Genomic DNA, 43,175 nt, shown 5'->3' with positions numbered 1-43,175 from the left:
CCCGTGGGGTCATCGACACCCAGGTCCAGGAGCAGCTGATCGTCGAGCTCTACTCGAAGTAGTTTCTGGGCACCCGGTGGTGGCCGCCTCGGAGGCCACCACCGGGCGCCACAGTTCGGGCGTCATATGGCGGGCGCCCCGACCCAAGGAGAAAGACAGTGCTCATCACCCAGCGGCCGACCCTCACCGAGGAGTCGATCAGCGAGACCCGGTCGCGGTTCACCATCGAACCGCTCGAGCCGGGTTTCGGTTACACCCTGGGCAACTCGCTGCGTCGTACGCTGCTGTCGTCCATCCCGGGCGCGGCGGTGACGTCGATCAAGATCGACGGCGTGCTGCACGAGTTCACCACGATCCCCGGCGTCAAGGAGGACGTGGTCGAGCTCGTCATGAACGTCAAGGAGCTCTGCGTCAGCTCCGACCACGACGAGCCGGTCAGCATGTACCTGCGCAAGCAGGGCCCCGGTGACGTGACCGCCGGTGACATCCAGCCGCCGGCCGGGGTTTCCGTGCACAACCCCGACCTGAAGCTCGCCACCCTCAACGGCAAGGGCCGGCTCGACATGGAGCTGACCGTCGAGCGGGGCCGGGGCTACGTCACCGCGGCGCAGAACAAGCAGGCCGGTGCCGAGATCGGCCGGATCCCGGTCGACTCGATCTACTCGCCGGTGCTGAAGGTGACCTACCGGGTCGAGGCCACCCGTGTCGAGCAGCGCACGGACTTCGACCGGCTGATCATCGACGTCGAGACCAAGCCGTCGATCGGGCCGCGCACCGCGCTCGCCTCCGCCGGCTCCACCCTGGTCGAGCTCTTCGGGCTGGCCCGGGAGCTGGACGAGAGCGCCGAGGGCATCGACATCGGCCCGTCGCCGCAGGACGCGCAGCTGGCCGCCGATCTGGCCCTGCCGATCGAGGAGCTCGACCTGACCGTCCGGTCGTACAACTGCCTCAAGCGCGAGGGCATCAACACCGTTGGTGAGCTCATCGGGCGTACCGAGGCCGATCTCCTCGACATCCGGAACTTCGGTCAGAAGTCGATCGACGAGGTCAAGATGAAGCTCGCCGGCATGGGGCTGGGGCTGAAGGACTCGGCGCCCAACTTCGACCCGGCGCACGTCGTGGACACGTTCGGCGAGGCCGACTACGACACCGACGACTACCGCGAGACCGAGCAGCTTTAGTCCGGGGCTAGCCGGACATCCGGCCACCCACTGGATATCCGGCCACCCACTACTGAGGAGCACCAAGAATGCCCACGCCCACCAAGGGCCCCCGCCTCGGCGGTAGCCCCGCGCACGAGCGGATGATCCTGGCCAACCTGGCCACCGCGCTGTTCCAGCACGGCAGAATCACCACGACCCAGACCAAGGCCAAGCGGCTGCGTCCGCTCGCGGAGCAGCTCATCACCAAGGCCAAGCGCGGTGACCTGGCGAGCCGTCGCCGGGTGCTGACCGTGGTGCGGGACAAGGACGTGGTCTTCACCCTGTTCGACCAGATCGCGCCCCGGTTCGCCAACCGCCCCGGTGGCTACACCCGGATCGTGAAGACGGTTCCGCGCAAGGGTGACAACGCCCCGATGGCGATCATCGAGCTGGTCGAGGAGTTGACCGTGGCCCCGGCGGCCCCGGCCAAGAAGACGGCCGCCCGCAAGGCGGCGCAGCAGGACAAGGTCGAGGCCCTGGCCCCGGAGGAGGAGACCCCGCAGTCGTCCTCCGCTCCGGCCGACCAGGACGCCGAGGCTCCGGAGTCGGTCTCCGGTGACACCGCGCAGGCCCGCGAGGACACCGACGAGGCGGACAACTCGAAGTCCTGAGGTCCCGACACCTACGGACACAGCCCGGCCCGGCATTCCCACGGGGATGTCGGGCCGCGGCTTTTCCGGGCCGGCTCGAGCCGTACGACCACGCCGGCCCGGCCACCCTTCCGAACCTGTCGACAAAGAGGTGGGACGTGGAACACGAGCCGGAGGTGCGTACCCGGGTCCGGCTGGACGTCGGCTACGACGGCACCGACTTCTCCGGCTGGGCCGCGCAGCCTGGCCGACGTACCGTCGCGGGTGTGCTGACCGAGGCGCTCGACCTGGTCCTCGGCGCAGACCGGGCGACCGGCCTGACCGTGGCGGGTCGGACCGACGCCGGCGTGCACGCGACCGGTCAGGTCTGCCACGTCGACCTGCCCGCCGCGCTCTGGCGGCAGCACACCGGGACACTGCTGCGCCGGCTGGCCCGGCTGCTCCCCACCGACGTGCGGGTACGTGCCCTGACCGAGGTGCCGGCCGAGTTCGACGCCCGCTTCTCGGCGACGTTCCGCCGGTACGAGTACCGGGTCACCGACGCCCCGCACGGCGCCGACCCACTGCGCCGGCACGAGATCCTCGCCTGGCCGCGTCCGCTGGATTTGGCGGCGCTGAACGAGGCCGCGGCCGGGCTGGTCGGCGAGCACGACTACGCCGCGTACTGCCGGCGTAAGGAGCACGCGACGACGGTACGGGAGGTCACCCGACTGGACTGGCGACGTGACCCGGACGGCGTACTGGTCGCCACCGTACAGGCCGACGCGTTCTGCCAGTCGATGGTGCGGAGCCTGGTCGGCGCGATGCTGGTGGCCGGCGACGGTCGGCGGCCGGCGGCCTGGCCCGGCGGGCTGCTCGACCGGCGGGAACGGGCCAGCGAGGTGAGCGTCGTACCGCCGCACGGGCTGACCCTGGTCGAGGTCGGCTATCCCGAGGACCCGGCCGGGTACGCCGAGCGGGCGTCGCGTACCCGGCGGCTGCGGATCACCACCACCGCCTGAGCCAGCCGGTACGTCGTACCTCGGGTTCAGTTGGGCTGACTCGGGTCGACGCCGGCGGGTGGGGCGGCGGAGGCGGTCACCCGACGGTCCAGCACCTTGCCCCGGAGATACACCTCGATCATGTCCAACATGACCTGACGGGCGAACGGATCGTCGCTGCCGATGGTCTGCCCGTTGGTCCGGGCCACCACGCAGTAGATCAGGTAGTGGCCGCGTACGTGCCAGCCGACCTGGGCCGAGCGCCCTTCGACGGCCCCGGTGTCCCCACCGGCCGCCATGCCGAGGAATCGTCCCTTCTTGCCGTCCACGATCGGTTTGATCTTCTCGTGTGCGCCGGTCGCCCCGGCCGCGTCCTCGAGGTTGACGATGCCGGCCGTGGCGACGTACGTCTCCGGCGGCGACAGCACGGTGGCCCGGACGAACTGGCTGCAGCCGAGACTCAGCAGCAACTCCCGGATCTCACCGTCAGCGACGAGTTCGCAGTCCTCCGAGGCCTGCGTCTTGCGTACCGGGTACGGCGAATCCTCCACGTCGATGAGGATCTGCTTGCCCGGGAACACCTCCTCGACGGTGAGCGGCGTCGGATCGGCTGCCCGTGAGCTGATGTCCCGGGGGCCGACGGGGGCGGCGGCACTGTCGGCCGGCCGGCTGTCCTCGCCGTACTCCGGGCCGGCGAGGACGAAGTACCCACTGAGCCCACAGAGGCCGAGCAGCACCAGTACGCCGAGCGAACCGACGACCCACTGCCAGGTGCGCTTGGACGCGATCGGCGGCTTCCGTACCTCGTCGGGGCCCGCCGGTGCCGGCGCCACGGTGCTCGGCGCGCTCTCCGACCTGGCTGCGGGCGGCGCGGGGGCCGCCGATGCGGTGGCCGCGGGCCGTTTCGCCGGCCGGCCGGCCGGCGGCACCCCGTCCCCGGGCGATGGTCGGGGACCGTTCGACGGTGCCGGACGTACGCCGGGCGGGCCGGAGCGAGGTGCGATGGGCGACCCCCCGGGTGGGCCGGGCCGTGCGCCGGCGGGCGGGCCGGAGCGGGGCGGACCAGCCGGCCTGCCGCCGGGCGCGACGGGTGAGCCGGTGGGTGGCAGGGGACGGGAGCCGTTGGGGGGACCGACGGGTGAGCCGGTGGGTGGCAGGGGACGGGAGCCGCCAGGGGGGCCGGCGGGTGAGCCGGGCGGCCGCTCGCCTGCCGGGGTACGGGGCACGCCGGTGCGCCGCCCGGGCCCGGCCTCCGCCCGCCCTCGACGTTCGGGTTCAACACCTGGAGGCGGGGCGTCACCAGGGGTGCGGTTGCCCGGGCGGGGTGGAGGACCCGGCGGCATCGGCTGCCGGGACGGCACCGGCGGTGGGCCGCCTCGACGGCTGGCGCCCCCGGTGCGGGGGTCGTCGGTCGGTGGGCCGCCTCGACGGCTGGCGCCCGCGGCGCGAGGGGCATCCGGCCGGCGGAGCGCCGGGTCGGGAAGGCCAGGCCCACCAGCAGGTCCCGCGGTCGGGGCTGGTCCGGCCGCTGGGGACACCGGTGGTCGCCCTGACGGAGCGCCAGGTCGGGCGCCCCGGCCGGTACGGGGCCCGTTCGGGCCGGCGACCGGCGGCGGTGCTGACGGGTCAGCGGCTCTGCGTCGTCCCGTTGGTGGGGAGAGGTCCGGTGCGAGCGGGGGCGGCGCGGCCGGATCAGCCGGGCCGGAGCGGCGTTGCCTCGGTATGGGGTTCGGTCGGGGACCGGCAGCGTCGGGTATCGCCCGGTCGGGGCGCCCGAAGGGCTCGGCGGGGCTGGTCGGCTCGGAACGGGCCCGTCGGCGACCGGCCGGGGCCGCGTCCTCGGCGGGCCGTGGCGTCCCGTCAGTGGACAGTGGACGCCCGGTGGCGGCCGCTGATGCCCACGGGGCCGGGGAACGGTCGGGATCGGGCCGGCCGCCGGAGCCGGGCCGAAGCTCCGGCCGGCCGCGCCGACCGGCGGCTGGTGGCTCGTCAGGCCGGGCGCCGTGCCCGCTCACCGGCTCGTCAGGCTGGGCGCGTCGGCCGGGCACCGGTGGTTCGCCAGGGCGGTTCCGCCGTCCGGTCCCCGGCTGCTCCTCAACTCCGAGGCGCCGCCCGGTCGGCGGTGGTTCGTCAGGCCGGGCGCGGCGGCCGGCCGGTGGTGGTTCGTCTGGCCGGGCACGGCGGCCGGTGAGCGGTGGGTCCTCCGGGCGGGCCTGACGACCGGGAACGGGCGCACCGGGGAACGAGTGGCTGTCGGCGGGAACCTCGACCGGAGCGGCGAGGTGGCGTCCGCCAACTGGTGGACGTGCTGACCGGCCCGGATGGCCCGGACCCGGTGGAAGGCCGCCGGCCGCGCCGGCATCATCGGGCGCTGGCGCCCCGTGCCGGGCCCGTCGGGGGCCGTCGGTGGGCCGCTGGCCGTACGGCCCGGCGGGACCGGACGGATCCCGGAGGGACGGTTCGAGCGGGGGAAGCCCCGGATCCGCCGCACCCTCCTCGTCCCGGGCACGGCGTCGGCCGACCCGTTCGGCCGGCCCGCCCGGCTCGACGGGCAGCGCCGGGTCCGCCGGGGGCTGGACGGCGGGATCACGCCGGGACCGTGGCGCTCCGTCGCCCGGCTGCGGCCCGTGCCCGTAAACCATGTCGCACAGGGTAACGGAAATGAATGGAGGCTCGCTTCCGCCGATGAATCACGCCTGGCGAAAGAGGAGACATCTGTCCGCAAAGGTGATCAAGGTCGGTGGGGGTACCGGCTGCTCCGGAGTACCGCCCGCGCCAGCCGGGACCGCCGGGTAGGCAAGAATGCGTGGCGTGACCGGGGACCACTATTTCAGCACCGAACCTGCCGTCGACACCCACCGGCGGCAGGTGACCTTCGCCGTCGACGGTCGGGAGTATGCCCTGACCGCGTCGTCCGGCGTCTTCTCCGCGGCCCGGCTCGATCCCGGCACCGCCGTACTCCTGCGCAAGGCCGCCCTGCCCGGATCCGCGACCTCCGGCGCGCTGCTCGACCTGGGCTGCGGGTACGGGCCGATCGCCTGCGTGCTCGCCAGCCGGGCGCCGGCGGCGACCGTCTGGGCGGTCGACGTCAACGCCCGGGCCCGGGAACTGACCTCGGAGAACGCGGCCCGGCTCGGGCTCGCCGACCGGATCCGGGTCAGTGCGCCGGACGACGTACCGGACGACGTCTCGTTCGCCGAACTGTGGTCGAACCCGCCGATCCGGGTCGGCAAGGCCGAACTGCACGAGATGCTCGGGCGATGGCTGCCCCGGCTGACCCCGGACGGCGTGGCGTGGCTGGTGGTGGCCCGCCACCTCGGCGGCGACTCGCTGCAACGCTGGCTCGACGAGGCCGGCTGGCGCGTCGAGCGGCACGCCAGCCAGAAGGGCTACCGGGTGTTTCGGGTCACACATTGACGCCGTAGGTGTGGGGAGGGGTCCCTTCCTCGACAAAAAGCGATAACCGATGGCCCTCCCCGTCCGGCAGGATGCCGGGCGTGGGTTACGTGGACGTCGCCGGGGTCGGGCACACACTGCCGGACGGGCGCGAGCTTTTCGCCGACGTGTCGTTCCGGGTCGGCGAGGGCATGAAGATCGCGCTGGTCGGACCGAACGGCGCGGGCAAGACGACCCTGCTGCGGATGGTCGCCGGTGACCTGCCGGTCCGGACCGGCGGCATCGCGCGTTCCGGAGGGCTCGGCGTGATGCGCCAGTTCATCGGCATGATCGGGGACGAGACGACACTGCAGGACCTGGCGTTGTCGCTCTCCCCGCCGGCGGTGCGGGCGGCGGGTGCGGCGCTGGCCGCCGCCGAGACCGCGTTGCACGCGGCCGAGGTCCGCGGCAAGTTCAGCAACGCGGCCGGCAAGGCCCAACTGGCGTACGCCGGGGCGTTGGCCGCCTGGGGCGAGACCGGTGGCTACGACGCCGAGGTGCTCTTCGACACCGTCTCGACGATTGTCCTGGACCTGCCGTGGGAGACCAGTCGGACCCGTCCGGTGCGTACGCTCTCCGGCGGGCAGCAGAAACGGTTCGCGTTGGAGTTGCTGCTCCGGGGCACCGACGAGGTGCTGCTGCTGGACGAGCCGGACAACTTCCTCGACGTACCGGGGAAGCGGTGGCTGGAGGGACGGCTGCGGGAGTCGACCAAGTCGGTGCTGTACGTCTCGCACGACCGGGAACTGCTCTCCCAGACCGCCGACCGGGTGGTCGCGGTCGAGGGCGGCGGCGCCTGGGTGCATCCGGGCGGCTTCGCCAGCTGGCACGAGGCGCGGGTGGCCCGGCACGACCGGCTGGAGGAGCAGCGCCGCCGCTGGGACGAGGAGCACCAGAAGCTGCGGGAACTGGTGCTGACGCTGAAGCAGAAGGCGACGTACAACGACGGGATGGCGTCGCGCTACCAGGCGGCGCAGACCCGGCTGCGGAAGTTCGAGGAGGCGGGGCCGCCGCCGCTGCCGCCGAAGGACCAGGACATCCGGATGCGGCTGACCGGCGGCCGGACCGGCAAGCGGGCACTGGTCTGCACCGGGTTGGAGCTGGAGAACCTGACCTTCCCGTTCGACCTGGAGGTCTGGTACGGCGACCGGGTCGCCGTACTCGGTGCGAACGGGACGGGGAAGTCGCACTTCCTCCGGCTGCTCGCCCGGGGTGGCACCGACCCGGATCCGGGGCTGGTTCCGCTCGACGGGCTCGCCGCACTGGCGCCGGTGAAACACGGCGGGATGGCCCGGCTCGGTGCCCGGGTGAAGCCCGGCCACTTCTCACAGACCCACGACCGTCCGGAGTTGACCGACCGGACCCTGGTAGAGGTGCTGTGGCGTGGCGACGAGCACCGGGCCGGAATGGACCGGCACGCCGCGATGCGGGCGCTCAACCGCTACGAGCTTGCCGGCCAGGGCGACCAGCGGTTCGGCACGCTCTCCGGCGGTCAGCAGGCCCGGTTTCTGGTGTTGCTGCTGGAGTTGTCCGGGGCGACGCTGCTGCTGCTCGACGAGCCGACGGACAACCTGGATCTGGCGTCGGCGGAGGCGTTGGAGGCCGGGCTGCGGGCGTTCGAGGGGACCGTGCTGGCGGTGACCCACGACCGGTGGTTCGCCCGCTCGTTCGACCGGTTCGTGTTGTTCCAGGGGGACGGCGAGGTGGTGGAGACGCCGGAGCCGGTCTGGGACGTGGGCTGACCAGCGCTGTTCCGTGCCGCGTGGCCGACCGGTCGGGACCGGCCGGCGGGTTATCGTCCGTGCTGTGACGTCGGGCACAGCGGTCAGGGTGGTGCTGCGTCGTACGGCGCAGGTGGTGGTCACCGTGGTGCTGCTCGGGTTCCTCGGCTGGTCGGTGGCGGGCCGCTGGGACGAGGTACGCGGTGTGCTCGGTGATCTGTCCGCCGGTGGCCTGGTGCTCGCCGGCCTCGCCGCCACGGTCGCGTACGGCTGCGGTTTCCTCTCCTGGCGGGTGCTGCTGACCGACCTCGGGGCACCGGTGCCGGTGACCGGCGCGGCCCGGATCTTCTTTGTCGGGCAGTTGGCGAAGTACCTGCCGGGCAAGGTCTGGCCGATCCTGTTCCAGGCCCGGCTCGGGCGGGCGTACCAGGTGCCGGGGCGGACCTCGGCGGCGGCCGGACTGCTCGCCCTGCTGGTCACGCTCGGCACCGGCCTGCTGGTGACCGTCGGGCTGCTTCCGGCGCTCGGTGACCGGGCGTTCGACCGGTTCTGGTGGACGGTGCTGGTGCTGCCGGCGGCTCTGGTGGCGCTCTGGCCACCGTTGCTGAACCGGTTGTTCGCCCGGCTGCTGCGGCTGGCCCGTCGGGAGCCGCTGCCCCGGCCGCTGACCGGGCGGGGCATCGGTCCGGCGGTCGGCTGGTCGGTGGCGGGCTGGCTGGCCTACGGCGTCCACCTGTGGCTGCTGCTGCGCGACGCCGGTGCCACCGGGGCGACCCTGCCGCTGGTCGCGGTGGGCGCGTTCGCCGGCTCGTGGTGTCTGGGGTTCCTGCTCGCGGTCGCGCCGGCCGGGGTCGGGGCGCGGGAGGTCGCGGTGCCGCTGCTCCTGGCCGGTTCCGTCGCCGCGCCGGTGGCCCTGGTCGCCGCCGTGGTGTCCCGGCTGCTGATGACCGTGGTGGACCTGCTCTGCCCACTGTGCGCGGTGCTGACGGAGCGGGTCCGGTCGGGACATCCGGTTGGTGGGCCTGCCGGGAGGCCCGGCCCGCCGGCGGAGAAGGCACCGTCCGCCGGGCGTACCCCCGTCCTGCCCGACTGTTAGGGAGGGCCCCCGTCCGCTGACAGATGTGATCGGGACCGGCCGTGCCGGACGGCGACGCGCCAGCGATGACCACGGAACGTGCTGATTGCTGTACGGCAAGCTACGCTGCTTGCCGTGCGTTGGCTGGTTTTCGGCAGCTACGACGTACGCCGACATCCCCGGGTCGGCGTGCTGGTGCAGGGACTCCGGGCCGCCGGTGACCAGGTCGACGAGGTGAACGTGCCGCTGGCCCTGGACACCGCCGCCCGGGTGGCCGTGCTCCGGCAGCCGTGGCGGCTGCCCCTGTTGGTCGGGAAACTGGCCCGCTGCTGGTGGTTGCTGGCCTGGCGGGCCCGACCGTACCGCCGGCGGGCCCGACCGTACCGCAGGTGGGGGCGTGGTGGTTCGACGGACGGGGTGGACGCGGTCCTGGTCGGCTACCTCGGGCACTTCGACGTCCACCTGGCCCGCTGGCTGTTCCGCCGCACCCCGATCGTGCTCGACCATCTTGTCTCCGCCGCCGGCACGGCCGCGGACCGCGGTCTGGCCGCGCGGGGCGGCGTCCGGGACCGGCTGATGCGCTTGATCGACGTGGCTTCGCTCGGCCGCGCTGACCTGGTCGTACTGGACACCGTGGAGCAGGTGGCCGGGCTGCCGGAGCACAACCGGGACCGGGCGGTGGTGGTGCCGGTCGGGGCCGGAGCCGACTGGTTCGCCGCCGGGGCCGGAGCTGACCAGGTCGGCAGCGGCGACGGAGCTGACCGGGTCGCCGCCGGGACCGGAGCTGACCGGGGCGGCAGCGGCCACGGAGCTGACCGGGGACGGTCCGGCCAGGGGGCGGGACGGCTCAGGGTGGTTTTTGTCGGGCTCTTCACCCCGTTGCACGGCACGGTGACGGTGGGGGCGGCGTTGGCCCGGCTCGCCGCCGACGAGCGGATCGAGGTGTCCATGGTGGGCACCGGGCAGGACCACCCGGCCTGCCGTCGGGCCGCCGCCGGCAATCCCCGGATCACCTGGTACGACTGGATACCCGCTGCCGAACTCCCGGCGTTCGTCGCCGGTCACCACGTCTCGCTCGGCATCTTCGGCACCACCGCGAAGGCACTGCGGGTCGTGCCCACCAAGGTCTTCCAGGGCGCGGCGGCAGGCTGTGCGGTGGTCACCTCCGACACCGGACCGCAGCGACGCGCCCTCGGCGACGCGGCGCTGCTCGTCCCGCCCGGGGATCCGGAGGCGCTCGCCGCCGTACTGCGTGAACTGGCCGACGATCCGCTCCGGGTCGCGTGGCTGCGTCGGGCCGCCCGGCGTCGGGCGGTCGACCGGTTCGCTCCGGCGACCGTCGTCGCGCCGCTGCGGCATCGTCTCGCCGCAGGAACGCGGCATCCGATGCCGGAGCCGGCAAGGCCGGTGCCGGTGACGGGGGATCCGGATCCGGTTCGGGGCGCCGGAGCGCACAGCACGTTGCCGGAAGGGGCGGCCGGCGTGGGGCTGACCGGTGCGGTCGAAGGGAGTCGGTCTGATGGTTAGCCGGGTAGCGGATCCGCCGTTGCCGCCCCGGGCGGCGCTGCGCTGGCAGGTCGTCCGCCGGATCGTCACGCAACGGCGGCCGGCCAGCATTCTCGAACTCGGCTGCGGTCTCGGTGCGGTCGGGACCCGGCTGGCCCGGATGGCGACGTACACCGCCGTCGAGCCGGATCCGCGCAGCTACCAGGTGGCGTACCAGCGGATCTCCCCGCTCGGCGGGACAGTGTGCAACGGCGACCACCGGCAGGCCCCGACACCGGGGCGGTACGACCTGGTCTGTGCGTTCGAGGTGCTGGAACATCTCGCCGACGACGCGGCGGCGCTCGCCGAGTGGCTGCCCCTGGTCCGCCCCGGCGGTCGTCTGCTGCTCTCGGTACCCGCCGACCCGGAGCGGTTCGGGGCCTGGGACGCCCTGGTCGGACACTACCGGCGGTACTCCGCCGGGCAGCTCCGGCAGCGGCTGGCCGAAGCCGGGGCGACGGAGATCCGGCTCGTCCACTATGGCTGGCCACTCGGCTATCTGCTGGACACGGTCCGGGACCGGTGGGCGGGCGGTCCGGTGGGGAACGCCGTGCCGGGGGAGACGGCCGAGGAACGTACCTCGACCTCCGGCCGGATCCTGCAGCCGAGCGGTGTGCTCGCCGGCGGGATGATCCGGATGGCGGTGTCACCGTTCGCGATGCTGCAGCGGATGCGACCCGACCGGGGTCCCGGGCTGGTGGCGGTGGCCACCCGACCGGCGTAGCCCGACCCGTGGCCACCCGACCGGCGTGGCCCGACCCGTGGGCGGCCCGGGCTTCAGGGGCGGACCACGCTGGCCCGGAGAGCGGCGACCGCGACCAGGGCGTACGGTCCGTCGCGGACGACCGCGACCGCTCCGACCGAGTCGGGGATCCAGTTCGGGCGGTTGTCCAGGTTCACCAGCACCAGTTCGTCGGTGCGGGTCGTCGGAGCGGTCAACTCCTCGACGGTGAGCAGCCGGGCGGGCCGGTTCCAGTAGTAGGCGAGCCACCGTGGGCTGTTCAGACCGCTGCCGACCACCCAGGCGAACCGCTGCTCGGCGGGTGGCCGGTGCTCGGCGACGAGCCGGCCGGCCCGGGCCGGCCCGGTGACCAGCCGGTCGCCGACCGGGCCGAGGACCAGCAGTCCGAGGTACGCGCCGAGCCCGGCGACGGCCACCACCGGGACGGCCCGTCGAGTGGCGACCGGGGTGGTGAACTCGGTGCCGAGCCGGTCGACCAGCACGCCCGCCCCGACCAGGCCGACCAGCAGGACCGGGTACGACCAGTACGAGTGCACGAAGGCGCCGTGGCTGAGGCCGAGGACCCAGCCGGCGGTGAACCCGGCGGCGATCACCAGGTAGCCCCGGGTCCGTCGGTCGAGCAGGGCGGCGAGGCCGCCGAGCGGCAGCAGCAGGAGGTACCAGACCGGGAGCAGGTCGCGGGCGTACTGCCACTGCCGGCGGAGGAACTGCCGGACGGTGAAACCGCCACCGCTGCTGCGCAGTTCGGCCTGGCCGCCGAGCAGGGTCAGCCCGGTGACCCCGACCACGAACGCCAGGCTGACCGCGACCCCGACCAGCATGGTCGCGCCGACCAGCAGCACCGTGCGGTCGAGGCGGCGCCGGCCCAGCACGAGCCAGATCCCGAGTACGCCGGCGAGCGCGATTCCCGGCCAGGAGACCAGGGTGCTGAGCAGCGCGGCGACACACGTGGCCGCGACCAGCCGACGCGACGGGTCCGGTTGCCGGCGCAGCCGGACGATCCCGGCGGAGAGGGCCAGGACCGGCCCGAGGTCGATCATCAGCGGGCTGTAGACCCAGTAGAAGGTGGTGGCGACGGTGAGGCAGAGCGCGAGCAGGGTGCCGGTCCAGCGGATGCCGAGCCCGCGCAGCAGCGCCGCCCCGGCCGGGATGATCAGCAGGGCGAGCAGGTACGGCGGCAGCCACACCTGATACTCCCCGTCGCCCGGCAGCAGGCCGGTCAGCGCGGTGAGCAGGTTCAGCAGCGGCGGGTGGTGGGCGTACGGCGTCGAGGCGTACGGGGCCCAGTCGGCGCCGAAGTGGGAGCCGACCAGCCCCTGCTCCTGCAGGTTCCGCAGGTGCAGGGCGTACCGGCCGATGATCCGGCCCAGGTGGTCGTCGCCGAACGCCGCGTCGAGCCGGGGCAGCCAGGTCAGCGCGACCAGGCCGGTGAGCGCGCCCACCGCGTACCAGCCGTGTCGCCCGGTGCGGTCCGGTCCGGCGGGGCTGTCGGCGGCGCCGGCGGCAGCGGGTGCGGTGCCAACCAGGTCGGCGGTGGTGGTGTCGGCGCTGGTCATGGGCGGTTTCCGCTGGGCCAGTCGATCCGGGACCGGACGATGAGGTCGGCGAGCAGGGCGACCGCCCCGATGATCAGACCGGCGCAGAGCAGCAGCACGGTGTTGGTCGCGATCCGCACCGGGTGGGCGACCAGGTCGTACCCGATCTTCGCCGTGCCGACGGCGATCAGCCACAGCGAGGGCGGCATCAGCACCTTGAGCGGGTTGAAGTACATCACCATCCGCAGCACCTGCAGGATGTACCGGTAGGCGTCCCGGACGAAGTGGAACTTCGACTTCCCCGACCGGCGGGCGTAGTCGATCGGCACGTACCGCACCTCGTGCTGGTTGTGCAGGAAAGCCATCGTGATCGTGGTGACGCAGGAGAAGCCGGGTGGCAGTAGCCGCAGGTACGGCAACGACACGTCCCGGCGGAATGCCCGGAGTCCGGAGTTGAGGTCGGGGATCCGGGTGCCCGCGAGCCGTTCGGCGATTTTCCGGATGAGCCACTTCGCCGGCACCCGGAGAAACTTGTGGCTGCCCTGTTCACTGGTACGCGCGCCGACCACCTGGTCGATCTGCGGCTGGCCGAGCAGCAGTCGGACGAATTCGGGAATCCGCTCGTTCGGATACGTCATGTCGGCGTCGGTCCAGACCACGATGTTGCCCCGGGCCTGCTGGGTGCCGATCCGCCGGGCGGTGCCCGAGCCACCGTTGCGGTGGAAGGCGAGCACCCGCAGGTGCGGGCAGCGGCCGGTCGCCTCGCGGAGGAGTTGCAGGGTGCCGTCGGTCGACGCGTCGTCGATCGCGAGGACCTCGTACCGCAGGCCACTGGCGTCGAGGGCGGCGGTGATCCGGTCGATCTCGGCCAGGACGTGCGCCTGTTCGTTGTAGCAGGGCAGGACGACGGTGACGTCCAACGTCGTACCGGTGCCGTCCCGGGGAAGTTGTGCGGGGACCCGGGAAAGGTCCGTACCGGAATGGTCGAATCGGCCCGTCACCGCCATGGAACCCACGCCTCTCCAGCGTCGCGCGGCGACCTGGGACGGTAGGGAAGATCGTATTGGTCGCCGGATTTCGCTCACGATATAGCAGGTCCCCGGAATAACGTTCGAGGTGTCGTCGTACGGCGATTCACGCTATTCGTGAATCAGTTTTGCGAAGTCAATTCGGGTGTTACTGACGTGGCCCGTCTCCTGGTCGACCGGGCTGTCGACGTGTTCGTGGCGGTGGCGCCCCTCCGGCCGGGCTCCCGGATCCTGGGCGTCGGCCGCGCCGAAACCGGTAATGATGGCACCGGCCTTGGTAAGTTGATCTTATGAGTGAGATGAACTACCGCCGACTGGGCGACTCCGGGCTGGTGGTGTCCGTGGTCGGGATCGGCTGCAACAACTTCGGCCGCAAGTTGGACACCGCCGGCACCCGGGCGGTGGTCGACGCCGCCCTGGACGCCGGCATCAACTTCTTCGACACCGCGGACATCTACGGGGATCCGAAGGGTGGCTCCGAGGAACAGTTGGGCGCGGCGCTGCGGGGGCGCCGGGACGACGTCGTGGTGGCCACCAAGTTCGGCATGGACATGGGCGGGTTGAACGGCCCGGACCATGGCGCCCGGGGTGCCCGCCGGTACGTCGTCCGGGCCGTCGAGGCGTCGCTGCGCCGGCTCGGCACCGACTGGATCGACCTCTACCAGATGCACGAACCGGATCCGGGCACCCCGATCGAGGAGACGCTGAGCGCCCTCGACGACCTGGTCCGGGCCGGCAAGGTGCGCTACCTCGGCAACTCCAACTTCACCGGGTGGCAGATCGCCGACGCCGACTGGACCGCCCGGACCAACGGCTGGACCCCGTTCGTCAGCGCCCAGAACCACTACAGCCTGCTGCACCGGGAGGCGGAGCGCGAGGTCGTACCGGCCGCCGAACGGTTCGGGCTCGGCGTGCTGCCGTTCTTCCCGCTCGCCGACGGTCTGCTCACCGGCAAGTACCAGCGGGATGCCGAGCCGCCGGCCGGCAGCCGGCTCGCCGGATCCATGCCCCGGTACGCCCAGCGGCTCGCCACCGCACCCTGGGACACCATCGAGGCCCTCGAGAGGTACGCCGCCGAGCGTGGACTGTCGATGGTGGAGGTGGCGATCGGCGGCCTGGCCGCCCTCCCCACGGTGACCTCGGTGATCGCCGGAGCCACCAGCCCGGAGCAGGTCCGGACGAACGCGGCGGCGGGCCGTTGGCGGCCGTCCGCCGAGGACCTCTCCGCGCTGCGCGCCCTCCTCTGACCCGGAGCGCCGCGCCGGGGTGGCCGACTGGACGGCCGTCGCCTGCTCCCGGAGCGGCGGTCCGATCCCGGCCGGGGTCATGGCGTGGTCGGGCGGTCCGAGGCGGCTACCCACCGTCGGCCGGGAACCGGCGGGCGCGGAGCCCGAGTACGCCGAGCGTGGCCAGGGCCAGCATGGTCACCACCCCCGCCCCGACCAGCCACCGGTTCCGGGTGCTGCCACCGCTGTCGGCTTCGGACCGTTTCGGCGCGTCCGCCACCACCGCCGGAGCCGACTGCGGGGCACGCGCCTGCACCACCACCGTCGCCTCGGCCGGGTCGGGCTCCGGCGCCCTGACGCTGACCTCCCAGCGCCCCGGGGTGAGGATCGGGCCACTGCTGTAGAAGCCCCGCCCCTCACCGGCCGGACCGAGCTGGAGCGGGCCGACCTGCCGGCCGCCCTCGCCGGTGGCCCGCAGCACCAGTCGCAGGCCGGTCTCCACCGGATCACCGGTGTCGGCGTAGCTGAGCTGGACCGTGACGCCGGTGGCGCCGTCGCCGGCCACCGCCAGTCTGAGTTTCCCGTCCCGGGCGGCGGCCGGTCCGGCCGGTCCGAGCGTCACCAGCCCGGCGACGACCAGGGTGACGAGCAGCGTCGCCGGTACCCGGGAGAGACGGTGCCGTGACCTCATCGGTAACTCCTCACGTCGAAGCGTGCCGGGGCGGGACCCGGCCAGGTCCCGCCCCGGTGGTGGTACGGGGGGCGGCCGAACGACCGCCCCCCGTACCGTTGCCTAGAGCCGGCCGCCCCGGTGGATCCGGGTCGGGTCACCGGCCAGCCGACCGGTGCCCTGCACCGATTTGCCGTCGTTGGCCCGGACGCCGGCGGCGCTGGGGTCGCCGCCGAGCCGCACGATCATCGCGTCGGCGTCCCGGACCAGCACGTCCCGGATCTCCGCCTCCGTCACCAGCGCGGTGTCCGCGGCGAGCGCCTTGAACTGGCCGAGCTGCTTGATCGCCTTGTTGTCGTTGCCGTTCGCCTCGGCCTGGCGGACCGCGTCGAGCTTGGCCGACAACTGCTTGTGCGCCTTCGCCGACAGTCGACCCGTCGCCTTGAACCGGTCCAGCAGTTGCTGCATGTCCCGGAACGAGGTGGTGACGAAGAACCGGACGGTCGAGGTGGTGCTGTTGCCCGCCCTGTCCGTCGCGGTCACGGTCAGCTCGTGCAGGCCGAGCGGCAGCTCGTACATGGCCTGCAGGGTGTTCGGCTGGTACGGCCGACCGTCCAGCGTGCCGACCGTCGCCTTGATCCCCGACGTCGGGTCGACCGCCGACCAGTTCACCCGGACGTCCTGGCTGTCCCCGTAGAGCTGGCCGTCGGCCAGCCCGGAGACCAGGACGGTCGGCTTCACCCCGTCGATCTTCAGCACCGCGGACTTGAGCGTCTCGACGTTCCCGGCCGCGTCGGTGGCCCGGTAGAGCAGCTCGTGCTGCCCGTCCCCGGTCACGGTCACCGGCTCGGTGTACGCCGTCCAGGCGCCGCCGTCCAGCGACCACTCCAGCAGGGCCACCCCGGAACCGGCGTCGGTCGAGGTCAGCGTCACCGGGACACTGCCGCCGCCGTGCCAGCCGTCGTCGGTCGGCGGTGCGAAGGAGGCGCTGCTGACCGGCGCGGTGGCGTCGATCCGCACCGCCACGGACTTCGTCTCCTCGACGTTGCCCGCCTCGTCCGTCGAGCGGAACCGCAGCTCGTGGTCACCGTCACCGCTGACCGCCACCGGCTCGGTGTACGCGGTCCAGGTGGTCGCGCCGTCGAGCTGGTACTCGGTGCCCGCCACCCCGCTGCCACCGCTGTTGTCGCTGGCGGCGAGGGTGACCGTGACCGGACCGGGGTACCAGCCGGCGGTCGGGGTCCCCGACACCTCGGCGGTGGTCACCGGCGCGACCTCGTCGGCCACCTCCGTGCTGAGCCGGAAGTAGTCGAACGAGACGGTCTTCGACTCGGTCTGCGCGCCACCGAGGCTGAACAGACCCACCTTCGGCGTGTCACCGACCGCGGTGCTGGTCAGCGGAGCCAGCTCCGACCAGGTCGTACCGTCGGCCGAGTACGCCGCCGTGTACGTGTCCCCGACCTTCGCCACCCGCAGGTGCCAGACCGAGGACTCCAGGCCGGCCGCCTCCGGCTGCGGGTTCTGCACCGTACCGCCGACCTCGCTGCGGAACTCGATCCGCCGGGACAACGGCTGACCCACCTGGTTGTCGACGATGAAGTCGAACTTCAGGTAGTTGTCGTCGTCGCCGTACACGATCAGGCCGGCCTGCTGGTACTGCTCGGTGAAGAGGCTGCCGTCGACCTTCGTCTGCACGGTCCAGTCGCCTTCCGGCGCGGTCTGCAGCACGAAGTTCGTCGGGTCGGTGTTGCCGGTGCCGTAGATGTCACCGTTCGGCACGTCGACGTGCAGCGCGCCGTCGGCGACCCGGTACGCCGCCGGGTCCTCCCGGACGATGCCGTCCCACCGGCACCGGTCGAGCGTGTCGCCGGTGAACTCGTCGGACGGGGTGACCGGACCGGCCGGGGCGTCCGGCGAGAACTGGAACAGGTCGAACTCGGCGTCGACCACCGGCGCCTCGGTGCCGCCGTTCAGGGCGAACAGCCCCACCTTCGGCTCGGTGATGCCGGCCAGCGCGGCCGACTGCCCGACCGGGGTGAAGGTCTGCCCGTCGGCCGAGAACGCCGCGGTCAGGTTCGTCCCGTCGCTGGTCAACCGCAGGTAGACCGAGTCACCGGCCGGTGCCGCCGCCGAGTCGCCCGACTCGTTGCGCGGCGTACCGGCGGTTTCCCGGATGAACTCGATCCGCCGGCTGCCGTTGTAGAGCAGATCCAGCTTGGCGTAGTTGTCGTCGTCGCCGTAGACGATCAGACCGGCCTGCTGGTAGTTCGCCGCCACGGCCAGGGTGACCCGGGTGGTGGCCTGCCAACTGCCGTCCGGCGCCGGTTGCAGCACCAGGTTCGTGGCGTCGTTACGGCTGCCGTACAGGTCGCCGACCGAGGTCGGCAGCGCCAGGTTGCCGTCCCGGACCGCGTACAGCTGGTTCTCCCGGACCACCGTCGACCAGCGCGACTTGTCCAGCTCGGTGCCGGAGAAGTCGTCCGAGCGGGCCCCGAGGCAGGAGGTGTTCGGTGCCTGCACCCGGACCGGGACGTACGCCGAGGCCTGCGCGCCCCGGGCGTCGGTCACGGTCAGGGTCGCCACGAAGTTCCCCGCCACGGTGTACGTGTGCGCCGCGTCGAGGGTGTCCGCCGTGCCGCCGTCCCCGAAGTCCCAGGCGTACGTCAGGTCGTCGCCCTCGGCGTCGGTGGCGGTGCCGTCGAACTCCACCCGGACCGGCGCGATGCCGGTGCTCGGGTCGGCGCTGACCGACACCACCGGAGGCGCGTTCTCGGTGACGCCCCGGCCGACGAAGTCGACCCAGTTGACGTTGAGGATCGCGCCGGTGCCGGTCGAGCCGACCGGGTTCTTCGCCACGAAGAACAGCGGTCCGCTCACCGTGCTCGGGGTGGCCAGTTGTGCCGTGGCGTCGACCCAGGTCTGCCAGCCCCCGGTGTCCGGCACGGTGGCGGTGGTCAGCAGCGGACCGTCGGCCGCGCCGGCCCGTACCTCGATCTGCGCGCCGCCGCCGGCCGAGGAGGCCCGGAACCGGAGCGCGTCGATGCCGGTCAGGTTCGCCGGGTCGAACGTCCAGTAGTCGCCGTCCTCGATGAAGGCGATGTTCTGGAAACCGCCCTGCGGGTCGCTGGTCTCCTGGCTCTGCACCCCGGGGTCACCGGTGCCGACCCCGCCGGGAGCGCGGCCGGTGGCGGCGAAGTACTCCGCCTGCTTCCGCTTCGGCTGCAACACCTCGATCGCCCGGCCGGTCAGCGCGTTGGAGCCGCCGGCGCCGCCGCCGTCGGTGTACGTCGCCTCGAAGACCGCGAAGATGTCGGCGTCCTCGCCGTGCCCGGCGGCGAGCGAGGTCTGCACCAGGCCCGTGCAGCCGGTGTACTCGTCGAGCGGGTGGGCGTGCTCGTCGTGACCCAGGTAGTACTGCAGCTTCACCCGGTCGCAGTCGATCGTTTCCTCTTCCGGGTCGGTCACCGTGACCGTGTACCGGACCTGGTCGCCCCAGTAGAAGAAGCCACCCTCCGGCGGAAACTCGATGGTCACCGTCGGGGCGGTGTTGCCGACCGTGATCGGCACGTTCGCCACCGCGGTCCGGCCGCCGTCGTTGGTGACGGTGAGCTGCGCGTTGTAGTTGCCCGGTGCGGCGTACGTGTGCGTCGGGTTGGCCTCGGTCGAGCTGCCGCCGTCCCCGAACGTCCAGGCGTACGTGAGCGGTCCGCCGTCCGGGTCTCGGGAGCCCTCGCTGCTGAAGGCCACGGTGAGCGGCGACGGGCCGGAGGTGGGCGTACCCTCGGCGACCGCGATCGGGGCCCGGTCACCGGCGATGTAGTCGATCCGGTAGACCCCCGAGTTGTCGTTGTTGCCGCCGAACCCGCTGCCCCACTCGATCAGGTACAACGCGCCGTCCGGCCCGAACTCGAAGTCCATCGGCCGGACGAAGGTCATCCCGGCGAGCAGCTGGTTGATGTCCACAAGCGACCGGCCGTCCTGGCTGACCTGGAAGGTGTACATCTTGTTCTGGTTCCACTCGCCGACCATCGCCTTGCCGTCGAAGTACGCCGGCCACTTGCGGTCGGAGGGGTTCTCCGGGTCGTACCGGTAGACCGGTCCACCCATCGGCGCCCCGCCGCCGCCCAGCTCCGGGAACTCCGGGTTGCCGTTGTAGTCGTAGTCCACGGTGGCCGGGATCGCCGGCGGCAGGTTGGTCAGACCGGTGTTGTTCGGCGAGTTGTTCACCGGTGCGGCACAGTCGTACGCGGCACCGGCCGGCCCGGACGGGAAGGTGAACTCCCGGTAGGCGGCGTTGGCGCCGACGCAGTACGGCCAGCCGTAGTTTCCGGCCTGCCCGACGATGTTCCACTCGACGGTGTTGCCCGGCCCACGGTCCGGGTTCGCCGAGCCGGCGTCCGGGCCGTAGTCCGCGACGTAGAGCGTGTCGGTGCCGGGGTCGACGCCGATCCGGAACGGGTTCCGGAAGCCCATCGCGAAGATCTCCGGTCGGGTCTTCTCCGTGCCCGGCGGGAACAGGTTGCCCTCCGGGACGGTGTACGTCCCGTCGTCCTCCGGGTGGATCCGGAGCACCTTGCCGCGCAGGTCGTTGGTGTTGCCGGAGGTGCGTTGGGCGTCGTAGTCCTGCCGGCCGGGCCGCTCGTCGAGCGGGCTGTAGCCGTTCGACTCGAACGGGTTGGTGTTGTCCCCGGTCGCCAGGTAGAGGTTGCCCGCGCTGTCGAAGGTCATGCTGCCGCCCGCGTGGCAGCAGGTGTTGCGCTGGGTGTCGACGGTCAGCACGACCTTCTCGCTGGCCGGGTCGAGGGTGTCACCGACGACCGTGAACCGGGAGAGGAAGTTGTGTGGGGTGCCGTCGTTGGGTGCGTAGTACAGGTACACCCACCGGTTGGTGGCGAAGTCCGGGTCGAGGCGGATGCCGATCAGGCCGTCCTCGTTGCCGGTGAAGACGTCGAGGTCGATGGCGGTGACCGTGGTGCCGGTGTCCGGCTTGACGATCTGGACCCGACCGTCCCGCTCGACGTAGAAGACCCGGCCGTCCGGCGCCACGTCCAGTTCCATCGGGTTGCTGGTGTTGCTGTCCAGCGTCACCTTCTCGAAGCTGCTGGTCAGCGAGGCGGCGCAGTCGGCGTCGACCACGCCGGCCGCGGTCTGGATGCCGCCGAGCAGGTGGGCCAGGAACTCCGGTTCGGCGTACGACTGCTGGGTGTGCCCACCCGCCGTGTACCAGGCCCGCCCGCCGTCGTAGTCCTGGCACCAGGCGAACGGGTGGTCCTGCCCCATCGCCCCGGCGCCGGGGGAGTAGCTGGTCTCGTCCAGCGAGGCCAGCACGTGTACGTCGGCGCGCGGGTTTTCTCGGAAGTTGTACCACTCGTCGTACCGGGACCACTGGTCCGGCAACGACTTCGTGGACTCGTGCGCGTGGTCCTCGACCTTGATGGTGGCCTGCTGGTTCGCCGGGTGGGACGCGAAGTACGCGCCGACCAGGTCGCCGTACCAGGGCCAGTCGTACTCGGTGTCCGAGGCGGCGTGCACGCCGGCGTAGCCGCCGCCGGCCCGGATGTACCGCTCGAACGCCGCCTGCTGGTTGGCGTCGAGTACGTCGCCGGTGGTGGAGAGCCAGACGACCGCCTGGTAGCGGGCCAGGTTCTCGTCGGTGAAGGCACCGGCGTCCTCGGTCGCGTCGACGGCGAAGCCGTGCTCCGTGCCGAGTTGCCGGATGGCGGCGATGCCCGCCGGGATGGAGTCGTGCCGGAAACCCGCGGTCTTGGAGAAGACCAGCACGGAGAAGGGCTCCGCCTGGGCCTGGGCCTGGGCCGGTGCGGCGAGTGGCTGCCCGGCCGGTGCGGCCGAGGCCGGGCTGCCGACCAGCATGGTGCTGGTCAGCGCCACCGCGGCGGCGGTGCCGAGCAGGGCGCGGGTGAGGGGGTTGCGACGGTGGCCGGATGCACGGTCAGTGGTGGGGGTGCCGCGGACGCGGCGCGGGACTGCCACGAAGGATCTCCTTCGTCCGATGAGGACAGCGGGGGATCCCGGGTACGGCTCGCCGAAGGTCCGCCTCGGGGTGCGGGGCCGACCGTGGCCCGCCGAGGCCCCGACCGGCCGGATTCTGCCTTGTCATTGAACAAATTAGGGCGGGTACCGGGGGTACCGGAATACGACCGCGAGGTTAATTCGGGTAACGGTTGAGTAACGGCGTGCGACTTACCGGATAGGACGGTCCAAGTCGACGCTCCGGATGTCGGGTCCGTCCCGGCATCGACGCTGGTCGCGGCCATGCATCCGGGTCTGTCGATTGGTCGCGGTGGATGTGCGTTGGGTCACGGGGCTTTACGTCAGCGTGACGAAGCGCGTATCGTCGCCGGCAAGTAACCCACGGGAGCCCGGTGCACCGGGCTGAGAGGGGGGCTGAAGCCCCCGACCGTCGAACCTGATCCGGGTAATGCCGGCGCAGGGAGGAGCGTTGCCATGTCGTCTCTCGGTCGACTCCACCTCATCACCGACACCCGGCCCGGTCGGGATCCACTCTCGACGGTTCGGGCGGCACTCTCCGTAGCTGGCCCGGAGCTGGTCGTGCAGATCAGGGTCGAGGACAGCGTCGACGACCGGACCGCGTACGAGCTGGCCCGAGAGATTTCCGCGTGGTGCGCCCGGTCCGGAGCGACCTGCCTGGTCAACGACCGACTGCACGTGGCGCTCGCGGTCGGCGCCGACGGCGGGCACGTCGGCGCCCTGGACCTGCCGGTCGACGCCGCCCGGCGGGTGCTCGGTCCGACGGCCGTACTCGGCGCGACCGCCCGGGACCCGCAGACCGGTCTCGCCGCCGTCGCCGCCGGGGCCACCTATCTCGGGGTCGGCCCGTGTTACCCGACCCGTACCAAGGACGGGCTGCCGAACGCGATCGGACCGGCCGGGATCCGCCGGGTCGCCTCGGTGGTACCGGTCCCGGTGATCGCGATCGGTGGCATCACCGCCGCCCAGGTGCCGGCGCTGCGCGCCGCCGGGGCGTACGGGGTGGCGGTGGTCGGTGCGCTCTCCGTCGCCGTCGACCCGGCCCGGGCCACCGCCGAACTGCTCGCCGCCCTGCGTGCGCCGCTGCCGACTGAGCCGACGCTGCCGGCCGCCGTCCCGCCGGAGCCGGCCGCCGGGCCAGCGGCCGGAGCCGACCGACATTCGCCACCCGGGGGAGGCGCCGACGCGCACTCCACCGGAGTGGCGACATGCTGACCGGCGGCTCTCCCGACGTCGTGGTGATCGGTGCCGGCCCGATCGGGCTGGCCACCGCCTGGCGGTGTGCCGAGCGGGGCATGCGGGTCACCGTCCACGACCCGGACCCCGGCTCGGGTGCCGCCGACGTCGCCGCCGGCATGCTCGCCCCGGTCTCCGAGGCGCACTTCGGCGAGCGGGCGCTGACCCGGCTGCTGGTCGCCTCGGCGGCCGGCTGGCCCGACTTCGCCGCCCGGTTGACCGAACGGACCGGCCTCGACCTCGGCTACCGCACCGAGGGCACCCTCTCGGTCGCGGTCACCGCCGACGACCTGGCCGAGGCGGAACGGCTCTGGGCGTACCAGCGGGAACTCGGCCTGCCGATCACCCCGCTGCGGCCGGCCGAACTGCGGGACCGCGAGCCGCTGCTGGCGACCCGGTTGCGCGGCGGCGCCTACGCGCCCGGCGACCACCAGGTGGATCCCCGCCGGCTGGTGGCCGCGCTGCGGGTCGCGGTCGCCGCCGCCGGGGCGACGGTGCTGCCCCGACCGGTCGGCAGCCTCGACGAGATGACCGCGGCCGGGGCCCGGGTGGTGGTCGCCGCCGGCTGCGGTACCGCCCAGCTCACCGGCCTGCCGGTCCGACCGGTGAAGGGCCAGGTCCTGCGGCTGCGGGCGCCCGGCGGCGCAGCGCCCGGCTTCCGGCACGTCATCAACGGGTACGTCGACGGACGCGACGTCTACCTGGTGCCCCGCCACGACGGCGAGGTGGTGGTCGGGGCGACCGTCGAGGAACGCGGCGACCTCGACGTCACCGCCTCCGGCGTGCTGGAACTGCTCCGCGCCGCCACCGACCTGCTGCCGGAACTGGGCGAGTACCACCTGGTGGAGGCGCGGGCCGGGCGGCGCCCCGGCACCCCGGACAACGCGCCGCTGATCGGGCCGCTGCCCGGCCGGCCGGAGGTGCTGGTGGCCGGCGGCCACTACCGGCACGGCATCGTCCTCACCCCGCTCACCGCCGACCTGGTCGCCGACCTGCTGGTGACCGGGGTGCCCGATCCACTGCTCGCCCCGTTCGCCCCGGACCGGTTCGGCCCGCCGAACCCCGGCCGGTCCGGACGTGCCGGCATCGGCCCTGACCGGGTCGGCCCTGGTGGGCGACCCGATACCGAGTAGTCCCAGAGCCGGGAGGAAACATGGAACTGACCGTCAACGGAGTCGGGCACCGGCTGCCCGGCGAGAAGACCCTGGCCGACCTGGTCACCGAACTCACCCCGCAGAGCCAGGGCGTGGCGGTGGCGGTCAACGGCGAGGTGGTGCCGCGTACCGGCTGGCCGACGTGGACCCTGCGGGACGGGGACCGGGTCGAGGTGCTGACCGCGGCCCAGGGCGGGTGACCGGGATGACGACCCTGGCCACACCTGGAGAGACCGCCACCGACGAGTTCCGGCTCGGCGGCGAGACGTTCCGGTCCCGGCTCATCCTCGGCACCGGCGGGGCCAGCAGCCCGTACGCGCTGGAGCAGGCGATCCGGGCCAGCGGCAGCCAACTGGTCACCGTCGCACTGCGCCGGATCGACAGCGGCGCGACGATGGGCGGCGGGCTGCTCGACGTACTCGGCCGGTGCGGGGTACGGCTGCTGCCGAACACCGCCGGCTGTCGTACCGCCGCCGAGGCGGTGACCACGGCGCACCTGGCCCGGGAGGCGTTCGACACCACCTGGGTCAAACTCGAGGTGATCGGCGACGAGCGCACCCTGCTGCCGGACGCGGTCGAACTGGTCGCCGCCGCCGAACAGCTGGTCGCCGACGGCTTCACCGTGCTGCCGTACACCACCGACGACCCGGTGCTGGCCCGGCGGCTCGCCGACCTCGGCTGCGCCGCGGTGATGCCGGCCGGCGCGCCGATCGGCTCCGGCCTCGGCATCGGCAACCCGCACCAGATCCGGCTGCTCCGGCAGGCCGTCGACGTACCGGTGATCCTGGACGCCGGCATCGGCACCGCCTCCGACGCCGCGCTGGCGATGGAACTCGGCTGCGACGGGGTGCTGCTGGCCAGCGCGGTGACCCGGGCCGCCGACCCGGTACGGATGGCCACCGCGATGCGGCACGCCGTCGAGGCCGGCCGGCTGGCGGCCGGAGCCGGTCGGATTCCGCGCCGGTTCCACGCCCTGGCCTCCACCCCGGACGACGGGCGGCCCGACCTGTGACCGGCACCAGCGTCCCGAGTGGAGTCGTGGTGGTGACCGACCGCCGCCAGGCGCGCCGGCCACTGCCCGAGGTGATCCGGGACGCGGTCGACGGCGGTGCCCGCTGGGTGCTGCTGCGCGAGCGGGACCTGCCGTACACCGAGCGGCGCACCCTGGCTGACCGGTTGCGGGCGGTGCTCGCCCCGGTCGGCGGCACACTGCTGGTCGCCGGCCCGGACCCGCTCGGCGGCGACGCGGTGCACCTGACCGCCGCCGGGCCGTACCCGCCGTCGGAGGTGCGCCTGGTCGGCCGCTCGTGCCACGACGAGACCGAGCTGCGGCGTCTCTCCGCCGAGGACTACGTCACGCTGTCGCCGGTTTTCCCCACCCCGTCCAAGCCCGGCCACGGTCCGCCGCTGACCCCGGCCGGACTGGCCCGGCTGGTCGCCCGTACCCCGGTGCCGGCGCTCGCCCTCGGCGGTGTCGGCACCCCCGGACAGGTCGCCGACTGCCTGGCCGCCGGGGCGGTCGGGGTGGCGGTGATGGGCGCGGTGATGCGCGCCGACGACCCGGCGGACGTGGTCGACGCCCTGTGCGCGGCGGCCGGGGCCGGGGTGGCGGACCAGACCCCGGACGCCCCGCCGGCACCGGCGGGCGTCGGCGGAGGCATCCGGTGACCCCGCCGGTGGCGCTGACCGTGGCCGGCTCGGACTCCGGCGCGGGCGCCGGCATCCAGGCCGACCTGAAGGTCTTCGCGGCGCTCGGGGTCTACGGCACCTCGGTGCTGACCGCGATCACCGCGCAGAACACCCGGGCGGTCCGCGCCGTTTCCCCGGTCTCCGCCGAGATGGTGACCGAGCAGCTGACCGCCGTCGTCGAGGACCTGCCGCCGCTGGCGGTGAAGACCGGCATGCTCGGCGGCGCGGCGGTTGCCGAGGCGGTGGCGGAGGCGGCCCGCGCCGGCCTGCTGCCGAACCTGGTCGTCGACCCGGTGCTCGTCTCGACCAGTGGACACCGGCTCGGCGCGGCGGAGGCGGTCGCCCGGCTGCTGCCGTATGCCCTGGTCGCGACGCCGAACCGGGCGGAGGCCTCGGCGCTGCTCGGCTGGCCGGTCCGGACCCCGGACGAGATGGCGGAGGCGGCCCGGCAGCTCGCCGACCGGGGCACCCGGTACGTGGTGGTGACCGGCGGGGACGCGGAGGCGACCGGCGCGGACGCCGTCCCGGAGAGCGCGGTCGACGCGCTCTGGACCGGCGCCGGGGTACGGCTGCTGCGTGGACCGTGGGTGCCGACCCGGAACACCCACGGCACCGGCTGTTCCTTCTCGGCCGCGATCGCCGCCCGGCTCGCCCTCGGTGCCGAGGTGCCGGCGGCGGTGGCCTTCGCCAAGGAGTACGTCAACCGTGCGCTGCGCGGCTCCCGGAACTGGGAGCTCGGCGGCGGCCACGGACCGCTGGACCACCACGGATGGTCCGGTGGGGAGCCGACGGTGGACCGGACAGGTCCGTCAGGAGAGAGGTGGGGCGCGTGAAGGCTCGTCGCAAGGTGTACGTCGAGGGAAGCCGGCCGGACATCCGGGTCCCGTTCGCCGAGGTGGACCTGACCGGGGACGAACCCCCGGTCCGGTTGTACGACACGTCGGGCCCGGGATCGGACCCCGCCGTGGGACTGCCGCCGTTGCGCGGCACGTGGATCGCGGAACGCGGCGACGTCGCCCCGGTCCGGGGCGCCGGCAGCCCGCTCGCCGGCCGGGACGACGCCCGTCCCACCCAGCTCGCGTACGCCCGGGCCGGGATCGTCACCCCGGAGATGGAGTTCGTGGCGATCCGGGAGCAGATGCCGGCCGAGTTCGTCCGGGACGAGATCGCCGCCGGTCGGGCGGTGCTGCCGCTCAACGTCAACCACCCGGAGTGCGAGCCGGCGATCATCGGCAAGGCGTTCCTGGTGAAGGTGAACGCCAACATCGGCACCTCCGCGGTCACCTCCTCGGTCGCCGAGGAGGTGGAGAAGCTGACCTGGGCGACCCGGTGGGGCGCGGACACCGTGATGGACCTCTCCACCGGCAAGCGGATCCACGAGACCCGGGAGGCGATCGTCCGCAACTCGCCGGTGCCGATCGGGACGGTCCCGATCTACCAGGCGCTGGAGAAGGTCGACGGTGACCCGGTCAAGCTCTCCTGGGAGGTGTTCCGGGACACCGTCATCGAGCAGGCGGAGCAGGGCGTCGACTACATGACCGTGCACGCCGGGGTACGGCTGGCGTACGTGCCGCTGGCGGTCAACCGGGTCACCGGCATCGTCTCCCGGGGCGGCTCCATCATGGCCGCCTGGTGTCTGGCCCACCACCGGGAGAACTTCCTCTACACCCACTTCGCCGAGCTCTGCGAGATCCTCGCCCGGTACGACGTCACGTTCTCGCTCGGTGACGGGCTGCGTCCCGGCTCGATCGCGGACGCGAACGACGAGGCGCAGTTCGCGGAACTGCGTACCCTCGGCGAGCTGACCACGGTGGCGTGGGAGCACGACGTACAGGTGATGATCGAGGGGCCCGGCCACGTGCCGATGCACAAGATCAAGGAGAACGTCGACCTGCAGCAGGAGGTCTGCCACGAGGCGCCGTTCTACACCCTCGGGCCGCTGACCACGGACATCGCCCCGGCGTACGACCACATCACCTCGGCGATCGGCGCCGCGATGATCGGCATGTACGGCACCGCGATGCTCTGTTACGTCACCCCGAAGGAGCACCTGGGGCTGCCGGACCGGGACGACGTGAAGGCGGGCGTGATCGCGTACAAGATCGCGGCGCACGCGGCCGACCTGGCGAAGGGGCACCCGGGGGCCCAGGCCTGGGACGACGCGCTCTCCAAGGCCCGGTTCGAGTTCCGCTGGGAGGACCAGTTCAACCTCTCGCTGGATCCGGAGACGGCGCGGTCGTACCACGACGCGACCCTGCCGGCGGCGCCCGCCAAGACCGCACACTTCTGTTCGATGTGCGGCCCCAAGTTCTGCTCGATGAAGATCACCCAGGAGTTGAAGGAGTACGCCGCCCAGGGCATGAAGGAGAAGTCCTCCGAGTTCCTGGAGTCGGGCGGACGGGTCTATCTCCCGATGGCCTGACCGGTCAGTCGGCGTGGTGACGGCCGGGCTGGCGTAACGTCCGCCGCCCGCCGTCGCCCCCGTCCAGCCGTTCGGTCGGGTCGGGCCGGCTCAGGCCGCTGACCCAGTCGACGTACTCCTCGTCGCGGGCCGGCACCGGTTCGTCCGACCGCCCGCGTCGGCGCGGCTGCCGCTGGCCGGGTACGCCGGGCCCGGACGCCCGCTCCCCGGTCGGCTCGGGCGCCGATGGCTGGTCGGACGCGGACGGCAGGTCGGACCCGTTGGGCTGGTCGGATGGGGCCGGCTGGTCGGACCCGGCCGGCTGCCCGGATGCCGACGGCTGCTCGGATGCCGACGGCTGGCCGGATGCCGACGGCTGGCCGGATGCCGACGGCTGCTCGGACCCGGCCGGCTGGCCGGACCGGTTGCGGCGGAACAGACCGCGCCGGACCCGGCCGGGCGATCCGGCCCGGTCCTGGTCGTCGCCCGGCCCACCCCGGTCCGTCGGTGCCTTATCGACCCCCTGGTCGGACGCCTGCAGAACGACGGCCCGCTCCGGATCGACCGGTGTCGGCGTTGCTGCGGACGTCGGCTCCGGACCGGCGGGCGCCGTCGCTGTCGCGGGTGGCGCCGTCGGTTCGTCGTCCCCGGCGTCCGCTCCGCCAACCGGGGCGATCGTCACCGTCGGCGGGTCAACCGCGCCGATCCTGGTGGTCGGTCCGTCGACCCGGGCGATCGGCACTGTCGGCTCGTCGGGGGTGTCGAGGTTCGGGGTCGCCGGATCCGCCCCGTCCGCCGTCTCCGCCACACCGGCGGGCCAGCGGAGCACGGCGGCGAGTCCGGCGCCGATGGCACCGGCCGCGACGGCGATCAGCGCCCCCCAGTACGGCGCCGCCTGGTAGCCGTCGGTCGAATCACCGGCACCGGCGATCAGGTACACGGTGGTGAACGTCGCCGGGCCGGCCAGACCGGCGGTGGCCACCACCGGCACCGGGTGCCCGTCCCGACGGGCCAGTGCGCCGAGCAGCGCCCCGACGACCAGTGCCGCCGCCGGCAGGAGTACCACCGCGAGTCGCTGGGCGGTGCCGTGGTCCAGCCAACCCGGGTCCAGCACACCGAGGCGTACCGCGGGCAGCGGATCGGTGGGGCCGAGGGACGGCAGAACCGAGACGAGGGCGAGCAGCCAGCCGAATCCGACAAACACGGCGACATCGCGGGCGACCGTACGCCAGTGCAGTGTGGCGATCGCGACGACCAGCCCGACGACCGCGCCGAGCAGCGCCGTGGTGCCGACCACGGAGACCGGCTCCACTCCGGCGACCTCCGCCGTCCGGGCCGGTCGCATGGACAGCGGCGCGACGACGAGCGCGCCGACCGTCGCCGAGACAGCGGTGACCAGGCGGGTGCCGATCGTGTCCGGCAGGTCGTACCGCTGGGTGAGCCGGTGTGCGACGACCGTGCCGGCCACCGTGGCGGCCAGGGCGAACCAGCCGACCCAGACCAGCTGGGCCGGCCACTGGTTCGCCAGCGTCGCCGCGAACACCCGGTCGAAGCGGACAACACCGAGTCCGTACGCGATGCCGAGCTGGCCGGCACCGGCGGCAAGCCCGATGCCGAGCGCGGTCAGCAGCACCTTGCCCCAGGTCCGGAAGGCCATGCGGGGCACGTTACGCATCCGGTGGGCCGGCCCGCCACCCGCGTCGGTGGTCCAGGAAGAGTCTCGAGACGGGCGGGGTGGACGGCGTACCGTCCACCCCGCCCGTCGACCGGTCAACCGGCCAGTCGCCAGCGTCCGCCCCGGGCCACCAGCAGGGTGAGTGCCTGCGGCATCAGCCCGGAGTGGTTCTCCGGGGTCATCCGGATCGGGCCGGAGAGTCCGTCGGTCTCCGAGGTTTCCAGCAGACCGCGGACGGTGTCCCGACTCGGCGTGCCGTCGTGGTCGCTGGCCCGGAGGATCGCGTCCACGACCAGCTGTACGGCGTCCGCGGCGAACGACGAGTAGCCGTAGTAGCCGCCGAACCGCGCGGTGTAGTCCAGGAACCACTGCTTGCGGGCGGCCTTCGCCGGGGTGGTCGCGATCACGTCGTCGATCGCCATGGTCTGGGTGAAGACCATCGTGGTGTTCTCCGCCGAGCGGGGACCGCTGCCCAGGAAGAGGTCACCGGCGGCCACCCCGTCGAAGAAGACGTCGCCGGTGAACTTCGCCTCGGCCAGGCTGGCGCTGGCCAGGGTGGCCTGCTCGGCCGGGGTCCAGACGATCACCGTGTCGGGGTCGGGGGTGAGCAGGGCGCGGACCGCCTGGCTGACGTCGGTGTCGGTGGGCTGGACGGCCCGGGCCCGGACGAGGGTGATGTCGGCCTTCTCGAGTTCGGTGGTGAGGGTGCGCAGTCCCTCCTGTCCGTACTTGTCGTCGGTGTGCAGCAGGGCGACCTGCTCGGCCTTGCGGGTCGTCAGTTCGGAGACCAGGGCGGCGGCGTTGTCCTGGGCGTTGGGGCCCAGCTTGAACATGTAGCGGCGGTCGACGGCCGGGGCGGCGACCTCGCTGGCGGGGGCCAGGGCGATGGTCGGTACGCGCTTGTCGTTGACGGTTTTCGCCGCGCTGATGGCACATTCGTTGCAGCTGCCCATGATGATGGCGTTGACCGCCGGGTTGCTGGTGAAGTCGCCGATGTTGCTTTCCGACACCTTCTGGTCGAAACGGTTGTCCCGGACGTCCAGCCGGAGCTTCCGGCCACCGAGTACACCGGACTTGTTCACCTGTTCGACCTTGAGTTCCAGCGCACGCTGGTAGGCCTTGCCAACCTGTGCGGCCGCACCGGACAGTTCCAGGTCGGCGCCGATCAGGATTTCGCCGGTCTCCTGTTCGGCGTCACCGAACTGGCATCCGGCCAGCGAGGTCGCCATGATGACCGACGCGAGTAGCGCGGGTATCGCGGAGCGGATGGGCCTCAACTCAGTCCTCCAAGAATGCGGCGCGGGTGGGGGGCCGGGCCGCGTCGCCGACAGCGTCCTCCACAATGGATGTGAGGACGGGTATGCCGTACGGTGCGCGCGAAGCCTTCAAACCCGCAAAACCTTGCCAATGCCGGGCTCCCGGGTCAAGCGCGGGATAGTCCGGGCTGGTTTCGGGATGACGGGTCTCACATAGTGATAAGAGGGGGTACGGGTGGGGCGTAACTTTACAGATACGAACGACCACTCTGGCGATACATGCCCTGATCAGAGGCTTGCCAGTTTGTCGATACGCTCGGTCCGAGGGTAGTGGACGCGCTATGGTGTCCGTTCGCTACCCTACCGTCGCTTCACAAAGCGGCCTTCTTCTGATGAAATCGCGGCCGTGCCGCGTGCGGCTCGATCCGCTGCTGCAGGCATCGGTCGACGGGTCACGTACAGAAACGACGGAGGCGATGTCGTGAGCACCGGACCTACGACCCTGCCCGCCAATAAAACGCGGGAGGGGACCGCACCGCGTCGGCGGTGGTTTCCCCGGCTCCGGGACACCCGGATCCGGTCCAAACTCGCGCTGATCCTTGTCGTACCGGTCGCCGCGGTCATCGCGCTGGCGTCGATCCGGCTCGTCGACATCGGACGCGGCGCCTACGACGCCACCGTCGTGCGGTCACTGACCGAACTCTCCACCGACGTGTCGGCGCTCACCCAGGACGTGCACCACGAGCGGATGGCGGCGGCCCGGCTGCTGGCCAGCGCGAAGCCGAACGCCGACGCCTACAACACCGCGGTCCGGAACACGGACGAGCGGATCGCCGCCTACAACAGCCGGCGGGCCGAGGTCAGCGACGTACCCGACTCGGTCGAGGCCCAGCTAGAGGTCATCGACGACCGGCTGGCGACGCTGAACGGCACCCGCCAGGAGGTGCTGGACCGGCGGGAGATGCCGGCCGCCGAGCCCGTCCTGCGGTACGGCGTCATCGTCGACGCGCTCGTCTTGTACGGTGACGCCCTCGGTCAGCTCTCCGGTGAGAGCGCGGTCGGTGACAGCCTGCGTACCCTCTCCGCCCTCGCGCAGGCCAAGAAGGCCGTCGCCGAGGAGGAGGCGGTCGTCTTCAGCGCGCTCAGCGGTGGGCAGCTCGACGAGGAACAGTTCTCGGCCTTCGTGGCCACCCAGACCAGCCAGCAGGAGGCGCTGCTGACCTTCGCGGCGTCCGCCAACGCCCGGCAGTCCGCGGTCTTCAACGGCGCGGTCACCGGCGACGCGGCGCTGCTCGTCGACCAGGTCACCCAGGACCTGACCCGGTCGGTCGGCCAGCGCGCCCCGCTCTCCGCGAACGACGCGGCGATCGCGATCGGCGCGATCAACGACCTGATGCGCTGGGCCGAGACGCGACTGGAGTCGGACCTGCTCGACCAGGCCGACGCCGCCCGGTCCGAAGTGGTCCAGCAGGCCATCGTCGAGTCGGTCATCGTGCTGCTGACGCTCATCGTCGCGCTGGCGCTCGCCGTGATCCTCGCCCGTTCGCTCAACCAGTCGCTGCGCCGGCTGCGGGAGGGCGCGCTCTCGGTGGCGAACCACGACCTGCCCGAGGCGGTCAAGCGGCTGCGTGACGTCGGCAACGTCGGCGACGGCGGTGTCGAGGAGATCGTCCGGCAGGTCCGGGACCCGATCCGGCTCAACAACAAGGACGAGGTCGGCCAGGTCGCGCTCGCCTTCAACGTCGTACACAAGGAGGCGGTCCGGATCGCGGCCGAGCAGGCCGCCCTGCGGACCAGCGTCTCGGCGATGTTCCTCAGCCTGGCCCGGCGAAGCCAGACGCTGGTCGACCGGATGATCGGCGAGCTGGACGCGATCGAGCGGGGCGAGGAGGACCCGAAGCGGCTGGCCCAGCTCTTCGAACTCGACCACCTGGCCACTCGGATGCGCCGCAACGACGAGAACCTGCTCGTGCTGGCCGGCGCCGACTCCACCGCTCCCCGGCGTGAGGACGCCCTGCTGATCGACGCGCTCCGGGCCGCGCAGTCCGAGGTCGAGCTCTACAACCGGATCGAGTTCGGCACCGTCGACACGGACATCTCGGTCGCGGCGCACGCGGTCAACGACGTGGTCCGGCTCGTCGCCGAGCTGCTCGACAACGCGACCCGCTTCTCGCCCCCGCACACCACCGTCGTCGCCGACGCCCGCCGGATCCGGGACTACGTGCTGGTCCAGGTGGAGGATCGGGGCCTCGGGCTCAGCGAGGAGCAGATGGACGCGCTGAACCGTCGGCTGTCGGAGCCGCCGGCGGTCGACGTCGCGGCCTTCCGGCTGATGGGTCTGGCCGTCGTCGGTCGGCTCGCCCACCGGCACGGCATCCGGGTCGACCTGCGGCGCAACGTGGACGGCGGCACCGTGGCACAGGTCACACTGCCGGCCAGCGCGATCGTGCTGCCCAAGCCCCGGGGTCGGGAGCAGATCCTCGGCCGGCCGCGGCAGCCGCTCGCCGTCGAGCCCGGGCCGTCGGCCGCCCCGACGTCAGCGGCGTCGAGCGGAAGCTGGTCGGAGCCGATGGCGCCGGCCGGTGCGTCCCGCGCCGCGACCCTGACCGACAACTGGCGCAGCGCGGCACCGGCCCAGCCGCAGTGGCAGACCACGCCGTCGACCCCGGAGCCGTCCCGGCCGCTGCCGGTCAACGCGGGTATGCCGCCGACGCAGCCGCCGACGCAGCCGCCGACGCAGCCGCCGACGCAGCTGACCGCGACCCAGCTCCCCGGTGCGCCGATGCCGACGTACCAGACGATGGTGCCGTCGCCGCAGAGTCCGCCGCCGCCGCACCCGGGACTCGCCGCCAGCGGCGGGTTCAGCTCCCCGACGGTGGCCTACCCGACGGTCGGCTCGCTGCCGCAGCGCAGCCCGGGCAACCCGACCTCGCTCGCCGGTCACCCGCCGGCCCCGGCACCCGCCTCCCACCTGCCGGCCGGTCCGGTCGCCGGGATGCCGGTCGCGGGGGCGTCGGCGGCCAGCGCGGCGAGCAGTGTCGCGCCCCGGCTGGAGGACACCGGCGATTCGCCGATCTTCCGGGAGATGGAGGCGGTCTGGTTCCGTTCCCACGGATCGGACGCGACCGCGATCTTCACCGTCCCGCCGGGCGGCTACCAGCAGAAGCCGGTGGCCGCGCCGGCTCCGGCGAGCACCGCCACTCCGGGACGGGCACCGCTGACCGCCCGTACCCCGGGCCAGTCGGCACCGCCGCCGGCCCCGTACAGCCCGCCGCCGGTCCCGGCGGCAGCTCCGGCGGCGGCCCCGGCTCCGGCGGCAGCGCCGGCCGGCCCGCCGGCCGGTGCCTGGCGGACCGCCGCCGACGAGGGCTGGGCCCTGGCCAGCCGGGCGGCGGAGCCCTCCACCGGCGGCACCACCCGCTCCGGTCTGCCGAAGCGGGTACCGCAGGCACAGTTGGTGCCCGGCGGCGTCGAGACCAAGTCCGGTCGAGAGCGGACCCGGCGAACCCCCGACGAGGTACGCGGTCTGCTGTCGGCCTACCACCGGGGCGTCCAGCGCGGCCGGACGGCCGGGGTGGACCAGAACGGCATCACCTCAACCAAGGAGACCAGCGGATGAACAGGCCAGCAGCGATGCAGGACATGAGTTGGCTGCTCACCAACTTTGCCGACAGCGTCGCGGGGATCGCCCACGTGGTGGCGGTCTCGGCGGACGGTCTGCTCCTCGCCTCGTCCCGCGACCTGCCCGCGGACCGGGCGGACCAGCTCGCGGCGATCACCTCCGGGGTGGTCAGCCTGACCGACGGCGCGTCGCGGATGTTCAGCGCCGGCGGTGTGCTGCAGACCGTCATCGAGATGGACAGCGGATACCTGTTCCTGATGTCGATCAGCGACGGCTCCTCGATGGCCGTGCTGGCGGCCCGGAGCTGTGACGTCGGTCAGGTGGGATACGAGATGGCCCTGCTCGTCGAGCGGGTGGGTGCGGCGCTGGTGCCGCTGCCGCGTGAGGCTGTCACGCGTCCCTAGTACGGCTCGACAGGAATGACCGGTGCGACCGCGTAACAGATCCGAGGAGGTGACCGCGATATGGAGGGACGACGTGACGATCCGCGGGGTGCTCTTGTCCGCCCGTACGCGGTCACCCGCGGTCGTACCGAGCCTCGTCAGGACATCGCTCTGGAGGCGGTGCTCTCGGCGAGTCCGGCCGCGGTTGTCGAGTCCCGGTTCGCCGGGCACGACAAGCACCGCATCGCCACGATCTGCGAGGGCCGGGCACAGTCGCTGGCGGAGATCGCCGCGTACGCCCGGTTGCCGTTGGGTGTCGCCCGGGTTCTGGTCGCCGACATGGTGGCGGACAGCCTGCTGACGTTGCACAGTGCCGCTCCGCCGTCGGAGGCGTACGAGGAGCGGATGGAACTGCTTGAGAGGGTGCTAAGTGGACTTCGCAGGCTATGACCAGGCCCGGTCACGCCCCGGCGGTGGCGGCGGGGGAGGTATCACCTCCGCCAAGATCGTTATCGCCGGCGGGTTCGGGGTCGGTAAGACGACGCTGGTCGGCGCCGTCTCGGAGATTACCCCGCTGACCACCGAGGCGGTGATGACCGCGGCCGGGGTCGGCATCGACGACCCCTCGAAGGTGCCGGGCAAGGAGACCACCACGGTCGCCATGGACTTCGGCCGGATCACCATGGCCCAGGACCTGATCCTCTATCTGTTCGGTACGCCCGGACAGACCCGGTTCTGGTTCATGTGGGACGAGATCATCCGGGGCGCGGTCGGTGCGGCGGTGCTTGTCGACACCCGGCGGATCACCGACGCGTTCGCGCCGCTGGACTACTTCGAGAACCGGAACCTCCCGTACGTGGTGGCGTTGAACTGCTTCGACGGCGCCCCGCAGTACGAGGCGGAGGAGATCCGGGAGGCGCTGGCCATCTCGCCGCACGTGCCGATGGTGATGTGCGACGCCCGGCACCGGGAGTCGGTCAAGCACGTGCTGGTGAACGTGGTGCAGCACGCCATGGCGACGCTGCGCGCGGAGCACGGCCGGGGGCGTCCGACCCCGGTCGGCTGATCCTCGTGCCGCTCCGGGGTACGGCGGCAACGCCGTACCCCGGAGAAGGCCTGCCCGACTGTCGCCCACGGGAGACGGTCGAGGACCCGGGTGCCCCGGTGGACGGGAAACGGGCGCCCGACCGTTACGGCCGGGTGGACGTCGGGACCCGGATGGTCCGGTCGGTGACGGCGAGAGGGGCGGCGGATGGTGGTGTCAGGTGGCTCGGGCGACGGCGCTGTCGTGGTCGTGGGCGGTACCTCCGGCCTGGGGCGCCACCTGGCCGAGCACTACGCGGCGCGGGGCGACGAGGTGGTCGTCACCGGGCGGGATTCGGCCCGGACCGTGGCGGTGGCGGCCGAGATCGGCGGCCGGACCACCGGCGTTGCCGTCGACCTGGCCCAACCGACGACGATCGCCGACGCGCTGGCCGGGATCGGCCCGGTCCGGCACCTGGTCCTCGCGGCCTTCGTCCGGGACGTCAACCGGGTCGTGGACTACCAGGTCGACCGGGCGGTCAGCCTGGTCACGGTGAAACTGGTCGGCTACCCCGAGGTGGCGCACACGCTGCACGGCAGGATCGTCCGGAACGGGTCGATCCTGCTCTTCGGTGGCGGCTCGAAGGACCGTCCCTTCCCCGGCTCGGCGACCGTCTCCACGGTCAACGCCGGAGTGGTCGGCCTGGTGAACGTGCTGGCCGCCGAACTTGCCCCGGTGCGGGTCAACGCCCTGCACCCGAGCATCGTCGCCGACAGCCCGTTCTGGGCGGGGCAGCCGGCGCAGCTGCACGAGACGTACCGGGCCCGGACCGCGACCGGACGGCTCACCACGATGGCGGACGTCACCCACGCCGCCGTCTTCCTGCTGGAGAACCCGGCCGCCAACGCGGTCAACCTCAACCTCAACGGCGGCGCCGGCCTGGTCTGAGCGGCGTGCGCCGGGGCCCGGTCTGAGCGGCGCGCACCGGCCCGGTCACGCGGTGACCTGACGGGCCCACGGCACGGCCAGCCGTTCGGCGGCGACCACCAGGTAGAAGAGGCTGACCCCGAGGATCGCCAGCAGACCGATCGCGGCGAACGCCAGCGGGGTGTCCGCGGACTGCTGGGTGGTCAGGATGATCGCGCCAAGGCCGGCGTTCGGACTCTGGATCTCGGCCACCACCGCCCCGATCAGGGCCAGGGTCATCGCCACCTTCAACCCGACGAAGACCTGGGGCAGCGCCCACGGCAGGCGCACCGTCCGATAGGTCCGCAGCCGTGACGCGTCCAGGGACCGGGTCAGTTCGATCAGTTCGGTCGGGGTCGAGGTCAGCCCGGCCATGGTCGAGACCATGACCGGGAAGAACGCGACCAGCACGACCAGGGTGATCCGCGGCTTCGCGCCGTACCCCATCCAGAGGACGAGCAGCGGGATGAGGGAGACCTTGGGGACCGCGTTGAACGCCACGATCATCGGCAGGGTCGCCTGTTCCAGCACTCGTGAGCTGGTCAGCAGCATGCCGGCGAGCAGGCCGCCGAGCGCGGCGAGGCCGAACCCGGTCAGCGTCGCCCAGAGCGTCGACCAGGTCTCCTCGGCGAGGTAGCCGGCGTTCGAGGCGAAGGCGTCGAGCACGTCCGGCGGTGCCGGCAGGAAGAGGGGCTCGATGTCGAGAAGGATCGTGGTGAGCCACCAGAGGCCGATCGTGGTCAGCACGCCGACGATCGGGAGTCCGATCCGGGCGCCGGGGGAGAGCGCCGGCCGGTCGGTCACCGCGGCTGCCCCGGCCGGGTCCGCACGCGGGGGGTCAGGCCTTCGGTACGAGGGAGAAGTCGATGACCTGCTCCGGGGTGAGGGTGGGCGGAACCAGTCCGGCCTGCTGCAGGACGGTGACGGCCCGGGCGGCCCGCTGCGGGTCGATGGCGCCGACCACGCCACCCGGCGCCGCGGTGACGTACGGGGTCATCAGCCGGATCTCGGCGGCGGCCCCCTGCTCGTTGACGGCCGGGTTGTTGGCCTTCATGATCTTCGCGGCCTCGTCCGGGTGCTCGATCGTGTACCGCAGACCCGCCATCGACGCCTCCCGGAACCGCCGGACGAGGTCCGGGTTCTGCCGGGCGTAGTCGGCGGTGGTGGTGAGCCCGGTGCCGAGCAGGTCCGGCAGGTGGTCGGCGACCGGCAGGACGACCATCTTCTTCCCGGTCACCGTCTCGACGGTGTTTTGGGTGATGACGAAGGTGCTGAGGACGTCGACCTGGCCGCTGGCGAGCAGGCCCACCAGGTTCTGCGGGGTCGCCTCGGCGAACTCCAGCGTGTTGGCGTCGAAGCCGGCGAGCCGGCCGTACGCCGGCAGCAGCGTGCTGGTGATCGAACCGGCCGCCACCCCGACCTTTTTCCCCGCCAGGTCCTTCGGCGTGCGGACGCCCGAGCCCTCGGGGGCGAGGATGGCGACCAGGGTGCTCTGGTGCACGGCGGCGATGATCCGCAGGTCGGTGATCCGGCGGGCGCCGGCCTGGATCATCAGCTGGGTCACGTCGCTGTAGGTGAACTGGGCCTGGCCGGAGATGAGCCCCTGGGCGTTGGTGGCCGGCGCACCCAGTTGGATCTCGACGTCGAGTCCGGCGTCCCGGTAGAAGCCCTTCTCCTTCGCCACCCAGGCGAACGCGTCATGGCCGCCGGTGCCGAACCCGGTCAGGTACGTCACCCGGTCGGGTCCGTCGCTCCCGCCGCCGGGCTCCGGTCCGGAGTCGGAGCAGCCGACGGTGGCGACCAGGGCGGTGGCCAGTACGGCGGCCGCCAGCGCGCGCAGACGCGTGATCATGGTTCTCCTCGGCGGGGAGAGGCCGGTCGGGACGTGGCACAGGACCGTGGAGGCAACGGACAGAGATCTGTCGATGCACTGGGCACCACACTGCCAACCGGGCGACGGCCCGTCAAGGGCGTACGACCGGCGTGAGGTCGCGCGGTCGGGCGGCCCCGGCCGGCCGTGCCACCGCAGCGGCTACCCGGCTCAGTCGACCGGCAGCCGGTAGCCGCGTTTGACCACGGTCTGCACCAGACCGGGCGTACGGAGTCCGGCCCGCAGCCGGGCCACCGCCATCTCCACGGCGTGTTCGTCGGCGCCCCGGGGCAGGGTGCGCAGCAGGGCGGCCCGGGACATCACCCGGCCGGGGGTACTGGCCAGCGCCCGCAGCACCGCCATCGGCGCGGGGGCCAGCGGGCGCAGTTCACCGTCCAGGATCGCCGCGTGCCCGCGCAGGGTCAGCAGGTGTCCGGCGACCTTGACGCTGACCGCCCGGGGCGGCAGTTCGTCCACGATGGTGCGGACCAGGGCGCCGAGCCGGGCCCGGGTCGGCGCGACCACCGGTACGCCGTGCCGGCGCAGCGGGGCCGCGGTGACCGGCCCGACGCAGGCGGCCAGTACGTCGGTGCGCAGCGCGTCCAGCACCGCGTCGCTGCTCGGCCCGGCGGCCCGGAGCAGCGCGGTGACCGCCGGCGCGGAGGTGAAGGTGACCGCGTCGACCAGCCGTCCGGCGATCAGGTCGATCAGCCGGTGCAGCGGTGCCGGGTCGGTCGGCGGCGCCCACCGGTAGACCGGCACCTCGATCACCGTGGCGCCGGCGTCCTCCAGGGCGGCGGTGCACTCCGGCTGCCGCTCGCCGTGCAGCTGCATGGCGATGAGCTGGCCGCGTACCCCGCGTTGCCGGAGGTGTTCGATCACCTCGTCGCAGCTCTCCGAGGCGGGTGACCACTCGTCGTGCAGGCCGGCGGCCCGGATCGCGCCGCGCGCCTTCGGCCCCCGGCTGACGATGTAGGCGTGTGAGAGCACCGAGCGCAGCGGTTCGGCGAGCCCCCAGCCCTCGGCCGCCTCCAGCCAGCCGCGCATCCCGATGCCGGTGTTGGCCATCAGGATGTCCGGTGGGTTGTCCAGGCAGGCTCGGGTCGCGGCGCGCAGTTCGGTGTCGTCGGCCAGCGGCACGATCCGCAGGGCCGGGGCGAGCACCACCCGGGCGCCGCGTCGTTCCAGCATCGCGGTGAGTTCGTCGCGACGCCGGTCCGCGGTCACCCCGATGGTGAACCCGGAGAGTTCGTCGGCCATCAGCGCTCTCCGGGGCGCTGGCCGGACCGACCGGCCCCGGCCGCCACCGGTGGCCCGGTGTCGCCGCGGGTGGCATCCGGCGTCGGGGCCGGCCCGGTGGCCACCTCGACCAGGCCGTCGCGGCAGCGCACCGGGTAGGTCGGCACCCGGACGCCGGGCACGTCGAGGCACTCGCCGGTCCGCAGGTCGTAGACCTGCTTGTGCAGCGGGGAGGCGACGGTCGGAATGTCGCCCCGGCTGCCGACGATGCCCCGGGACATCACGTGGGCGCCGGCGATCGGATCCCGCTGGCCGATGGCGAAGAGCTGGTCGTCGTAGGTCCGGAAGACGGCGACCTGCTCGCCGTCGACCAGCGCCGCCGCCCCGCGTTCCGGCTCCAACCGGGAGTACGGGCAGATCGGCGTCCACCGACGGCCGTCGTTGATCGTGGTGTCCCGGGTCAATTCGGTACCCCCATGCTCGTCGGGAGGCCGAGCGCCACCGGTCGGCGTTCTCCCAGGGCCGGAACGGGCTGTCCCCGTTCCACCTCGAACGTGATCGACGGGTCCGGTACGTCCGGCGCGTTGACGAAGGACGTGAACCGGCGCAGCCGGTCCGGGTCGGCGAGGGTTTCCCGCCACTCGTCGGCGTACGACCCGACGTGCCGGGCCATCGCGGCGTCGAGGTCGGCGCAGAGTCCGATCGAGTCGTCGACGATGACCGCCCGCAGGTGGTCCAGCCCGCCGTCCATCGCCTCGACCCAGGCGGCGGTCCGCTGCAACCGGTCGGCGGTGCGGATGTAGAACATCAGGAACCGGTCGACGTAGCGGACGAGTTCCTCGGTGGACAGGTCGGTGGCGAAGAGTTCGGCGTGCCGGGGTCGGAAGCCGCCGTTGCCGCCGAGGTAGAGGTTCCAGCCGCCCTCGGTGGCGATCACCCCGAAGTCCTTGCTCCGGGCCTCGGCGCACTCCCGGGCGCAGCCGGAGACCGCAGACTTGATCTTGTGTGGGGCGCGGAGTCCCCGGTAGCGCAGTTCCAGCGCGATGGCGAGCCCGACCGAGTCCTGCACCCCGTACCGGCACCAGGTGGAGCCGACGCAGGACTTGACCGTGCGCAGCGCCTTGCCGTACGCGTGGCCGGACTCGAAACCGGCGTCGACCAGTCGCCTCCAGATCTTCGGCAGCTGCTCGACCCGGGCGCCGAACAGGTCGATCCGCTGCCCGCCGGTGATCTTCGTGTAGAGGTTGAAGTCCCGGGCCACCTCGCCGATCACGATCAGCTTCTCCGGGGTGATCTCCCCGCCCGGGATCCGCGGCACCACCGAGTACGTCCCGTCCCGCTGGATGTTGGCCAGGAAGTGGTCGTTGGTGTCCTGCAGCGTCGCCTGCTCGCCGTCGAGCACGTAGCCGTTGCCGAGCGAGGCCAGGATCGAGGCGACCGCCGGCTTGCAGATGTCGCAGCCCCGGCCGCGCCCGTGCTCGGCGACCAGTTGCGAGAAGGTCGTGATGCCGCGGACCCGGATGATGTCGAACAGCTCCTGCCGGCTGTGGTCGAAGTGCTCGCAGAGCGCCTTGCTGAGCTGTACCCCGGAGACCGCCAGCAGCTGCTTCAGCATCGGTACGCAGGAACCGCAGCTCGTCCCGGCCCGGGTGCACTCCTTCAGCGCCGGTACGTCCGCACAGCCCTCGGCGATCGCCCCGACCAGCTGGTCCTTGGTCACCCCGTTGCAGGAGCAGACCTGGGCGGTGCCGGGCAGCGCGGCGATCCCGGCCCCGGTCCCGGCGCCGTCCCCGGCCGGGGCGAGCAGCGCGAGCGGGGCGCCGGGCAGCGCACCGCCGACGCTGGCCCGCAGCGTCGGGTACGCCGTCACGTCCCCGACCAGCACCCCGCCGAGCAGGGTCTTCGCGTCGTCGGAGAGGACCAGTTTGGCGTACACCCGGGTGGCCGGGTCGACGAACGTGACGTCGAGGCAGCCCGGGGTCTGCCCGTGCGCGTCGCCGAACGCGGCGACGTCCACCCCGAGCAGTTTCAACTTCGTCGAGGTGTCGGCGCCGGGGAAACTCGCCGTACCGCCGACCAGCCGGTCGGCCACCACCTCGGCCATCGCGTAGCCGGGCGCGACCAGGCCGTAGCAGACCCCGTCGACGGCGGCGCACTCGCCGACCGCCCAGATCCGTTCGTCGGTGGCGCTGCGGCAGGTGTCGTCGACCCGTACCCCGCCGCGGTCGCCGAGGTCCAGCCCGGCGGCCCGGGCGAGTTCGTCCCGGGGACGGATGCCGGCGGCCACCACCACCAGGTCGGCCGGCAGCCAGCCGCCGTCGGAGAGGGTCAGCCCGGCCAGCCCGCCGTCCGGGCGGGACCGGATCGCGGTGGTGGCCACCCCGAGGTGCGGGACGACGCCGAGCTCCTCGACGTACCGGCGCAGCATCGCACCGCCGGCCTCGTCGACCTGGACCGGCATCAGCCGGGGGGCGAACTCGACCACGTGGGTGTTGAGCCCGAGCAGCCGCAGCGCGTTCGCCGCCTCCAGGCCGAGCAGGCCACCGCCGATCACCACCCCGGTCCGCCGGCCCTTGGCGAAGTCGCGGATCGCGGCCAGGTCGTCCAGGGTGCGGTAGACGAAGACCCCGGGACGCAGCGCCGGCGTCGGGCCGAGTGCGTCCGGCCCGGCGTCGACGTACGCGCCGTCGATCGGCGGCACGAACGGGTACGAGCCGGTCGCCAGCACCACCGCGTCGTACGGGTACTCGCCGGCTCCGGTCCGGACCACCCGACGCTCCCGGTCGATGGTGGTGACCGGCTCGCCCAGCCGCAGGTCGACCCCGCCGTCGGGCCGGTGCAGGCTGAGTTCCTCGGCGCTGACCCCGTCGAAGAACGCCGAGAGCCGCACCCGGTCGTACGC

Annotated in this window: 31 protein-coding genes, 2 pseudogenes and 1 riboswitch (1 of these 34 cut by a window edge); of the genes and pseudogenes, 21 read left to right on the top strand and 12 right to left on the bottom strand. The window is 72.8% G+C overall.

Going from position 1 to position 43,175, the window contains the following annotated elements:
- Positions 1 to 158: 158 nt before the first annotated feature.
- The 3 genes from ABGB21_RS10160 to truA all read left to right on the top strand — a co-directional run bounded on the left by ABGB21_RS10160 (position 159) and on the right by truA (position 2,793).
- Positions 159 to 1,181 carry a DNA-directed RNA polymerase subunit alpha gene (locus tag ABGB21_RS10160; protein WP_347653296.1) on the top strand — a complete coding sequence of 341 codons (1,023 nt, stop codon included), beginning with the start codon at positions 159 to 161 and terminating at the stop codon, positions 1,179 to 1,181.
- A 68-nt stretch (positions 1,182 to 1,249) separates the two neighbouring features.
- Complete coding sequence (gene rplQ / locus ABGB21_RS10155; protein ID WP_347653297.1) at positions 1,250 to 1,813, top strand: 50S ribosomal protein L17; 564 nt, start codon at positions 1,250 to 1,252, stop codon at positions 1,811 to 1,813.
- A gap of 137 nt (positions 1,814 to 1,950) precedes the next feature.
- Positions 1,951 to 2,793 (top strand): tRNA pseudouridine(38-40) synthase TruA, encoded by an 843-nt coding sequence (gene truA, locus ABGB21_RS10150; protein ID WP_347653298.1) that lies wholly within the window; start codon positions 1,951 to 1,953, stop codon positions 2,791 to 2,793.
- 26 nt (positions 2,794 to 2,819) lie between these two features.
- Here the strand turns inward: truA and ABGB21_RS10145 are convergent, their stop codons facing one another.
- Complete coding sequence (locus ABGB21_RS10145; protein ID WP_347677436.1) at positions 2,820 to 3,605, bottom strand: hypothetical protein; 786 nt, start codon at positions 3,603 to 3,605, stop codon at positions 2,820 to 2,822.
- 1,978 nt (positions 3,606 to 5,583) lie between these two features.
- On the opposite strand from ABGB21_RS10145, the gene ABGB21_RS10140 reads away from it, so the two are divergent.
- The 5 genes from ABGB21_RS10140 to ABGB21_RS10120 all read left to right on the top strand — a co-directional run bounded on the left by ABGB21_RS10140 (position 5,584) and on the right by ABGB21_RS10120 (position 11,272).
- Positions 5,584 to 6,189 carry a methyltransferase gene (locus ABGB21_RS10140; RefSeq protein ID WP_347653300.1) on the top strand — a complete coding sequence of 202 codons (606 nt, stop codon included), beginning with the start codon at positions 5,584 to 5,586 and terminating at the stop codon, positions 6,187 to 6,189.
- A gap of 80 nt (positions 6,190 to 6,269) precedes the next feature.
- Entirely contained in the window at positions 6,270 to 7,949 is a 1,680-nt protein-coding gene (locus tag ABGB21_RS10135) for an ATP-binding cassette domain-containing protein (protein ID WP_347653301.1), read from the top strand.
- A gap of 64 nt (positions 7,950 to 8,013) precedes the next feature.
- On the top strand, positions 8,014 to 9,024 hold the full coding sequence (locus ABGB21_RS10130) for a lysylphosphatidylglycerol synthase domain-containing protein (protein WP_347653302.1): 1,011 nt from the start codon (positions 8,014 to 8,016) through the stop codon (positions 9,022 to 9,024).
- Positions 9,025 to 9,138: 114 nt separating this feature from the next.
- The gene (locus ABGB21_RS10125) at positions 9,139 to 10,530 is read left to right on the top strand and encodes a glycosyltransferase (protein WP_347653303.1); all 1,392 of its coding nucleotides are present in this window, start codon (positions 9,139 to 9,141) and stop codon (positions 10,528 to 10,530) included.
- Positions 10,523 to 11,272, top strand: a complete 750-nt coding sequence (locus ABGB21_RS10120; RefSeq protein WP_347653304.1) for a methyltransferase domain-containing protein — start codon at positions 10,523 to 10,525, stop codon at positions 11,270 to 11,272. Before ABGB21_RS10125 ends, ABGB21_RS10120 begins: the two co-directional genes overlap by 8 nt.
- Positions 11,273 to 11,325: 53 nt before the next feature.
- Here ABGB21_RS10120 and ABGB21_RS10115 read toward each other — a convergent pair whose 3' ends face one another.
- Both ABGB21_RS10115 and ABGB21_RS10110 read right to left on the bottom strand, forming a co-directional pair.
- On the bottom strand, positions 11,326 to 12,846 hold the full coding sequence (locus ABGB21_RS10115; protein ID WP_347677434.1) for a hypothetical protein: 1,521 nt from the start codon (positions 12,844 to 12,846) through the stop codon (positions 11,326 to 11,328).
- On the bottom strand, positions 12,843 to 13,832 hold the full coding sequence (locus tag ABGB21_RS10110; RefSeq protein WP_347677432.1) for a glycosyltransferase family 2 protein: 990 nt from the start codon (positions 13,830 to 13,832) through the stop codon (positions 12,843 to 12,845). The genes ABGB21_RS10115 and ABGB21_RS10110 overlap by 4 nt, the downstream gene beginning before the upstream one ends.
- A gap of 320 nt (positions 13,833 to 14,152) precedes the next feature.
- Between ABGB21_RS10110 and ABGB21_RS10105 the strand changes: the two genes are divergently transcribed.
- Positions 14,153 to 15,100, top strand: a complete 948-nt coding sequence (locus ABGB21_RS10105) for an aldo/keto reductase (protein WP_347653414.1) — start codon at positions 14,153 to 14,155, stop codon at positions 15,098 to 15,100.
- A 106-nt stretch (positions 15,101 to 15,206) separates the two neighbouring features.
- Here the strand turns inward: ABGB21_RS10105 and ABGB21_RS10100 are convergent, their stop codons facing one another.
- Complete coding sequence (locus ABGB21_RS10100; protein WP_347653307.1) at positions 15,207 to 15,770, bottom strand: hypothetical protein; 564 nt, start codon at positions 15,768 to 15,770, stop codon at positions 15,207 to 15,209.
- A 102-nt stretch (positions 15,771 to 15,872) separates the two neighbouring features.
- Entirely contained in the window at positions 15,873 to 21,620 is a 5,748-nt protein-coding gene (locus tag ABGB21_RS10095) for a ThuA domain-containing protein (protein WP_347677452.1), read from the bottom strand.
- Between the two features lie 491 nt (positions 21,621 to 22,111).
- Positions 22,112 to 22,220, top strand: a riboswitch (TPP riboswitch).
- On the opposite strand from ABGB21_RS10095, the pseudogene thiE reads away from it, so the two are divergent.
- From thiE to thiC, 7 genes and pseudogenes are all read left to right on the top strand, one after another.
- Positions 22,215 to 22,832 (top strand): annotated as a pseudogene (gene thiE, locus ABGB21_RS10090) (thiamine phosphate synthase); the annotation flags it as partial. Its footprint overlaps the riboswitch before it by 6 nt.
- Before the next feature lie 134 nt (positions 22,833 to 22,966).
- A complete protein-coding gene (thiO, locus tag ABGB21_RS10085) occupies positions 22,967 to 24,127 on the top strand; it encodes a glycine oxidase ThiO (protein WP_347677430.1) in 1,161 nt (386 codons plus the stop codon).
- 20 nt (positions 24,128 to 24,147) lie between these two features.
- Complete coding sequence (gene thiS, locus ABGB21_RS10080) at positions 24,148 to 24,348, top strand: sulfur carrier protein ThiS (protein ID WP_347653309.1); 201 nt, start codon at positions 24,148 to 24,150, stop codon at positions 24,346 to 24,348.
- Between the two features lie 5 nt (positions 24,349 to 24,353).
- Complete coding sequence (locus ABGB21_RS10075; protein WP_347653310.1) at positions 24,354 to 25,160, top strand: thiazole synthase; 807 nt, start codon at positions 24,354 to 24,356, stop codon at positions 25,158 to 25,160.
- The gene (locus tag ABGB21_RS10070) at positions 25,157 to 25,816 is read left to right on the top strand and encodes a thiamine phosphate synthase (protein ID WP_347653311.1); all 660 of its coding nucleotides are present in this window, start codon (positions 25,157 to 25,159) and stop codon (positions 25,814 to 25,816) included. The genes ABGB21_RS10075 and ABGB21_RS10070 overlap by 4 nt, the downstream gene beginning before the upstream one ends.
- Entirely contained in the window at positions 25,813 to 26,670 is an 858-nt protein-coding gene (gene thiD, locus ABGB21_RS10065) for a bifunctional hydroxymethylpyrimidine kinase/phosphomethylpyrimidine kinase (RefSeq protein WP_347653312.1), read from the top strand. The genes ABGB21_RS10070 and thiD overlap by 4 nt, the downstream gene beginning before the upstream one ends.
- Complete coding sequence (gene thiC / locus ABGB21_RS10060) at positions 26,667 to 28,259, top strand: phosphomethylpyrimidine synthase ThiC (protein ID WP_347653313.1); 1,593 nt, start codon at positions 26,667 to 26,669, stop codon at positions 28,257 to 28,259. Before thiD ends, thiC begins: the two co-directional genes overlap by 4 nt.
- A gap of 4 nt (positions 28,260 to 28,263) precedes the next feature.
- Here thiC and ABGB21_RS10055 read toward each other — a convergent pair whose 3' ends face one another.
- Both ABGB21_RS10055 and ABGB21_RS10050 read right to left on the bottom strand, forming a co-directional pair.
- Positions 28,264 to 29,895, bottom strand: a complete 1,632-nt coding sequence (locus tag ABGB21_RS10055; RefSeq protein WP_347677428.1) for a hypothetical protein — start codon at positions 29,893 to 29,895, stop codon at positions 28,264 to 28,266.
- 113 nt (positions 29,896 to 30,008) lie between these two features.
- On the bottom strand, positions 30,009 to 31,190 hold the full coding sequence (locus ABGB21_RS10050; RefSeq protein ID WP_347653315.1) for an ABC transporter substrate-binding protein: 1,182 nt from the start codon (positions 31,188 to 31,190) through the stop codon (positions 30,009 to 30,011).
- 460 nt (positions 31,191 to 31,650) lie between these two features.
- Here ABGB21_RS10050 and ABGB21_RS10045 point away from each other — a divergent pair, with 460 nt between their 5' ends.
- The 5 genes from ABGB21_RS10045 (at position 31,651) to ABGB21_RS10025 (ending at position 37,146) form a co-directional block, all read left to right on the top strand.
- Entirely contained in the window at positions 31,651 to 34,788 is a 3,138-nt protein-coding gene (locus ABGB21_RS10045) for a sensor histidine kinase (protein WP_347677426.1), read from the top strand.
- Positions 34,785 to 35,195 carry a roadblock/LC7 domain-containing protein gene (locus ABGB21_RS10040; protein ID WP_347653317.1) on the top strand — a complete coding sequence of 137 codons (411 nt, stop codon included), beginning with the start codon at positions 34,785 to 34,787 and terminating at the stop codon, positions 35,193 to 35,195. The genes ABGB21_RS10045 and ABGB21_RS10040 overlap by 4 nt, the downstream gene beginning before the upstream one ends.
- 60 nt (positions 35,196 to 35,255) lie before the next feature.
- Positions 35,256 to 35,624, top strand: a complete 369-nt coding sequence (locus tag ABGB21_RS10035) for a DUF742 domain-containing protein (RefSeq protein WP_347653318.1) — start codon at positions 35,256 to 35,258, stop codon at positions 35,622 to 35,624.
- 40 nt (positions 35,625 to 35,664) lie between these two features.
- Positions 35,665 to 36,240 (top strand): ATP/GTP-binding protein, encoded by a 576-nt coding sequence (locus ABGB21_RS10030; protein ID WP_347653416.1) that lies wholly within the window; start codon positions 35,665 to 35,667, stop codon positions 36,238 to 36,240.
- A gap of 186 nt (positions 36,241 to 36,426) precedes the next feature.
- A complete protein-coding gene (locus tag ABGB21_RS10025; RefSeq protein WP_347653319.1) occupies positions 36,427 to 37,146 on the top strand; it encodes an SDR family oxidoreductase in 720 nt (239 codons plus the stop codon).
- A gap of 45 nt (positions 37,147 to 37,191) precedes the next feature.
- Here the strand turns inward: ABGB21_RS10025 and ABGB21_RS10020 are convergent, their stop codons facing one another.
- From ABGB21_RS10020 to nirB, 5 genes and pseudogenes are all read right to left on the bottom strand, one after another.
- Positions 37,192 to 37,968, bottom strand: a complete 777-nt coding sequence (locus ABGB21_RS10020; RefSeq protein WP_347653320.1) for an ABC transporter permease — start codon at positions 37,966 to 37,968, stop codon at positions 37,192 to 37,194.
- A gap of 34 nt (positions 37,969 to 38,002) precedes the next feature.
- Complete coding sequence (locus tag ABGB21_RS10015; RefSeq protein WP_347653321.1) at positions 38,003 to 39,016, bottom strand: ABC transporter substrate-binding protein; 1,014 nt, start codon at positions 39,014 to 39,016, stop codon at positions 38,003 to 38,005.
- A gap of 189 nt (positions 39,017 to 39,205) precedes the next feature.
- A complete protein-coding gene (locus ABGB21_RS10010) occupies positions 39,206 to 40,294 on the bottom strand; it encodes a uroporphyrinogen-III synthase (protein WP_347653322.1) in 1,089 nt (362 codons plus the stop codon).
- Between the two features lie 101 nt (positions 40,295 to 40,395).
- Positions 40,396 to 40,719: pseudogene (nirD, locus tag ABGB21_RS10005) on the bottom strand (nitrite reductase small subunit NirD); the annotation flags it as partial.
- A 14-nt stretch (positions 40,720 to 40,733) separates the two neighbouring features.
- On the bottom strand, positions 40,734 to 43,175 hold the 3' portion of the coding sequence (gene nirB / locus ABGB21_RS10000; RefSeq protein ID WP_347653323.1) for a nitrite reductase large subunit NirB. It continues 129 nt past the right edge of the window; the window shows 2,442 of its 2,571 coding nt (coding positions 130-2,571); the start codon falls outside the window, past its right edge; its stop codon occupies positions 40,734 to 40,736.

This window comes from Plantactinospora sp. B24E8 (assembly GCF_039871735.1).
Taxonomy (GTDB): Bacteria; Actinomycetota; Actinomycetes; order Mycobacteriales; family Micromonosporaceae; genus Plantactinospora.
Note: the sequence above shows the minus strand (reverse complement) of the source record. Positions and strands in the feature narration are given on the sequence as shown.

Coding starts and splice junctions, on each gene's coding strand:
- ABGB21_RS10055 (WP_347677428.1), bottom strand. CDS start 29,895: ATGGCCTTCCGGACCTGGGGCAAGGTGCTGCTGACCGCGCTCGGCATC.
- ABGB21_RS10120 (WP_347653304.1), top strand. CDS start 10,523: ATGGTTAGCCGGGTAGCGGATCCGCCGTTGCCGCCCCGGGCGGCGCTG.
- ABGB21_RS10035 (WP_347653318.1), top strand. CDS start 35,256: ATGGAGGGACGACGTGACGATCCGCGGGGTGCTCTTGTCCGCCCGTAC.
- ABGB21_RS10010 (WP_347653322.1), bottom strand. CDS start 40,294: ATGGCCGACGAACTCTCCGGGTTCACCATCGGGGTGACCGCGGACCGG.
- ABGB21_RS10115 (WP_347677434.1), bottom strand. CDS start 12,846: ATGACCAGCGCCGACACCACCACCGCCGACCTGGTTGGCACCGCACCC.
- ABGB21_RS10100 (WP_347653307.1), bottom strand. CDS start 15,770: ATGAGGTCACGGCACCGTCTCTCCCGGGTACCGGCGACGCTGCTCGTC.
- ABGB21_RS10095 (WP_347677452.1), bottom strand. CDS start 21,620: ATGCTGGTCGGCAGCCCGGCCTCGGCCGCACCGGCCGGGCAGCCACTC.
- ABGB21_RS10110 (WP_347677432.1), bottom strand. CDS start 13,832: ATGGCGGTGACGGGCCGATTCGACCATTCCGGTACGGACCTTTCCCGG.
- ABGB21_RS10025 (WP_347653319.1), top strand. CDS start 36,427: ATGGTGGTGTCAGGTGGCTCGGGCGACGGCGCTGTCGTGGTCGTGGGC.
- thiS (WP_347653309.1), top strand. CDS start 24,148: ATGGAACTGACCGTCAACGGAGTCGGGCACCGGCTGCCCGGCGAGAAG.
- ABGB21_RS10015 (WP_347653321.1), bottom strand. CDS start 39,016: ATGATCACGCGTCTGCGCGCGCTGGCGGCCGCCGTACTGGCCACCGCC.
- ABGB21_RS10040 (WP_347653317.1), top strand. CDS start 34,785: ATGAACAGGCCAGCAGCGATGCAGGACATGAGTTGGCTGCTCACCAAC.
- ABGB21_RS10075 (WP_347653310.1), top strand. CDS start 24,354: ATGACGACCCTGGCCACACCTGGAGAGACCGCCACCGACGAGTTCCGG.
- ABGB21_RS10105 (WP_347653414.1), top strand. CDS start 14,153: ATGAACTACCGCCGACTGGGCGACTCCGGGCTGGTGGTGTCCGTGGTC.
- thiO (WP_347677430.1), top strand. CDS start 22,967: ATGCTGACCGGCGGCTCTCCCGACGTCGTGGTGATCGGTGCCGGCCCG.
- rplQ (WP_347653297.1), top strand. CDS start 1,250: ATGCCCACGCCCACCAAGGGCCCCCGCCTCGGCGGTAGCCCCGCGCAC.